General features: G+C 50.8%; 46 protein-coding genes (2 of these 46 cut by a window edge). 9 read left to right on the top strand and 37 right to left on the bottom strand.

Going from position 1 to position 57,671, the window contains the following annotated elements; all coding sequences use genetic code 11:
- The 9 genes from BM412_RS00800 to BM412_RS00760 form a co-directional block, all read right to left on the bottom strand.
- On the bottom strand, window positions 1-122 hold the beginning of the coding sequence (locus tag BM412_RS00800; protein ID WP_177245594.1) for an A24 family peptidase. Its footprint begins 409 nt before the window's first position; only the first 122 of its 531 coding nucleotides appear in the window; its start codon is at window positions 120-122; its stop codon lies off the left edge, out of view.
- 23 nt (window positions 123-145) lie between these two features.
- The gene (locus BM412_RS00795; protein ID WP_143111537.1) at window positions 146-1,210 is read right to left on the bottom strand and encodes a TadE/TadG family type IV pilus assembly protein; all 1,065 of its coding nucleotides are present in this window, start codon (window positions 1,208-1,210) and stop codon (window positions 146-148) included.
- Window positions 1,173-3,410, bottom strand: a complete 2,238-nt coding sequence (locus tag BM412_RS00790) for a hypothetical protein (RefSeq protein ID WP_091212532.1) — start codon at window positions 3,408-3,410, stop codon at window positions 1,173-1,175. Before BM412_RS00790 ends, BM412_RS00795 begins: the two co-directional genes overlap by 38 nt.
- A gap of 13 nt (window positions 3,411-3,423) precedes the next feature.
- The gene (locus BM412_RS00785) at window positions 3,424-4,164 is read right to left on the bottom strand and encodes a hypothetical protein (protein WP_143111536.1); all 741 of its coding nucleotides are present in this window, start codon (window positions 4,162-4,164) and stop codon (window positions 3,424-3,426) included.
- Complete coding sequence (locus tag BM412_RS00780; RefSeq protein ID WP_091212528.1) at window positions 4,130-4,315, bottom strand: Flp1 family type IVb pilin; 186 nt, start codon at window positions 4,313-4,315, stop codon at window positions 4,130-4,132. Before BM412_RS00780 ends, BM412_RS00785 begins: the two co-directional genes overlap by 35 nt.
- 27 nt (window positions 4,316-4,342) lie before the next feature.
- Complete coding sequence (locus BM412_RS00775; RefSeq protein ID WP_143111535.1) at window positions 4,343-5,113, bottom strand: type II secretion system F family protein; 771 nt, start codon at window positions 5,111-5,113, stop codon at window positions 4,343-4,345.
- Window positions 5,114-5,221: 108 nt separating this feature from the next.
- Window positions 5,222-6,046: a type II secretion system F family protein gene (locus BM412_RS00770; protein ID WP_256256062.1), complete on the bottom strand. Its 825-nt coding sequence runs from the start codon at window positions 6,044-6,046 to the stop codon at window positions 5,222-5,224.
- The gene (locus BM412_RS00765) at window positions 6,043-7,311 is read right to left on the bottom strand and encodes a TadA family conjugal transfer-associated ATPase (RefSeq protein WP_256256061.1); all 1,269 of its coding nucleotides are present in this window, start codon (window positions 7,309-7,311) and stop codon (window positions 6,043-6,045) included. The genes BM412_RS00770 and BM412_RS00765 overlap by 4 nt, the downstream gene beginning before the upstream one ends.
- On the bottom strand, window positions 7,250-8,470 hold the full coding sequence (locus BM412_RS00760) for a P-loop NTPase family protein (RefSeq protein ID WP_091212523.1): 1,221 nt from the start codon (window positions 8,468-8,470) through the stop codon (window positions 7,250-7,252). The genes BM412_RS00765 and BM412_RS00760 overlap by 62 nt, the downstream gene beginning before the upstream one ends.
- A gap of 298 nt (window positions 8,471-8,768) precedes the next feature.
- Here BM412_RS00760 and BM412_RS00755 point away from each other — a divergent pair, with 298 nt between their 5' ends.
- A complete protein-coding gene (locus BM412_RS00755; protein ID WP_091212520.1) occupies window positions 8,769-9,407 on the top strand; it encodes a nitroreductase family protein in 639 nt (212 codons plus the stop codon).
- A gap of 99 nt (window positions 9,408-9,506) precedes the next feature.
- On the opposite strand, the gene ndk is transcribed toward BM412_RS00755, so the two are convergent.
- Window positions 9,507-9,986 (bottom strand): nucleoside-diphosphate kinase, encoded by a 480-nt coding sequence (ndk, locus tag BM412_RS00750; protein WP_091212517.1) that lies wholly within the window; start codon window positions 9,984-9,986, stop codon window positions 9,507-9,509.
- A gap of 156 nt (window positions 9,987-10,142) precedes the next feature.
- Window positions 10,143-11,942 (bottom strand): M3 family oligoendopeptidase, encoded by a 1,800-nt coding sequence (locus tag BM412_RS00745; protein ID WP_091212515.1) that lies wholly within the window; start codon window positions 11,940-11,942, stop codon window positions 10,143-10,145.
- 144 nt (window positions 11,943-12,086) lie between these two features.
- On the opposite strand from BM412_RS00745, the gene BM412_RS00740 reads away from it, so the two are divergent.
- Window positions 12,087-12,260, top strand: a complete 174-nt coding sequence (locus BM412_RS00740) for a YycC family protein (protein WP_091212512.1) — start codon at window positions 12,087-12,089, stop codon at window positions 12,258-12,260.
- Window positions 12,257-12,493 carry a hypothetical protein gene (locus BM412_RS00735; protein WP_091212510.1) on the top strand — a complete coding sequence of 79 codons (237 nt, stop codon included), beginning with the start codon at window positions 12,257-12,259 and terminating at the stop codon, window positions 12,491-12,493. The genes BM412_RS00740 and BM412_RS00735 overlap by 4 nt, the downstream gene beginning before the upstream one ends.
- A 68-nt stretch (window positions 12,494-12,561) precedes the next feature.
- On the opposite strand, the gene BM412_RS00730 is transcribed toward BM412_RS00735, so the two are convergent.
- Both BM412_RS00730 and BM412_RS00725 read right to left on the bottom strand, forming a co-directional pair.
- The gene (locus tag BM412_RS00730) at window positions 12,562-13,263 is read right to left on the bottom strand and encodes a DUF2225 domain-containing protein (RefSeq protein ID WP_091212508.1); all 702 of its coding nucleotides are present in this window, start codon (window positions 13,261-13,263) and stop codon (window positions 12,562-12,564) included.
- Window positions 13,264-13,283: 20 nt separating this feature from the next.
- Window positions 13,284-13,664, bottom strand: a complete 381-nt coding sequence (locus tag BM412_RS00725) for a globin domain-containing protein (protein WP_091220043.1) — start codon at window positions 13,662-13,664, stop codon at window positions 13,284-13,286.
- Window positions 13,665-14,153: 489 nt separating this feature from the next.
- Between BM412_RS00725 and ylbJ the strand changes: the two genes are divergently transcribed.
- The 3 genes from ylbJ (at window position 14,154) to BM412_RS00710 (ending at window position 17,848) form a co-directional block, all read left to right on the top strand.
- Window positions 14,154-15,245 (top strand): sporulation integral membrane protein YlbJ, encoded by a 1,092-nt coding sequence (gene ylbJ, locus BM412_RS00720; RefSeq protein ID WP_256256060.1) that lies wholly within the window; start codon window positions 14,154-14,156, stop codon window positions 15,243-15,245.
- Between the two features lie 65 nt (window positions 15,246-15,310).
- Window positions 15,311-16,108, top strand: coding sequence for an NAD kinase (locus tag BM412_RS00715; RefSeq protein ID WP_091212506.1), 798 nt, complete (start codon window positions 15,311-15,313; stop codon window positions 16,106-16,108).
- Window positions 16,109-17,848 (top strand): ABC transporter ATP-binding protein, encoded by a 1,740-nt coding sequence (locus tag BM412_RS00710; RefSeq protein WP_091212503.1) that lies wholly within the window; start codon window positions 16,109-16,111, stop codon window positions 17,846-17,848. It begins immediately after the preceding gene.
- Window positions 17,849-17,917: 69 nt separating this feature from the next.
- Here the strand turns inward: BM412_RS00710 and BM412_RS00705 are convergent, their stop codons facing one another.
- Both BM412_RS00705 and lipA read right to left on the bottom strand, forming a co-directional pair.
- Window positions 17,918-18,745, bottom strand: coding sequence for a YutD family protein (locus BM412_RS00705; protein ID WP_091212500.1), 828 nt, complete (start codon window positions 18,743-18,745; stop codon window positions 17,918-17,920).
- Between the two features lie 19 nt (window positions 18,746-18,764).
- Complete coding sequence (gene lipA / locus BM412_RS00700) at window positions 18,765-19,661, bottom strand: lipoyl synthase (RefSeq protein ID WP_090977576.1); 897 nt, start codon at window positions 19,659-19,661, stop codon at window positions 18,765-18,767.
- Between the two features lie 211 nt (window positions 19,662-19,872).
- On the opposite strand from lipA, the gene BM412_RS00695 reads away from it, so the two are divergent.
- Window positions 19,873-20,856, top strand: coding sequence for a M23 family metallopeptidase (locus tag BM412_RS00695; protein ID WP_091212497.1), 984 nt, complete (start codon window positions 19,873-19,875; stop codon window positions 20,854-20,856).
- A gap of 49 nt (window positions 20,857-20,905) precedes the next feature.
- Here BM412_RS00695 and yunB read toward each other — a convergent pair whose 3' ends face one another.
- The 20 genes from yunB to BM412_RS00600 all read right to left on the bottom strand — a co-directional run bounded on the left by yunB (window position 20,906) and on the right by BM412_RS00600 (window position 52,869).
- The gene (gene yunB, locus BM412_RS00690) at window positions 20,906-21,760 is read right to left on the bottom strand and encodes a sporulation protein YunB (RefSeq protein WP_091212495.1); all 855 of its coding nucleotides are present in this window, start codon (window positions 21,758-21,760) and stop codon (window positions 20,906-20,908) included.
- Between the two features lie 81 nt (window positions 21,761-21,841).
- Window positions 21,842-24,160, bottom strand: a complete 2,319-nt coding sequence (locus BM412_RS00685) for an ATP-dependent helicase (protein ID WP_091212492.1) — start codon at window positions 24,158-24,160, stop codon at window positions 21,842-21,844.
- Window positions 24,161-24,289: 129 nt separating this feature from the next.
- On the bottom strand, window positions 24,290-25,450 hold the full coding sequence (locus tag BM412_RS00680) for a GerAB/ArcD/ProY family transporter (RefSeq protein WP_177245593.1): 1,161 nt from the start codon (window positions 25,448-25,450) through the stop codon (window positions 24,290-24,292).
- Window positions 25,396-25,641, bottom strand: a complete 246-nt coding sequence (locus tag BM412_RS32000) for a hypothetical protein (protein ID WP_177245592.1) — start codon at window positions 25,639-25,641, stop codon at window positions 25,396-25,398. Before BM412_RS32000 ends, BM412_RS00680 begins: the two co-directional genes overlap by 55 nt.
- An 11-nt stretch (window positions 25,642-25,652) precedes the next feature.
- Window positions 25,653-26,840 carry a Ger(x)C family spore germination protein gene (locus BM412_RS00675; protein WP_091212487.1) on the bottom strand — a complete coding sequence of 396 codons (1,188 nt, stop codon included), beginning with the start codon at window positions 26,838-26,840 and terminating at the stop codon, window positions 25,653-25,655.
- Complete coding sequence (locus BM412_RS00670) at window positions 26,830-27,924, bottom strand: GerAB/ArcD/ProY family transporter (protein WP_177245591.1); 1,095 nt, start codon at window positions 27,922-27,924, stop codon at window positions 26,830-26,832. The genes BM412_RS00675 and BM412_RS00670 overlap by 11 nt, the downstream gene beginning before the upstream one ends.
- Window positions 27,924-29,441 carry a spore germination protein gene (locus BM412_RS00665; protein ID WP_256256059.1) on the bottom strand — a complete coding sequence of 506 codons (1,518 nt, stop codon included), beginning with the start codon at window positions 29,439-29,441 and terminating at the stop codon, window positions 27,924-27,926. The genes BM412_RS00670 and BM412_RS00665 overlap by 1 nt, the downstream gene beginning before the upstream one ends.
- Window positions 29,442-29,882: 441 nt before the next feature.
- Complete coding sequence (locus tag BM412_RS00660) at window positions 29,883-30,161, bottom strand: hypothetical protein (RefSeq protein ID WP_143111534.1); 279 nt, start codon at window positions 30,159-30,161, stop codon at window positions 29,883-29,885.
- 102 nt (window positions 30,162-30,263) lie between these two features.
- Window positions 30,264-31,241 (bottom strand): ABC transporter ATP-binding protein, encoded by a 978-nt coding sequence (locus BM412_RS00655; RefSeq protein ID WP_091212478.1) that lies wholly within the window; start codon window positions 31,239-31,241, stop codon window positions 30,264-30,266.
- Window positions 31,238-32,296, bottom strand: coding sequence for an ABC transporter ATP-binding protein (locus BM412_RS00650; protein ID WP_091212476.1), 1,059 nt, complete (start codon window positions 32,294-32,296; stop codon window positions 31,238-31,240). The genes BM412_RS00655 and BM412_RS00650 overlap by 4 nt, the downstream gene beginning before the upstream one ends.
- Window positions 32,263-33,225 (bottom strand): ABC transporter permease, encoded by a 963-nt coding sequence (locus BM412_RS00645; protein ID WP_091212473.1) that lies wholly within the window; start codon window positions 33,223-33,225, stop codon window positions 32,263-32,265. Before BM412_RS00645 ends, BM412_RS00650 begins: the two co-directional genes overlap by 34 nt.
- Complete coding sequence (locus BM412_RS00640) at window positions 33,222-34,193, bottom strand: ABC transporter permease (RefSeq protein WP_091212472.1); 972 nt, start codon at window positions 34,191-34,193, stop codon at window positions 33,222-33,224. Before BM412_RS00640 ends, BM412_RS00645 begins: the two co-directional genes overlap by 4 nt.
- An 83-nt stretch (window positions 34,194-34,276) precedes the next feature.
- A complete protein-coding gene (locus BM412_RS00635; protein ID WP_091212469.1) occupies window positions 34,277-36,049 on the bottom strand; it encodes an ABC transporter substrate-binding protein in 1,773 nt (590 codons plus the stop codon).
- Between the two features lie 872 nt (window positions 36,050-36,921).
- Entirely contained in the window at window positions 36,922-44,664 is a 7,743-nt protein-coding gene (locus BM412_RS00630; protein WP_177245590.1) for an endo-alpha-N-acetylgalactosaminidase family protein, read from the bottom strand.
- Window positions 44,665-45,037: 373 nt separating this feature from the next.
- Window positions 45,038-46,690 carry a response regulator transcription factor gene (locus BM412_RS00625; RefSeq protein ID WP_091212464.1) on the bottom strand — a complete coding sequence of 551 codons (1,653 nt, stop codon included), beginning with the start codon at window positions 46,688-46,690 and terminating at the stop codon, window positions 45,038-45,040.
- 39 nt (window positions 46,691-46,729) lie between these two features.
- Window positions 46,730-47,569, bottom strand: coding sequence for a carbohydrate ABC transporter permease (locus BM412_RS00620; RefSeq protein WP_256256056.1), 840 nt, complete (start codon window positions 47,567-47,569; stop codon window positions 46,730-46,732).
- A 1-nt stretch (window position 47,570) separates the two neighbouring features.
- On the bottom strand, window positions 47,571-48,452 hold the full coding sequence (locus BM412_RS00615; RefSeq protein WP_091212462.1) for a carbohydrate ABC transporter permease: 882 nt from the start codon (window positions 48,450-48,452) through the stop codon (window positions 47,571-47,573).
- Between the two features lie 117 nt (window positions 48,453-48,569).
- Window positions 48,570-49,913 carry an extracellular solute-binding protein gene (locus tag BM412_RS00610; RefSeq protein ID WP_091212460.1) on the bottom strand — a complete coding sequence of 448 codons (1,344 nt, stop codon included), beginning with the start codon at window positions 49,911-49,913 and terminating at the stop codon, window positions 48,570-48,572.
- A 126-nt stretch (window positions 49,914-50,039) separates the two neighbouring features.
- Window positions 50,040-51,851: a cache domain-containing sensor histidine kinase gene (locus BM412_RS00605; protein WP_091212457.1), complete on the bottom strand. Its 1,812-nt coding sequence runs from the start codon at window positions 51,849-51,851 to the stop codon at window positions 50,040-50,042.
- Between the two features lie 121 nt (window positions 51,852-51,972).
- Window positions 51,973-52,869, bottom strand: a complete 897-nt coding sequence (locus BM412_RS00600; RefSeq protein WP_091212454.1) for a phytanoyl-CoA dioxygenase family protein — start codon at window positions 52,867-52,869, stop codon at window positions 51,973-51,975.
- 235 nt (window positions 52,870-53,104) lie between these two features.
- On the opposite strand from BM412_RS00600, the gene BM412_RS00595 reads away from it, so the two are divergent.
- The gene (locus tag BM412_RS00595; protein WP_091212452.1) at window positions 53,105-53,914 is read left to right on the top strand and encodes a sugar phosphate isomerase/epimerase family protein; all 810 of its coding nucleotides are present in this window, start codon (window positions 53,105-53,107) and stop codon (window positions 53,912-53,914) included.
- Window positions 53,915-53,930: 16 nt separating this feature from the next.
- A complete protein-coding gene (locus BM412_RS00590; protein ID WP_091212450.1) occupies window positions 53,931-55,703 on the top strand; it encodes a glycoside hydrolase family 35 protein in 1,773 nt (590 codons plus the stop codon).
- 55 nt (window positions 55,704-55,758) lie between these two features.
- Here the strand turns inward: BM412_RS00590 and BM412_RS00585 are convergent, their stop codons facing one another.
- Together BM412_RS00585 and BM412_RS00580 are read right to left on the bottom strand one after the other, a co-directional pair.
- Window positions 55,759-56,667, bottom strand: a complete 909-nt coding sequence (locus BM412_RS00585; RefSeq protein WP_177245589.1) for a helix-turn-helix transcriptional regulator — start codon at window positions 56,665-56,667, stop codon at window positions 55,759-55,761.
- Between the two features lie 73 nt (window positions 56,668-56,740).
- A protein-coding gene (locus tag BM412_RS00580) for an extracellular solute-binding protein (protein WP_091212446.1) crosses the window boundary here: on the bottom strand, window positions 56,741-57,671 show its 3' portion. It continues 716 nt past the right edge of the window; only the last 931 of its 1,647 coding nucleotides appear in the window; the start codon falls outside the window, past its right edge — the gene reads right to left on this strand; its stop codon occupies window positions 56,741-56,743.

Below are 57,671 nucleotides of genomic sequence, written 5' to 3'. Positions count from 1 at the left end.
TAAATAAGTCCGGCTGAGAAGAATGATAATGTCAGCTTGTTCGGAATACGCATCGCCCTTACATCACAAACAAAAGCAATTCCAATCAACAACGCTGCTAAAACAACCTCGATAGGAGCCATCATCCGGAACCTCCGTCCCGCTCTTACTGAGCAGTTCTCTTCTCCACCACAAAATGTCTGGCCGCACGCGATGAACCTTCACTTGCCGTAACAATAAGTTCCCATACACCGGGAGTGGTGTTTCCCGATATTAGCCATGTCCATTCCGCGAATCCATCATTGTCGGTGTAGGTATCCCCCAGATGCTTAGCTACACTATGTCCGCTCTTGTAAATGACTTGAATGGACAGTTTTCTACCCGGGCTTGTCTTAACGACGACTCGTGCCCGCCGTCCAGGGTTAGCCGGTGACGGCTCGAGAAGAACGATTTGAATCGGCGCTTCATCGGATTGCGCCGACTCTTGGTCCTGAGGTGCCGGAATAGAATCACGCACCCATACCCGTTCTTGTGCCCGCTCCTTCAGTACAATCGACTTCTTCGTAAATGGAAATCCCAGCTTGAACTCGTACTCTGCCTCGATGAGAAGGGAAACCTCTGACTTATTCTTCAGATCAGGAAGCGAAAGCTTGCTCAGACGCAGCTCCTCGGGATCGAGCACAGACTTATCGGCTTCTTGGCGAAGAAGCGGTTCGATAATGCCTCTTCCGGCTTCAGTTGCCGCAGCATCCGCTACCGGCTTCCAATCCCCCTGCAATGCCGATGAAAGGAGCAGTCCGGCCGGAGCCGGAAGCCAATCTTCCAGCTTCTCGGCAATGACATCGACTCCCGGTAATTGTTCCAATACCGTTGGTAAAACCGCCTTTACTCCAACTTCCGAATCCGATTTTGCTACAGTTGCAGCTCCCGCCTCTGCCTGAGGTTCCGTCACCGCACTTTCTGCGGATCCCGATTCTTGAGCAGCTCCCACAGATGAGCTAAGCTTCTGCAGCGCTAAATCGACCGGGTGGATATTCGCCGCAGCCTGCCGTACCGTTTGGGATACCGTACTATGAAGCGCCATTTGCACCGTATTTAGCCGGATCAAACCTATAAAGAAAATCACGACCATAAGCACAATCGGAAGCAGTAAAGCCGCTTCTAATGTGATGCTTCCGCTCTCGCCGCTTCGTCTACCCGTACGACCAGCCAATGGTATGCGTCGCTTCATAACGGTTGCCCTTAACCTTTCCGCTCAGAATACCCGTGCTAGTAAAGCTCTTCATGAGCCCGGGCAAAAACCACAGCTTCACGGAGGAAGTCAGCTCTCCCGTCAATCCTGTGGAAACACTTAATAATGAAACGCCGCCTAAGTTACGCTCGATGACAGCGATCATGCGCGCTGTCTTGGCTTCGCCGCTGCCATGCAATAGCAGGAAAACTCTTAAATAATCCAAGTAACTCAATTCCACGGGAGCATATTTGGAAAGCTCCACTTTCCCTTGCCGGGAAATCGTAATCATATCGGCAAGCGATTTCTCTAAACCGTAGAGCACCGCAGCAGAGAGGACTAATAATGGATGTCCCAAACCTCTTGATGCAATAAACCCTTCCATCGTCCGAATCGCCAGCCTTGCAGCGAACAGCTCACCATACGCGGCTGCCACATTCGCTGCAGGCTCATGAAAACCATACAAAACATATTCGACCTCTTGATTCCGGAGAGCGAGTGCGGAAGCGAAGGCTTCTGTATTCGCTTGACCTCCCGCGAGCAAAGAGGAGAACAGCATCGGATCGAAAGAGTGAAACCGATGAACGATGTGTTCATTCACATAGAGCGGATCTCTGATCCCTTCAAGTACATCCGCCATTCCGCTGAAGATCTTTCCCATGGAAGTCATCGATATCCTTGCCTTCTCACCGGCCTCGACATCTGTGTCCCCACTGCCAGTTGAATCATCGTCTCGAAGCGAAGACACTGCAACTTTATTGAATTTCAGATTTGCTTCCATTCGCTGCTTCACTTCACGGAATGCCTCGCGGTGGTCCTCCTGATTCGGAGTAGACATCATCGATTGCAGCTGCTGTTTCACTTGCAACCATTTGGATTCGGCTGCCGCTTCATTCGACTTTCGTTCTTGATCGCTGGACTGCCGGCTCTCCATTTCCGTCTGCCTGCTATGAATGACAGTACCCGGTTGAAAATAGCGCTCTCCATAAATGTTATAAGCACCTTCAAGCTGCTGATAGGATTCTCGCAATAGTTCGGACTTGCCGGTTCCGCCAACTGCAGTGAGAATCGCTTGACGGAACAACGCGGCCATTGCAGCTGCCTGCTCGATATCGGCTGTTTGCCGGCTCAGTTCTTTCTCGTAAGCCTCAAACCAAGCTTGATCCAGTACGAGTCCTTCTGCGGCATCACGCGATTCTCGAAGCGGCGACAGTTCTTCGGTTTGGAATGAACCGGCTTGCTGCCCGGCGAGTTCCCCGCGGTTCATCCGGTCATATCCGTCACCTGTTCCTTCTTCTTTCATCCGTTTCACTGCATCTTCCATGGCCTTATTCAATCCCTCTGCTGCTTGAAGCAAAATCACTGCCTTTCGCTCCGACTCGCGTTGACGACTGACCGCTTCATTCAGCTTCAACACGATTGAATGAGCTTCATTGCTAGAGTAGCTTCGATAGAAATTAATCGCATCTGTACGAAGAGGGGGCAATTCATCCATGGTGCGTACCGCATCTTCTCTGATCCACTGTTCATAAGAACCATATAGACTCACCAGATCACGAGCTGATCCGGTAATCTGCGATCCCACTGCATTCTTAACGCCTGCAGCCGCCTGTTTCTGAATGGCGATCACTTCTTGCAGTCGCTTCTCCCGTTCATCGTAAAGCTGACGAACCCGCTCCAGCAGTTCCACCGACATCGAGGCTTCCTTCATCGCAGAGGCAATGGGCGCAAACTTCGAGGCTACTTCCAATGTAAAATCTATCGGGGCTTTATATTTCATCTCCTCCAGCACCTGCCTGTTAAACACCTGATGAAGCCCTAATACCTCATAGCTGTCTACATGCGAAGCTTCCGTTCTTCCATCAAGGAGTCTGAATCCCCCTTCATCCGAAGTCCAATTATGCGAGACTGCCTGCGCGAACAATTCGCCACGATCGGAACCGCCTGCACCGAATAGACCATATTCCTCATATAAAGCCCCGTCATAAGCAGATAAAGCGGACCGAATGCCGGATTGGGCAGCGAGTCTGCTCTGTTTCTCAAAAGCCGCAATGCGTGCAAAATCGATGAGCAGCGCCATAAACAGCAGCATGGCTGCCGTCGAAACGATCAAGTAAATCGAAACGGCGCCGTCACCGCTCCTCCAGAAGAATGCCCGTTTAGGGGCATCATGCCGACTTTTATCCATCCATCGGTGCATGTTGATCTGCCTCCTATTGCGCCTGATCCTGAAGAGATTGCCGATTATGCAGCACTTCACGGGCTTGTTCCTTGCCTTGTTCAGACTGACCTGCCGCTCTACCCGCATAATACCGGACCAGATCCACGTTCCGAATGAGCTCAACAGGATCGACTATGACAGCATCCGTTACGGCCATTGGCTCCGAATGACCAAAGATCGCTTCCAGCGGAGGGATCGATAATGGCTGACGGAGCTTCACGTCAATTCGTTTCACCCATACACCGTCATATATCATGACTCCTTCGATCGGCTCTCGAACTTTGACTGCTCCAGGTGCCATCTTCTTAAGAGGAAGAGATTCACTACCAGAGCTTCTCTCATCGCTCGTAGGTGAAGCCGAGGCGTTACCGATCGGAATACTCAAGCCGCCTTGATCGCCACCTTCAGATCCGAACAACGTTTGCAGTGCCCCATTGTCAGATAGACGCCAATATAATCCGTCATACTTGCCGGTCACGCCTATTCCGCTGACAGCATTTCTGGCACTGTTATCCCAGCGGAAAGCGGTTCTCTCTGCCGTTTGGGAGGCAACTGTATACAGGACAACCTTCTGATAGGTATACATGCCAAGCATCAGAAGCGTGATAAGCGCAGCGAAAATCATGGGAAATACCAAACTCGATTCAAGTGTAAAGCTGCCATTCTCTCGGACCGCCAGTACGCGCCACCTTGCGATTCTAGTTGAAAATTTCGTTCGCTTTATCATCCGCATCGCCCATCAATTTCTCCATCAACGCAATAATCCAATCTTTGAAAAGCAGTGCCAGTATGATGACTACGGCAATGATGAGTACGATCTCAAGCGTACCTAGGCCATCCTCATCCTCCCAAAATGCAAGTAGTGCGCCTTTCATGTTCTTCATATCCAACCGCTCCTCTATTCGTAGTAGTTAACCGCGCATCATTAAGATGGCGGGTGAGGCGACAAGCACCATGAGCACCATAAAAATACCGACAAGGGGAAATACAAGCTTCGAGGAAGCTTCTTCACCTCTTGCACGGGCTACGGATTTACGTTTCTCCCATAAGGAATAAGAGAGCTCCTTCAAGGAAAGGACAAGCTGATCGCCCCCGCGGCGATAATTCAGCAGCAGTGTTGTCGTAAACAGCGACACCTCCTGCACGCCGCAGCGCCGACTCAGCGTCTCCATTGCCGCTGAAAAAGATTCGCCATTACGCACGGCTTCGTTCACTTTGCGAAGCTCGATGAACAGCGGATTTCCGCTCTTCTCATCTTTTCGCTCGCCGGCTCGCACCAATGCGCGCTGCAGCGTCTCTCCCGCTCCGAGCAATAACATCAGCTTGCTGATCACCTCAGGCAGCAGCAGTAAAATATCCTGCTTGCGGCGCTCCACTTTAGCGGCGGTATCCCGCCATTTCGCAGCAGGCAGAAGGATACCAAGCAGCATGCCAATATACAGCAGTGTCTGCTCCTTACTTAGAACACTAAGCAATGCTCCCGCACATGCTGCCGCATAGCCTGTCCCAACGGACATGGCGACGAAACCGCTTGTTGCTTCTACCGTCCAGCTGCGCCCGTTAAGAATAAACAGCCTCCCGTGCAAGCTCGCGAGAAAGGGCTGGATTCGGTTTAATAATCCGCTCTGCTCCAGCAAATAACGAAAGGGGAGGGCCACGAATCGTTCTGCGATGCCCACCACCTGGCATCTCTTGTCATGCCGACCGCCTCGCAGCAAAGCCCAACCCCATACAGCAGTAAGTAAAGAACCAACAACAATAGACAGCAGCTAATGCGCCCCCTTCAACAATTACATGCGGATATTCATAATTCTCGCCATCAGCAGAAAGCAAAGCCCGAGCAGAATGAGTGCGGCTGTCAGTATGACGTAACCAATCCCGCTGTATAAAGAGGCCATATAGTCCGGCGCCGTTAAGCTCAGGAAAGCTAGAAAAACAAACGGGACCGCCATCATAATCCGGGATTCCAACCGTTTCTGCGCTACCATGACGGCAATTTCCTGCTGCACATCCAGCTTCTCGCCGATCATCTGCGAGGTACGTCTGATCACTTCGACCAAATCGCCTCCGGATCGTTTACAGGTTGTAAAAACATCGGCGAACTGTGAAATATCATCGATTTGCGCACGCCTGCTGAAATCGATCAGCCCCTGCTCAAGCGATTCCCCGTAGCCCATTCTCGCCGAAAGAATTTCAAATTCGACCAGAATCTCAGTCTTCGGATTGGGATAGAGCAGTCTGAGATCCTCGAGCGCGGTGACGAAAGCGTTCTCGACGGAACGGCCTGCGGCAAGTGAAGATGCGATTGAATAGAGCGCTTCTTTAAATTGAATAGCCAACCGTAATCTCCGCTGCTCCAGCAAGGACCGCCTGTGGATGCGAGGAGCGAGGATACCTGCCGACGACAGGACAAGCGCAGCAATAACGGAACGATAAAACAAGAATGCGGCAGCAAAAACAAGAAGTCCGCCAACAACCGCTGCCATCCGGAATTGCCGATTGGACAATCGGTACTCCCAGTAGCAAGGCAGCTCCTCTGCACCTGCACCCCCTGCTAGTGAAGCCGTACTTGTCCATCCAAGCCAGTGCTTCCAGTCGGTATGGGTGCTCTTCAAGCGCCTTCACCTTCCGTGATTCCAGCTTCAATCTCAGCTGCGGTCATACCCGCCATCTGCAGCTTCCACGTCCCCTGCAGCTTCATATTCTCGCATCTTCGCAATGCGCCGAGCACGCGACCTTCACGCTCTCCATCCTCTTGAAACCGGTAAAGGGATTGCAGCATGACCTCGCCGTCCCGAACGCCGATGACCTCGGATATTTCAATGACTCGCCTCGACCGATCGCGCAAGCGGGATAAATGCACGATGATATCGATAGCTGAGCTAATTTGCTGCCTGATGACAGCGATGGGCAAATCCGCACCGCTCAGCACCATCGTTTCCAATCGGGCAATCATATCCCGAGCGCTGTTACTATGACCGGTGGACAAGCTCCCATCATGACCGGTGTTCATCGCAGCCAGCATATCGATCGCTTCTCCGCCTCGCACCTCGCCTACAACGATTCGATTCGGCCTCATTCGCAGCGAAGCTCGAATCAGCTCACGCATGGAAATGGCGCCTTTGCCTTCCGTGTTCGCATTGCGGGTCTCCAGCGAGACCAAATTGGGAACCGTGCGAATTTGCAGCTCGGCCGCATCTTCAATGGTTACGATCCGTTCGTCCTCCGGAATGAACTGAGTAAGGGCATTAAGGAAGGTTGTTTTGCCCGAACCTGTCCCGCCGCTAATGAAGATATTGTATTTGGCCCTTACAAGCTTGCTCAGCATGGAAGCAGCCTCAGAAGACAGTGCACCGCATTCGATCAAATCATCCATCAGCAGCGGCCGCTCGGGAAACTTTCGAATCGTCATGGTCGGTCCTTTCAATGCAACCGGCGGCAGCACGATATGGATCCTTGAACCATCCTTCAGCCTGGCATCAACGATCGGCGTAGATTCATTCACTACGCGGTTGACTCCCGCAACTACGGATTGAATCAAATCCTCCAGCCGCTCTTTACTTTCAAAAGCCATCGGCAGCCTCGACAATTGTCCCGTACGCTCCACGAACATCTCCTGATGGGAGTTGATCATGATCTCCGTAACGGCCGGATCATCCATAAGCGGCTGTAAGAGATCCAAGCCGCGGAAAGCATGAAACAATCTCCGGACCAGTTGAATTTTCTCGCCTGCCGTAATGGGATGGTCCAAACACCAGCGAAAAACCTCTCGTTCAATTCGCGAGCTGAACTCTTCGTCTGACATCGCGCTTCCCAGCTCAAGCTGGTTGCGAATTCGATCCTTGAGCAGCTGGACTGTTTCTTCCCTTAAAGGCGGCACCGGACTCACCTCCCGGCTTCGGCTCGCCAAGTTTGCCGAGCAGAGTTTCTATGGCTCCGCGGTACTGCGGGGCATCGAACCAACCGGCCACACCCTGCTGTCCGAAAGCAGCCCATTCCTTGACAAAAGGAACAGAGGCCGTAAGCGAAAGCGAAGCGATCTTACCGCTATGCCATTCCGTTTCCGAACCGCCGAGCGGTTTTAACCGAATAAATCGAAATTTCGCCTTCGACGCCTCAAAGGATGGCCCCATCTTCTGCTCGCCGTATTGCATAGCTAACTCCGTCTTGCGCAAGCTGCTCGGGTCATGATTCAAGAGCCAGAGCACATGGCGGCTCGCTTGAAACACACCGAAGTGCGCAGCATCCAACCGACTGTCCAGATCAACCACAATCATGTCGTATTCCCCGGTAGCCTTGACGGCACCCAGCAGCCTCTTCGCATGCTCAACCGTAATAGACAGTCGTTCCTCCGTATTCTCGCATGGCACGATAAAATCTACGCCAAGCCACGAATGCCGCTTACGCAGCGCAACAATTTGCGCAGCCGCTTTATCCGGAGCCGCTTGCAATGTGTACAGCAGATTAGAGAAATCCTCCCGTCCATCTCTGCTGTCCCAGAGCGGCGCAGCATTCCACTGCTCCAGATTCAAATAGAAGACGCGTGCGCCGCAAGCGGCCGCCTGCCTTGCAAGCTGCAGTGCAAGCGTGGTCTTCCCAATTCCACCGGCAGGAGAATACACCGAAATAATGCTCGCGCCGCCTCCTGCAGACTCACCGCCCAATTCACCCTCCCCCTCATCCGTCAACTTCACTGCGTGCCGTTCAGTTGAGGCATAAATGGCCGCAAATGACTGCAGCAGCTGCGGCAATGGCTGATATTGCAGCACTTGATGCTTATGCCGCGAAAGCCCAACCTGCCCAACAAGCGCTGCAGATAACACGCTCTCAGCCAATTCTCCCAGCTCATCCAATAAGCTTGGCTGTGCGACGAGTAAATCAACGGCATACCCTCCGCGCATATAGCTTCGAAGCGCTGCCGGATTCGTGAAGGCCGTTAACTGCCAGCCTGATCCGAAAGAGCTTTGACGAATAAAATCGCCAAGCCGTTCGATATAGCTCGATTCTTGTACAGCAACAAGTAGGTTACGTTTGCTCATACTGATCCATTTCACACTCCTTAGGCAGCTTGAAAGATAAAAAGGACGCAAAAAAGCACCCTAACAACGCAGATCATCTGCGCGTTACGGTGCTTCCGTAGCGTCCTCTTACAATTGACCATAATTTACCACGTTTTCGCGTTGGCGTCAACCCAAATTCAGTGTACATGTAGAGATCGAATTCCTGTATTTTGTAGTTGCTTATTTTTTGTAAGTGACTTATAATTATGTAAGTTAGATTTGTAAAGTAAGTTACTTATTTTTACATTCATTCCAGTTGGAGAGGGAGATACCTAAAATGAACCAAAACAATACTGTAGCAGCACCATCCGCCGAGCAAGTAATGCGCGAGCGTCATTCCGTACGTCAATACAAAAGAGATGTAGTCATTCCAGAAGCGACATTGAACGAAATCCTTGAGCTGGCAGCAACTGCGCCATCTTCTTGGAACCTGCAACAATGGCGTTTCCTCGTCATCCAAGACCAAGCACAGAAAGATCTTGTTCGTCCGATCGCTTACGGTCAACAACAAGTATCCGACGCTTCCGCTGTTATCGTTATTCTTGGCGACTTGCAAGCGCAAATTACTGGCCGCGAAATCTTTGACGGCATGCTTGCAGCCGGCCATGTTTCGCAAGAAATCCGTGATAATATGGTTAGTCAAATCGAAGGCGCTTATTCGTTCGAGCAAGTTGCTCGCGACGAGGCTAACAAGAATGCAGGTCTTGGCGCTATGCAATTGATGCTGGCAGCTAAATCGAAAGGCTACGACACAGTAGCTATGGGCGGTTTTGACAAAGCGAAGCTTGTTGAAGCTTTGAACATCCCTGCACGTTACATTCCTGTTATGATGATTGCGATAGGCGAAGCAGCTGCACCGGGTCGTCCGACTCCTCGTTTGCCGCTTAGCAAATTGGTTATCAACGAATCGTTCTAAATCTCCCAACCTCACACAACATAACGAAAGCCCTCCGTTCTCTCTATGCGAGAAACGCGAGGGCTTTTTTGTGCATGGAACTCCGAACTCCGTATATGGTTAATGAATCGAATGCTCATCCCGTGCCACAGCCGTTCCGCCAAATAATGGAGCCGATGGCTGCGCAACATGATCGCGGTCGAAGAACAGCCCAATTTCTCGCGCAGCGCTAGCGTCCGAGTCCGAGCCGTGTACAATATTGCCCGAGATATCCATCCCGAAGTCGCCTCGAATCGTCCCCGGCCCGGCTTCCACCGGATTCGTCTTGCCAATGATTGCACGCGCGTTCTCAACCGCATGAGGTCCTTGCCAGATCATCGCGCACACCGGCCCGGACGTCAAATAATCGACCAATTCGCCGAAGAACGGCTTTGACTTCAGCTCCCCATAATGCGTCTCGGCTAGCTTTCGGTCAATGGTGCGCAGTGATATCGCGGCAAGCTCAAAGCCCTTCTGCTCGAAGCGAGTAATAATAGGGCCAATCAGCCCTCGTTTCACTCCATCCGGCTTAACCATCACAAACGTCTGCTCTACTTGCATACTCTCAATCTCCTTCCATAAGCGGACCGACCTACACCCTGATCCGGTGACAGAAAAACGGCGCCGTCACCTTAAAGGCCGCACCGTTCTCTATCCATCAGTATTCCACATTATGTCAGGTTTTATGCCTATATTTCACAATCTAACACTGGAAGCTTACGCTTCTTCTGTCAGAGCCAAGAACTCTTCAACGTCGACCAAAGCAAGCTTGACCGCTTCACGCCAGAAGTCCGGCTCATCCAAACGTACGCCAAGATGCTTCTGCGCCAAATCCTCGACCGTCATCAAACCGGTATCACGAAGTAAGGCGACATAGCGGTCCGCAAACGACTCGCCTTCTTTCTTCGCCTGTGCATAGATACCGCAGCTGAACAAATACCCAAATGTATACGGGAAGTTATAGAACGGCACATCCGTCAGATAGAAATGCAGCTTCGATGCCCAGAAATGCGGATGCAGCTTGCCAAGCGCGCCGCTGAACCCTTCCTGCTGAGCCTCTTCCATCAGCTTGCTCAGATCTTCTTGAGTCAACATGCCCTGCTTCCGCTGCTCATAGAACTTCTTCTCGAACAAGAACCGGGAGTGAATATCCATAAAATAAGAAACCGCATTATTCAGCTTATCATCGAGCAAAGCCAGCTTCTCTTCCGGACTAACCGCAGCCTTCAGCGCGGAGTCAGATACGAGCATCTCCGCAAAAGTTGACGCCGTTTCGGCCACGTTACTCGCATACTCCTGCGCAAGAGGCGGCAAATCGTTCATCACATGCTGATGATAGGCATGTCCCAGCTCATGAGCAAGCGTGGAGATATTCGACGGCGTACCGGAATAGGTCATGAAAATCCGCGTTGCCTCACTCTTGGGAAACGAAGTACAGAATCCGCCCGGACGTTTGCCGGGACGATCCTCCGCTTCGATCCACGCTTCGCGGAACGCCATCTCCGTGAACGTTGCCAGATCCGGACTGAACGCGCGGAACTGCTCCGTTATGAACGCCGCCGCCTCGCTGTAGGGTACTGTCTTGCTCGCCGAACCGAGCGGCGCGCTGACATCATGCCAATCCAGCTGCGGAAGGCCCAGCAGCTTTGCCTTGCGCTCCATATAGCGGACAAGACGCGGCTTGCCTTCGGTTACGGCATCCCACATCGCATTCAGCGTAGCCTCGCTCATTCGGTTAATCGCAAGCGGCTCCTTGAGTGCCGAAGTCCAGCCGCGCTTCTCGTACAGCTTTAACCGGAAGCCTGAGATGCGGTTAATGGTATCTGAGCACAGATCGCCTTGTTCCGACCATTCGCGCTCCCACTCCGCGAAAGCAGTCTCGCGCACGCTGCGGTCATTGTGACTCAGCCTATTGTGCATTTGGCCGGCAGAAAGCTGCTTGACGGTCCCGTCATTCTCGGTGACTTCGAAGCGAACACGCGAAACGATCGTGTTATAGAAATCGCCCCAGCCATGGTAACCGTCTACCGCCAGCTCCGCAGCCAGCGCTTCTAATTGAGGCGGCAGCTTCTCTTTCCCTGCTTCACGTCGCTCATTCAGTACGAAAGCAACCGGTGACGCATCGGCAGAGGTCAGCCAGTTCCCCCAGCTCTCATCGTCTGTCCGCAGCAGCAGCTCATCAAAGTTAGTTAATGCCCCGTTGAACTTAGCCGATAAGGTTTTGACCCGATCATTAAGCCCGTTTGCCGCCGTATCTTTCATCTGCTGCGCTTGCAGGCAGCCCACGAAGGAATCCGACTGACGAATCCGTAGCAAAATCGATTGAACCGCTTCCGTCCAGCTTGACAGCTGATCCGGGGATGCAGGCGCACCGCTCGCTGAAGCCGCAGACAGTTCACGTGTCAGGACATCGATATCGCGCTCCATTCCGTTTAGTTCCTCGTTAAATGCGGCAGAACCGGAACCTCCCGCATAGATATTTTCCAAATTCCAAGTTGTGGGTAATGCAGTTTGCATAGGAGCCTCCTCTATCTGCGCGTTGCGAATTCTATCGTCGCAGTGTATAACTGAATTATAACGTGATCATTGTCCCATTTACCATCCTATGCAGATCTGGGCGCTGCATATGCAGACGAGCCCCAACGATAAGGAGTGTTTACGATGTCTCAACCCTTACAGCTCTCAGCGGAAACCGCGGTTAAGCTGGCGAAGGAATTGAATGTTCCGCTGGAGCATTTGATGCATATGCCAAAGCATATTTTGCTGCAAAAGATTGCCGAGCTTGCGAAGAATGCCGCAAACGACACAGAGGATAAAGGAGATTCCACGCCGTGATTCCTTTTGAGCGTGCCTGGCCTTATGACATCATTATGAAAGACGTGTACGTGCCGAGCTGCCCGTTCTGCAAGAAAGACAATGTCCTGCTGCCCCTCAGACCCAAAGAGCTTGGCGATATTCGCACAGGCAAGAAGAAGCTTCTCGTGTTCCCATGCTGCCATAACCGGGTAACGGTGATCGATGCAGACCAGGACTATCTCCTGACGGACACGGCGCTGCGCCACGCATAAATTCATTTTCATGAACGAACGCCAAAAAGCCGCCCGAGCACGAAGCTCGGACGGCTTTTATTTAATCCTTACGCGTTCATCGCGGTAGGCTCATCCTCATAATGATCGCCAAATTGCTGCTGCTCGCGAAGCAGCTGCCATTGATCGCGGCATGCCCGGATCATGGAAGCATCCTCAATCCGCTTGTCATTGACGACCCGCGAGAACCACTTAACCGCTGCATTCGGCTCACCGATCCGGCGATTCAATTCCCCGATCAAATACATCAGCTTCGCATTATTGAGCGACCCGCTCTCCGTTTCAAAAACGGCGACGTAGGCATCCAGTGCGTGGCGTAGGAAACGAAGCTCCTGCTCCTTCAAATTCTCATACCGGTACAGCCATGCGATATGATGAAGGATACCCGCTATGACGCGCTCCTTCTCATCAATAATGCCGGAGCAGATAAGCGCAAGCTTGTAGCATTCCAGTGCCTGCTCCTTCGTACGCGTGCCGCCGTAATCGCGATAAGTCCAGCGGCTTCCCAGCGTCTCTTGATAGAGATGCTTCTGAGCTGTCGTCATTGCCGTCTTGCCGCTCTCCGTAGCAGAGAACCCGCATCTCGGACATACGCGTACGACGTAGAAATCAGGATTAAATTCCGTCTTGTAATGGGAGCAGAAATCGGTATCCCGGCCGGATGGTTTCTTAAAGCTCGGGCGTACACGTGACGTCTTGTAGGTGGACTCACAGCAAATGCAAGTTATTGATGTTAAATAGAGTGGATCCATTTCGTCACGTCTCCCTATGGTTATGGTTGTTGATTAATAAAGTGATGAGCAGGTCCCGACAGACGGTCAAGCATAACTTCCTGCAGCTCGGCAGGCAGGTCCGTTTCGGCAAGGGCTTCCCGCATGCATCCAAGCCAAGCCTCCGCGCGTTCCGGCGTTATGGGAAACGGCAAATGCCTTGCCCGCATCATGGGATGTCCATATTCATCTGAATATAAAGAAGGACCGCCGAAGAATTGCGTCAGAAACATCGTCTGTTTCTCCATGACAGGTTGAATATTCGGTGGAAATAAAGGGCCAATCAATGGATTCTTCAGAACCTTAGGATAGAAGGACTCGACGATGCCTTTAATGCCGGCAACTCCTCCAACAGCCTCATATATAGTACTATAGTTATTCATCGTCATAACTCACTCCGATTTTTAGGTCTTTTGTAGCATATTCCTTAATTATTTTAACATAAAACATGAATCTATAGGCATACAAAAAAATGCCCTCTAGGAAGAGGGCATTACGGCAGTAGTAGTTGGTACGAATAAGAGTCGGGATAAATCAGCTTTCGTAATCCTCTTCTCCGGGAGCCATCAAGGACTCACGGATGACGTAAATGAATGCACAGACGAGGATGCCAGCAATTATACTCATTAGTCATCACCCCATGGCGTTCGATTGATGTAAGACAATTGTAGCATACCCAGAATAAAAATAACATATTGTTTTGCAAGCGTTTTCTAAACTTTTTTTACCGGATTACAACCATATTACAGCACGTTTACACCTCCGTTACATCCCCTAAAAACCAAGCATTTTTTCGGACAAGTGATGTTTGTCCTCTCCCTCACATATAGCAGTAGTAGTAGGCATTTTAGGATTTCAAGGAGGGCCTCCTCGTGCATGTCGTTCGTTACTTGCTTCGCCCGTCAATCATACCGGCTTGGTCGGCTGTTCTGCTCGTTCTGCTGATGATTGGCTTCCCCGCTGAGGCGCTGGGCGCTTCCATTCGGGGGCTCTCCATCTGGTGGGAAGTGCTGTTCCCGGCCCTATTCCCCTTCTTCGTGATTTCAGAGCTGCTGCTTGGACTCGGTATCGTGCATTTCTTCGGCAAAATATTGGATCCGCTCATGCGACCGCTCTTCCGTATACCCGGTATAGGCGGTTTCGTCGTGACGATGGGGTATGCATCCGGTTATCCTGTGGGGGCAAGACTTACGGCCCAGCTCTGGGAACAAAAGCTTATAAACCGGTCGGAGGGCGAGCGGCTCGTGGCGTTTACGACAACCTCGGACCCTATTTTCCTCATCGGCGCCGTTTCCGTGGGCTTCTTCCAAAATGTCGCGCTGGCGCCGGTTCTGGCCGCGGCCCATTATGGCGGCGGGCTCATCATCGGGCTGCTGATGCGATTTCATGACCGTAAGGCAGAGTCGACACGCCACGCCGCGGATAGCAAGGACAGCAACAGCGCGCCGGGTAAGCGAAAAAGCCGCCTATCCGAGGCTATACACGCGATGCACTTCGCCCGCTTAATGGATGGACGCAATTTCGGCGTTCTCCTTCAAGACGCCATACAGGCTGCGCTGCGGCTCATGATCGTAGTCGGCGGCCTGGTAGTTGTCTTCTCCGTCATCATGGAACTGCTTCGGCAAGCCGGGGGTATCCATGTACTGGCGCAAGGCGTTCAGTCCTTGCTCAGCCTGATTCATGTTCCGCCTGCTCTCTCTGACGCCGTCGTGAACGGCATCTTCGAGGTTACGCTCGGCGCACGTTCCGCAGGCGAAGCGGTCAGCAGCGGCCTTGTCCACCAAGCGGCTATCGCCGCATTCATCCTCTCATGGGGCGGCTTGTCCGTTCATGCTCAAATCGCCAGTCTGCTCAGCCATACCGATCTGCGCTATAAGCCTTTTCTGATCGCCCGATTCCTGCATGGCTGTATCGCCACCTGCTTAATCTATCTGCTTTGGGGTGCGCTCGGTCCGGCGCTTTAACATTGAATTCGCCACAGATATCCGCTATGATTCAAGTATTAACCGCGCGGAAGGGGCGCCTATATTTGAATTATGTCGTAATTGACAGAGGGGATAAGTTATCGAAAGAGCTTGTCACTCGTTTTCATGAGCTTGCAGCAGCACGAGGATTACTACGCAATGACGAGAGTCCGGAAATGGTCATCTCCATTGGCGGGGACGGAACGCTCTTGAAGGCATTCCACACGTATGTGGACAGAATCGATGACCTCGCTTTTATCGGCATACATACCGGTCATCTCGGATTCTTCGCCGACTGGAAAGCCGACGAATTGGAAGAGCTTATTCGCATGATGGCGGAAAGCGAACCGCGCATCGTACGCTACCCGCTTGCCCAGATTGAGCTGGACACCGACGCAGGCAAAGTGACGCATACGGCGCTGAACGAATTTACGCTTAAGGGCCTCGACAATATGCTGGTCGCTCAAATAAACGTTAATGATGAGATGTTTGAAATGTTCCGCGGCGACGGCATTGTCGTCTCGACGCCATCAGGCAGTACGGCGTATAACAAAAGCCTGGGCGGCGCGATCATTCATCCGTCGATCGAATCGCTGCAGCTGGCTGAAATTGCATCCATTAATAACCGGGTTTACCGAACGTTGGGCTCTTCGCTCGTTCTGCCGCAGCATCATCACTGCGACATCATTCCTCGCAAGGATCAGCGGCTTCAACTTACGGTTGACCAGCTTACCATTAAACGGGACGATATCCGCACCATTCGGTGCAGCGTGGCTTCACGCAAGGTTAGCTTCGCACGCTACCGTCCATTCCCGTTCTGGAACCGGGTGCGCGAAGCGTTTCTTGGTTACGACGTGAAATAGATGAACCATTTTCGCGCCTATCTCCAAATCGTTAAACCTTATCGCTGGCTGATTGCGATTACGCTGGCGATTGGCATCATTAAATTCGCGATTCCGCTGACGCTTCCTTTGTTTCTTAAATATGTCGTCGACGATGTGCTGCTTGCCGATCTCTCGGTTGATGACAAAACCTCAAAGCTGTTTAAAGCGGTGGGACTTGCTTTCCTACTCTTCGTCGTAGTCCGGTATCCAGTCGAATATTACCGTCAATATTTCGCGCAGCTGACGACGAGCCGCGTGCTTTTTGACTTGCGGAACAAGCTCTACGCACACCTGCAGCGGTTATCCATCCGGTTCTACCAGAACCGCAAATCCGGCGAGATTATCTCGCGAATGATGAACGACGCCGAGCAGACCAAGTCGCTCGTCGAGACAGGTCTGATGAACATTTGGCTCGATATGTTCACGCTTGTCATTGCGCTCGTCATCATGTTTAATATGAACGTCATGCTGACTTTTGTGGCTATTGCCATTCTGCCTTTCTACGGCTATGCGGTGAAGAAGCTGTACAAACGGCTGCGAGGTTACTCCCGTTCGAGATCCCAAGCGATGGCTGAGATGCAGGGTTATCTCAATGAGCACGTGAACGGCATACCCGTGGTGAAAAGCTTTACTTTGGAGTCCTACGAACAACAGCAATTCGGCAATCGAAATCAAACGTTTCTGGAGCGCGCCTTCGCCTTAACGCGGTGGAATGCGTTGACGCAGTCCATTATTAATACGCTGACCGAGATCGCTCCCCTGCTGGTGCTGGCCTGCGGCGGTTATTTCGTTGTGCAAGGCTCGCTTACGTTAGGCGAGTTTGTCGCCTTCTATGGTTATCTCGATCGACTGTACGCGCCGCTTCGCCGGCTCGTCAACTCCTCGACCGAGCTCACTCAAGCATCGGCATCGCTGGAGCGCGTAATGGAGCTGCTCGGCGAGCAAGCCGAAATCACCGATGCGCCTGACGCTGTCCCTTTGCGCACGGAGCAAGGAGATATTCAATTCCGTAATGTATCGTTCCGCTATCACAATGAATCGGACTGGGTGCTGCGCAATATCGACTTGCACATTCCAAGAGGCCATACCGTCGCATTAGTCGGTATGAGCGGCGGCGGTAAATCCTCCTTGGTCAGTTTGCTTGCACGCTTCTACGATACGCAAGAGGGCGAAATTACGATTAACGGCCAGCCCATCCGCAGCGTGACCCAGCACAGCCTCCGTTCGCAGATCGGGATGGTGCTGCAGGATAACATCCTGTTCAGCGGCTCTGCACGCGAGAATATCCTGCTTGGCAATCCGAATAGCACGGAGGAGCAGATCTATGACGCTGCAAGGCGAGCCAATGCGCATGAGTTCATCATGTCGCTGCCCAAAGGCTATGACACCGAAATCGGCGAGCGAGGCGTCAAGCTCTCCGGCGGCCAGAAGCAGCGGATCGCGATTGCCCGCGTGTTCCTGAAGGATCCCGCCATCCTCGTGCTGGATGAGGCGACCTCGGCGCTTGACCTGGAGTCCGAGCACGCCATCCAGGAGTCGCTCGCGGAGCTCTCGCAGAACCGAACAACGCTGGTCGTGGCGCACCGCCTCTCGACGATCACGCATGCTGATCTGATCGTCGTCATCGAGCACGGCCATATTGTAGAGCAAGGCCGACATGACGAGCTGATGCGTAACGGAGGCGCTTATGCACGGCTATATAATGTGCAGTATTTATAGCCGGAGCCTCCGCATAAACAAAAAAGGCCAGTCTCAAAAGTGAAATCACTTTTGAGACTGGCCTTTTATTTAATGTTTAGGGCTCTGGTCCTTGCCGCCACGCCCTTGGGGCGGGTGGGAAGGGTTCTCCGATGCGGCCGCAACGGGAGCCTTCTGGTTAAAATGAGGGCGCTTGTTGCGATTCCGTTCCGGCCGGTCCGGACGTTCATTCCGCTCTGAACGCTGCTCGCCGCCGCGATCAGAGCGCTCATTGTTGCGCTCCCCACGATCGCCGCGTTCATGACGCTCGCCACGCTCCGAACGGTCATTCTGATTGTTCCGCGCAGCCGGCTTGCCATGCTCACGATCCTTATTGAAAGGTTTGCGTCCCTCGCGAGGCGTTTCCTTCTCCGGATCCTTCGCCGCATCCTTACGGTTGCTGTTGCGCTGCTGCTCTCTGCGTTGATCCCGCTCATGCCGCGGCATGAACTTCACCTGCTGGTGCTCCGACACCGGAGCATCTGCGGCTTGACCGGCAGCGACGGCACGGGATGCGGTTACATAAGCTTCCACGCCGTCAGCCGTTTCGTAGGCTTCGCCATCGTGATCTTCGGTCATATCGCCGTCTTCACCGGATTTGGCACCACCCGGCTGCTTCTCCAGCACGAAGTAGGCGCATCCAAAATTACAATACTCATTAATATAATCCGTCATCGAGGAGAACGCGCTCTCGCGCGTCACCTTCGGATGATTATCGCGAAAGAATCCCTTGAGCCGAAGCTGATTATATCCCCAATCACCGATTACGTAATCGTATCGTTCCAGTACTTCACTGAATCGCTCTCGAAAGGCTTCGAAATTCCAGCCGTTTCTGTTCTCATGTATTAATTCGTAGGTTCTGCCGCTGATATGGATCAAGTCTGCTTCTCACTCCTTCTCACAGGGATGCAGGCTCGGCCTGTGCTGCGGATTTCACTTGCTCATGCGCGTGATACGAGCTGCGTACGAGCGGTGCCGATTCCACATGGCTAAAGCCGCGTTTGAGTCCTTCTTCTTTAAGCTTCGCGAATTCGTCTGGATGCACATATCGCTCAATCGGCAAGTGGTTCGGTGAAGGCTGCAAGTATTGGCCCAGGGTCAATATGTTGCAATCCACCGCACGCAGATCATCCATTGCCTGCAAAATTTCGTCCCATTCCTCGCCGACGCCAAGCATGATGCTGGACTTCGTGGGAATATTCGGCTTCATTTCTTTGGCGCGCTTCAGCAGCTCCATCGAACGAGCGTACTTCGCTTTCGCGCGTACGCGGTTGGAAAGCCGGGCAACGGTTTCAATATTATGGTTGAGAATATCCGGATTCGCATCCATAACCGCCTGCAACGCGTCCCAATTACCCATAAAATCCGGAATCAGTACTTCTACGCTGCATAACGGCAATCGCTTGCGAATGGCTTTGATCGTCTCAACGAAAATCATCGCGCCGCCGTCAGCCAGATCATCGCGCGCAACCGAAGTAACAACGCAATGCTTCAAGCCCATCTGCTCAGCAGCTTCCGCTACGCGTTCCGGCTCTTGCAAATCGAGCTCGGTCGGCAAGCCTGTCTTCACTGCGCAGAATCGGCATGCGCGTGTACATATATCGCCAAGAATCATGAACGTGGCCGTCCGATTCGCCCAACATTCATAAATATTCGGACAACGCGCTTCCTCACATACAGTATGCAAGGTTTTGGTGCGCATCATCTCTTTAATTTCGGCATAATTGCCGCCTGTCGCTAATTTAATACGAAGCCAATCCGGCTTCGGCGCTCTTTCGGTGAGCTTAGTCTTCATGGAAGGTGTACCTGCTTTCTGTAATCTCTGCGTCTTATTATAGCACGTTTCGGATAAAAACCAATGATTTGCAAATCATAACAGCAGGGCAGTTCAAACCAATTGCACCCATTTCAGACATTCGACCGAAACCTAAAATGAAAGTTTTGTTAGTTGGCGCGTGTGGAGGCTGATACATCTGAGATCATTTGTAATACGCCTATTCTTGGTGATGTTGGTGATGGCAGGGCTTCCGCAAGGCACCGCTGCTTACGCGGGTGCGAAGGACACGGCGCCCAAAGACGATGCTTTCGCCAAAAGAAGAGAGCTGTACGATGAAATTAGCATCGTAACCCGTATTCCCTGGTACCGATTGGCAGCCGTCGACCAGTACGAGCGAACCATGACCAGAGCCCGCCCCAAGACGAGAGAGCAGCTGGGCCAATACATCGGAATCTTTATGACCGAGAGCGCTTGGGCCGGCGTGCTCAATCCCGACATGTCGGATGAATCGCCCGCTTCAATTCGGTGGTTCAGCGGACTTGGCGTGGATGGGGACGGTGACGGGCGTGCGATACGCACGAATGACACAGATTTACTGTATTCTGTAGCCAATCATTTCATGCAATTTGGCACAGAAGAGGAGGATTTTTCCATTGGTTTGTGGCAGTATTACCACAATACCAGGGCGGTTCAGCGTATCCGCCAGTTTGCTCGCATGTATGCAACTTACGGTAAGCTGGATTTGTTCGAGCATGCTTTTCCCGTCCCGGTCGGAACTAATTATTCCTACAAGGGAACTTGGGGAACTCGCCGAAGCTGGGGAGGCTACCGGATTCATGAGGGAACAGATATTTTCGCAAATCATGGTGTACCGGTTCGCAGCACCTGCTACGGCATTATTGAGATAAAGGGCTGGAACCCTTATGGAGGCTGGCGTCTTGGCATCCGTGACCTCAATAATTACTATCATTATTATGCGCATCTGTCCGGCTATGACAAGACATTAGCCGTCGGCAGCGTCGTAAAGCCCGGCCAAGTTGTAGGTTGGGTAGGCAGCTCGGGGTATGGCAAGCCCGGAACGCAAGGTAAATTCCCTCCGCACCTGCATTACGGCGTATACCGCGACCGCGGGTTAGTGGAGTGGTCGTTCGATCCTTATCCAATGCTGAGGCAGTGGGAGCGAGAAGAACGGCGCAGGTTACGCACAAAGTAAACAAAGAGCGCTAATCACGCAGGCCTATGCCTTGATTAGCGCTCTTTGTTTAGGGTTCGTCCGTCGGCGCAAGCGTCGGCACATCAGCATTGCCGCTGCTGTTCCCCTCCGCGTCATGCGTCTCCGTTGTCGTGGACACGCCGTCTCCGCTCTGTTCCATCGGCAATGAAATATTCGGCGCGCCCGGCGCGGAATCCCCGACGGGATTGCCTTTATTATCGTAATAGTACATCGGCACGTCGCCAACGACGAGCAGATACGAAATCGGAATTTCGGTTTCGACGAGCTCCGGCTTTGTATCAAACGGGATAATGATCGACACCTCCGCCACAATGTGCATATAGACTTCTACCAGTATCATATTGATTCCGGCATCCTTCTGCCGCGTATTCAGATCGACCTTCACCGCTCCGATCGGCTCAAATTTCACGGGAATGCGCGGACCGAAAGAAGCGATAATCGCGCTGCCGAGCGCCTGACCAAGAGGGATCCGCTCCGGGATATCGCCCATCTTGTTCAGTGTCGTTTGCACGGTATCGATCGTTTCGGAAGTGATCCGCATATGCTCGGCATAGTTGAGCATGAAGCCGGAAATTTTGCCGCTGGCATTCGTCTTCCAATCGATCAGTTTATCCGCCGCATTGGAGTTCCCGGCAACCTGATCCGTAATCGCTTTGTTGATCGATTGCGTAGCCACCTGCTTCACGCGCACAGTGGCGACAGCCATAAGCGGGCCTTGTAAGTTGCGCTCAATGAAGATAAACGTCTGCGCGAAGAACAGAATAAACAGCAGCATCAAGAAGATCAGCAGCTTGCGTCTGCTTATCTTCTTCCTGGGCGACTGGGATCGGGATCGGCGCCGCCTGCCGCTGCTTCGCCAGCCCCTTCTTCCCCATTTGCGCATGCGACGGCCTCCTTCGTGGGCGGTCTTCCACATCTCCACTCCAAGCTAGCTTATGCGGAGACCGTCCAAAAAAGAAGACAACTAGTGCAGCTCAAGCAACCCCATTTCAAGACAAGCGGCAACCGACAATTTACGGACGCCGGTCGTAAATCGGATCTCGATAAATTCCGCTCCAACCGCGATCAGCTCCCCGCTGCCGAACACGCGGTGCTTCACCTGCTGCCCCGGCTTCAAGGACGAAACACTCTTCAGCGCATTCGGATTCGGCGGCACAAACGACTGCGCGGAGCTGCTCGTAACCGTCACCGTTCCGGAAGTTTTACGAGCTGCTCCGGCCCTTGCCCGTCCGACAATGCCACCGCCGGCACTCGATGCAGCTACTTGCGCCGATGCAGCCGCAGTCTGTTCCGCACCCGGAGGCGTCTGAAGATAACGGACAGCCGTCACGAATTGGGACTCCCGGACCTCTTCCCCGTCCCGTTGTCCGTAAGTCAGAAGCACAAGCTGCTGTTTCGCCCGCGTCATGCCGACGTAGAACAGCCGGACCGCTTCTTCCATTTCCGGCGAAACTTCGCCTTCCACCTTCTTCATATCATCGTTAGACGGAAGGATACCGTCGATCAGATCTATCATATACACGCGCTCAAACTCCAAGCCCTTGGCGCTGTGCAGCGTGGAGAAGGTAACGGCATTGGCGCTCTTGTTGCGTTTGGACGCCTTCATGACCGCTTCCAGGTACTTCAGCCGATTCGCGAAATCCTCCAGCGTCTCCAATCCAATCGCGATATCCTCAAGCGTATTGAGGATGCCGATCAAATTCTCTTTGCGGAAACCGAGCCGCTCGCACATTTTCTCCAGCGCTTTCTCGTATCCCAGCTTGTAGCGGATCGTTCGAATCGCCGATTGCGGCGCCGTCTCCTTCAGCGAGGCAAACGTATCCTTGCAATCCTGCAGCTGCTTCGGCTGGTAGTCTTGCAGCGGCACGAAACGAATCAAGTTGTCGAAGACCGACTCATTGTTCTGAATCTGGCTGAGCGCCGCCATTTGCGTTTTGGTAATATAGCCGTTCAGCTTCGTATGAATCTTCTCCAGCAAATCCGGCCGTTTGTCCGTATAAGCCATACGCATGAAGTTCAGGATGTCCTCCAAAATCCAATGAGAGAAGAAACGGTTGTCGCCGTCCTTCATATAAAACGGAATGCCTCTACGATCAAATTCGTTCATAAGCGAGATGGAGGACGAGTTGTTCCGATAGAGCACAGCCGTCTCTCGCAAATCCTCGATAAGCGCCACTTTGTCTGCCACATACTTAGCCTGCACCTTATAATCGGCCAAACTCTTAATTTGAACCGGACGATTGCTGGGATTGCGGGTAAACATATTTTTATCATAGCGGTTGTGGTTACGTTTGATGAACCGGTTCGCAATGCTCACGATATTACGCGAGGAACGGTAGTTCTGCTCCATCTTCAGTATCGCCGCATCCGGGTATACCTGTTTAAAATCCAGCAAATACTGCGGTTCAGCCGCGCGCCACGTATAGATACTCTGATCATCATCGGCAACGACGCACAAACAGCCATGTCTGCGCACCAGTTTCCCGATAATGGCATGCTGCACCAAGGACGTATCCTGGCTTTCATCCGTCAGTACATAATCGAACTTGTTCTGGTACTTCCAGAGGAGCTCGTTGCTCTGCTCCAGCGCGCGGTTCGCGATAACGAGCATATCGTCGTAATCGACGAGCAGCTTGTCGCTTCGCGTACGTTTGAATGCTTCGTATTCCTTGAGCAGAAGGGCTGCATCCGGAACATCGCATTTCACGCTAGCCCACTCGGCTTTGGGCACCAGCTTGTTCTTAATGAAGCTGATATAGGTAGTGAGTTCTTCCATCTGCTCTTCCGTTATGTTATCGCCTCGAACCTTCCGGTAAATATCCCGAAGGATCAGCTTCTTATGAAGAGGCGGATTATGCTCATCGAAACCGCCGGTTGGCTCATTCTCTCCTTCGCCGACTTCTATCTCTACTGCGCCTTCGATAATTTGAAAAGAAGTATGCGAGCGACGCAAATATTCACGCATCACTTCGAATGCGAGACTATGTATGGTAGAGAAATCGACACTGCCTGAAGGCATCTCCGGGAAAAACCGGCTAAACCGGTCTTTCATATCCTGCGCGGAAGCTTTACTGAACGTAACCGCCTTGATACGCGAAGGATGGACACGTTTCACTTCGATCAGGTAGCCGATTCGCATGATGATGGTCGTTGTTTTTCCTGAACCGGGCGATGCCAGCAGCAGCAGCGCACCTTCGGTGTGCATAACGGCCTGCTTCTGCACCTCATTGAGCAGAACGCCCAGTTCCTCTTTCTTTCTAGCGAAAAAATCCGTCGTTGCCATTTCCGAAATGTTCCTTCCATTCCATAAACGTTAAAATTCCCTCTGACGCGGCTGCGGGAGGGAGTCTAAGTAGATCCGTCTATGATTGTATAGAACAAGTATCCTCGTTTGCTCCCTTGTCCGCAATAGTTATTTTCTGCCTTCGGCGGCACGGCCCTTCGACCTTAGCTTGGCAATGCCCCACAGCAGAAGCGGCACACCTACACAATGCACCGGAAGCAGATACGGAATGGCAATTTTCTGCGGAAAATAGACCGAGCTTTCGATGAAATCTCGGGGTATGAAAGCAAGCAGCATGACGAATGGGGCTACCCCCCACATGAGTCGCTTCCACTTCTTCACCCCCAGCCACTGGGCCGTCCCATACGTACTGACGAAGAAATAGAGAGAGACTTTAATAAACACGCTTATGATCCAGATGGCGACCACAAGCGAGTCCAAATTTTGAAGAAAATCAAAATACGTCATGTAGCGGATTAAGTTGAAGAACGGATAGGTCAGACCCGCGCCGGCACCATAGCCGATGACAGCCACCAGCAGAAAGGTCGAGATGCACGTCAGCAGGCCTGCCACCCCTACGCCGAGCATGGCCGGCTTCGTGCCCGATTTCGGTTTCGGAACGAAGGCAAACAGCATGATGAGAATAATGCAATCGCCTAGAAAGGTCGTCGTCGGGAGTGAGCCTTGAATGATCGTTTTGATTCCCGTATCGCTGTAAACCGGGAGAATGTGATTCCAACTAAAGCCCTTGGAACTCAAGATGAGCGGCACGAAGATGCCAAGCAGGATAAAGGGGCCGAATACCTCGCTGCAGCGCGCGATGACTTCAATTCCGCCACTCGCCACATAGATCGCGACAAAGAGCATGCCGAGAATCGTAACTACCATAGGCGTTCTCGGCAATATCGTGGCCGCAATAAACTCCGCATACTGGCGTAAGATGATTGCCAGAACACTGTACCAGTACAGGAAGTACAGGAAGATGAACACATGGCCTGCCCATCTGCCGACAATGAGCAGCACATATTCCACAAAGGTCTTTCCGGGATACAGCTGACTGAGCCGCGCGCTCACAAAAGCAATAAATACGCCAAAGACGCTTGCGATCACCATCGACAGCCATGCATCCTGCTTGGCGGTTACCAGAGCCGGGTTAATGGTTAGCAATATGGTCATGCCTGCTTGCATGGTCGCGATCAACCAGAACAGCTGCTTGCCGCCGATTCGCATCTCTTTCATGATTGTCCCTGTCCGCTGCCGATCAGCAGCCTGCCAAGCGGTCCAAACCATAGCTGCAAAAGCTCCGATGGACCCGGAAGGCGAGGATACATATACAACAGCGCACCGAGACCAAAGCCGATCGTCAATAAAGAAAAATAAGCGATCCGCTCTTTTCTCGGAGCATTGCGTACCCAATACCACTGGAAGATGGATACAATCAAACTGCATGTCAATAAAGCGGGAATGGATTTCCAAGTCATAGCCTCTGCTCCTAATCGCTAGATCTCGCTCTTACATTAGACAATCCCGGGCGCAGTAAGACGGCATCCGGCTCAATCTTAACCTCCACTTTCGGAAATTGCTCATCCCAGTCATTCTCCGTTTCCTGCCATATTTGAGGATAAGCCCGGTGAAATTCTCCTGCAAAGTCAAATACATCTGCTTGCATGCCCAATTGAATTCGTTTAAGCGCATTTCTGATCTGCTTCTTCATGTCCTGCTCAAGCGCGAGCTCTACCTTCCTGACGCCCGCTTCACTGGAAGCCAAATTAATGCTGGTCGTATTCTGCAGCGTATCGTTCTCCGAATGAATACGTACCGTCATACTCCACTTTCCGTCGCTGATATGCGGGATGAGCCTGGTTTTGCTTCTCAGCATTTGCACGGATAGGGCCCCTTCTTCTCCTTTCGGAACGACCGTTACGACCGCATATTCGATTTCATTCCGAAGCCACAGAAGGCCTCTCGTTGTTTGCTCGTCAACAATGCCGACCATACGGCCGTTTTTGAAGATCGCCGTTCCATTCTGATAGCGGGCCGACCCGATGTTCGCTGCATTAGGCGGCTTAAGCTCTCTCAGCCATGGCAATGCAAAGGCATCGGCATTCTCTGTCAGCATTTCGGAGACCTCGGCCAGCGTAAAGCTCATGGCGGTTTTGCTCTTAGCGAGCTCCCGCAATACCTCCGAGGTATCTCGCTCCAACGTAGACTGGAACGCCAAGACACTCCGCGCTTTGTTACGGCAGACATAAATATAGGCACGTTCTCTGGGCTGAGGTGCTCGCATGAGATAATCCACATCGTCGCGGATGCCAAGTTTCGCCGCTCCCTCGCCAAAGATGATGACTTCGGCATGTCCCCAAAACAGTTTCCTCGAAAGCTTGTCCTGCACATGGGATAGGGCATCGGCAATATTCACTCCGGATGATGTAAGCACGAATGTGTTGGAAGATCCGCTCCCGCCCTTATCTCCCATGCCCGCTCCGCCTCCCCCTGCTGCTCTGGGCACATAAATTTGCAAGGACAAATCGACTTCGTTACTGCTTGTCCTATCGATTGCAGCTCCCGTTATCAGCGCAAGATCGTTGATTTCGATACGGTCCCAGCAACCCGTGAGCATAAGCAGCCAGCAGACGCATGAGGTTTGAAGGAGAATTCGTGAACGCCTCTTAGCTTTCATGACTTTTCCTCCCCTTGAGAATCGCGATTAGGAGCAGCAATGCAGGAACGAACAGTTGAAAGAGAAAAGTGTAGACCGGCACGCTGGTACCCAAGACTTCGCGCAGCATTTGATAGTTAGGCGCACACCATATACTGACGAGGATAACCAACAGCCCTATAGGCGCAATAATCGTACGATAATTCGGCAGCTTCAGGAACTGGGCGGTCCACAGGACCGTCCCATAGAAATTAACGGTCACCTTAATGAAGATTCCGATCAGCCAAGTGGCCATCAGCAACGATTCGATATGTTCCAGGAAATCCGATAACGAAATATAGCGAACCGCGACAAGGAACGGATAGTTGAACGCTTTGCTCAAGTTACCGAACATGAACAATATGGAAAGGTTGATCAATAACAACGTCATGGTGACGGATGCGACGCTGATCAATGACCATTTAAGCGTCTTGCCTTTATGCTTAGTCAGGTAAGGCAGGAACATCGAGATGATGAAGTACTGCGAGAACCACGAAGCAGGAAGAATCGAGCCTCTGAGCAGGGGGAGCGTTCCGTACTCCAAAACCGGGTACATTTCCTTCCATCTCATATCCGGGATCATAATGATGAGCATCGCAAGGATAATGATGAGCGCAATCGGAATGAGCAGCTGCGCTGCACGAGCCCATGCTTCGAGCCCCATATACAGGGCATAGGCACAAACGATCATCAAACAAATGACGATCACGATCATCGGCGTCTGAATGAGAAAAGTCGTGGCAATGAATTCGCCATATTGGCGAAGCACCATCGCGTTGGTGTAAATAATCGATATCACATAGATCAGCGCCAAGCTTTTGCCGAGGTAACGCCCCAGAATCGTTTCAATATATTCGATAAAGGTTTTGTTCGGATACCTGAGATGCAAAGCGACCATAACACCGATAATCATGCAAGCGGGTATTCCCGCAAGGATCGGAGTTGCCCACATATCGCGGCCCGCTGTGACCATGGAAATGGAAGGCGCGCTTAATACTAACGTAGCCAGAATATAGGGATGCATGAGAAAAGCGAGCTGCAACTGCGAAATACGACCCTTCTCCATCATGGCGACTCATTCCCTTTGGGCGGACCCGGTTTCTGGCCTGCCGCCACTTTCGTCTTGTTCGGCGCTTTCTTCGACAGATACGGTCTTGTGCGCATCATCCAAATCGGTGCACGCACCAGCACATCCTTCAGCTCGCTGCCTTTCATTGGCGCCAGCGGCTGCAGATATGGGATCCCGACGGAGCGAAGGGAACACAGATGGATAACGACCACAATGACGCCAAGCATGAGCCCGAGCAAGCCCAGCATGCCGGATAACACCATGATGGGGAAACGCAGCATCCGAATCGCGATGCCGCTGCTGTACTGCGGCATCATGAATGAGGCGATACCCGTAATGGCAACCACCATGACCATTGGTGCGGATACCAGTCCGGCCGAAGTCGCTGCTTGTCCGATTACAAGCGCGCCTACGATACTGACGGCGGCGCCGACTTGCCTCGGCAAGCGTACCCCTGCTTCGCGGAGCGCTTCGAAGGATATCTCCATGAGCAAAGCCTCCACGAGCGCCGGAAAGGGGATGTCCTCCCTGGATTTCGCGATGCTGAGCAGCAATGAGGTGGGAACCATCTCTTGGTGAAACGTCATAATCGCTACATAGAGGGACGGCAGAATGAGCGTAATGATAAAGAACAGGTAGCGCAGCCACCGGATAAACGTACCGATCAAGAAACGCTGGTAGTAATCCTCCGGCGATTGCAGCATCGTGAACAGCGTTGCAGGCGCTATCAGCGCGAACGGCGTACCATCCACCAGTATGGCAACTCGCCCCTCCAGCAAGGAGGCGCTCACGACGTCCGGCCGTTCCGTCACTTGAATTTGCGGAAAAGGGGAGAACGGATTGTCTTCAATTAATCCTTCGATATAGCCGCTCTCCAATATGCCGTCAATATCGATACTCTCGATACGCTCGCGCACCTCTTCAATCAATGACGGCTCTGCGATGCCATCGATAAACGAGATGAGCACTTCCGTGCGGGTATGGCGTCCGAGATAGTAAGGAATCATTTTGAGCGAAGGCGTTTTGATTTTACGGCGAATCATCGCCGTGTTGACGCTAATGGTCTCGGTGAACCCTTCCCTTGGTCCACGGACGACTGCTTCCGCTCCCGGCTCCTCGATGGAGCGCTTCTCCCACTTGGCAAGGCCAATTGATATGCCCTGTCTCATGCCATCAATGACCAGCAGCCCGCAACCATTGGATAAACATGCGATCGCATCTTCCAACGCATCGTGCTCCAGCACGAGAGACAGCGTCAGAATAGAAGCAAGCCGCACCGACGTGATGTCGCCGGATTCCTCAGCCGGCAGCTCCAGCAAGGGCCTGATGACATGCTGATCCAGCAGTTCTACATTGACTAAACCATCTATATAGACAACAAATGCATCCGTGGTATCCCCTATCGAAAATTCACGGAACATCACATCTTTGCAATCCGTGTAAATCTCATGCAGCAATTGATTATTATCAGCCAGCACGGTGGAAAATGGTTGTGACTGTTTGGGTGCATCCATAGGCAGGCTCCTTGTTAGTAATACGTTAATTTTTTCCATAAAGCACCTGTGATAAACGCAAGACCGTGAAAACAGAGGCACCTCCCCCTCTTCGAAAGGCGCGCAGCTTACCAGCAATCCTCGAAATTTCCGCCAATGTAGTAGATCCCTAGACGGGCTGCTTTCTACCATTCCCACGATTCTCCGCCGATGTAAATCCCTAGGTGAGCTACTTTCTACCGTTTCCCCCGAAGTCCCGCCGATGTAGATCGCTAAGTGAGCTACTTTTCCGATCATGTACGGTACGCATTACCTCTCTTTGACCGCCACCCACCGTTGCCCGCTCATGTGCGGTAACTGTTACCTCTCTTTGACCTCCAACCACCTTTCCGCTTTCATGTGCGGTAACCATTACCTCTCTTTGACCTCCAAACACCATTGCCCGCTCATGTGCGGTAACCATTACTCTCTTTGACCGCCAACCACCATCGTCCGTTCATGTGCGGTATCCATTACCTCTCTTTGACCGCCAGCCACCGTTGCCCGCTCATGTGCGGTAACTGTTACCTCTCTTTGACCTCCAACCACCTTTCCGCTTTCATGTGCGGTACGCATTACCTCTCTTTGAACGCCAACCACCTTTTCGCGTTCATGTGCGGTAACCATTACCTCTCTTTGACCGCCACCCACCGTTGCCCGCTCAAGTGCGGTAACTGTTACCGTTCTTCGAAATGGCAACACCTTCGCCGAATCCAATCCCGCTCGGCGCACCCGGCCGGAACGCACAAAAAAACTGCCCCAAAAGTGTACACACACACTTTTGGGGCAGCTTCTTCTAAAAATCTAGCTCTGCAACGGATAGTGACACGCTGTCTGCCGTTCATCAACGATGACGCGCAGCTTCGGCTCCTCTGTCTTGCATCGATCCTGCGCGAACGGACAGCGCGGGTGGAAGCGGCAGCCCGAAGGCGGGTTGGCCGGAGACGGAACATCCCCTTCCAGTATGATGCGATCCTTCTTCCGCTCCGTTGTCGGCTGCGGAATGGCTGACAGCAGCACGGAAGTATACGGGTGAAGCGGCTTCGCGAACAGCTCCTCGGTTGGTCCTACCTCGACCATTTTGCCCAAATACATGACCCCTACGCGATCGGATATATGCCGAACGACGTTAAGGCCGTGCGCAATGAACAGGTAAGTCAGACCCAGTTCTTTCTGCAGCTTCACCATCAGATTGAGCACCTGCGACTGAACGGAAACGTCCAGCGCCGACACCGCTTCATCGGCCACGATGAATTTGGGATTGAGCGCTATTGCCCGGGCAATGCCGATTCGCTGCCGCTGACCGCCGGAGAATTCGTGCGGATAACGATTGCGGCGCGAAGCATCAAGGCCGACCAGCTCCATCAATTCCACGACGCGGTCATCGATCTCCTTAGCCGTCATTCTCCGGTGAACCTTAAGAGGCTCGCCGATCAGATCGCGAACGAGAAAACGCGGGTTCAAGGAACCGAACGGATCCTGGAATATGATTTGCATCTCTTCTCGAAGCTTGCGAAGCTCGCCGGATCCTACCTCTTGAATGTTGCGTCCCTCGAACTTAATTTCTCCTGCCGTTGCCTGCTTCAAATTCAGCAATACGCGGGCAAGCGTAGACTTGCCGCAGCCGGACTCGCCTACAAGACCGAATGTTTCTCCGGCTCGGATGCCGAACGAAACGTCGTCGATCGCCTTAACCTGTCCTACGACGCGGTTCAGCAAGCCGCTCTTAATCGGAAAATATTTCTTCACATTGGAGGCTTCGATCAAATATTGGCCGCTCATGAATGTGCCACCTCCAGCTTGCTCTTAATCGTCACTTTCAGCTCTTGGCTGTTGAATGCGCCTGGCCTTGGATCTGCTCCATCATGATCATCCAGCCAGCATGCAGCCTTATGTCCCGATGGCGAAGTTTGCATCACCGGCTCCTTATGACGGCAAATATCCATGGCGTACGGGCAGCGCGGGTGGAAACGACAGCCTTCCGGCAGCTGGCTGATCGGCGGAATCGAGCCTTTGATCGTATACAGATCACCGCCCCGTTCCCCTTCTAAGCCCGGAATGGATTTAAGCAGCCCAATCGTATACGGATGACGAGGCCCATCGAATATCTCCTTCACCGTTCCTTCTTCCACTACGGTTCCCGCGTACATGACCGCAATGCGGTCTGCCACCTCGGCTGCTACGCCCATATCGTGGGTAATCAGCAGCATCGACATATTGAACTCTTTCTTCAACTGAAGCAGCAGGTCCAGAATTTGCGCCTGAACCGTCACGTCGAGCGCCGTTGTCGGCTCATCCGCAATCAGCAGCTCCGGGTTGCAGGCGAGCGCCATGGCAATGACGACACGCTGGCACATGCCTCCGGACATCTCATACGGATACTGCTTCGCGCGAATTTCCGGTGCCGGAATGCCGACGCGGCGCAGCATCTCGATGCTTTGCCGCCAAGCTTCCTTCTTCTTCAAGCCTTTATGAATACGCAGCGCTTCTGATATCTGGTCACCAACCGTAAAGACCGGATTAAGTGCAGACATCGGATCTTGGAAGATCATCGTAATCAAATTGCCGCGGATTTTGAGCATGTCGGATTGTTTCTTCTTCACCAGATCTTGACCGTTAAACAGTACTTCGCCATCTACAATCAAGCCGCCTGCATAATCGATGAGACGCATGACGGACATGGCCGTAACGCTTTTGCCGCTGCCGGATTCGCCGACGACGCATAGCGTTTTCCCTTTTTCCAAATCGAACGAAACCCGATCCGTCGCCTTGGCTAAACCTCTATCAGACAGAAAGCCAGTTGTTAAATTCCGGATTTGGAGAATTTTTTCCGCCATCTGTCCAGCCTCCTTCGAGGAATCGTTGTCTTCCTAGGATCCAAGCCATCGCGAATGCCATCGCCGATAAAGTTAACCGCAAGCACGACAAGCAAGATACATAACCCCGGATAAATCGCTTGAATCGGGTCTGTCAGCATAAATTCCTGCGCGTTGCTCAGCATTAATCCCCAGCTTGTATTCGGCGTCTGAACGCCGAGTCCAAGGTAGGAAAGGGCCGATTCACTCAGAATCGCTCCGCCTACCATGAGTGTCGCCGTAACGATGATCGGTGCCGAAGCATTGCGAAGCAAGTGTCGGAAAATGATGCCAAGGTCAGAAACGCCCGTAGCCTTAGCTGCCTCTACATACTGCATTTCGCGAAGCTGCAAGTACGTGCCGCGGACAAGCCTGGCTACGCCCATCCAGCTCGTCAAAGCAAGAATCAGAATCATGTAACTAATCTTCGAGCCAAATATAGCCAGGATCAAAATGTTCAGGAACAACGTCGGAATCGAGTTCATAACGTCAACGAACCGCATCGCAATCGTATCCACCCAACCGCCGAAGTAGCCGGCAAACGCGCCGACAAGCGTACCGATAAATACGGATACAAAAGCAACGGAGAAACCAACGGTAAGCGAGATTTGCGAGCTATGCAGCAGTCTGGAGAAAATATCCCGGCCCAGCTCATCGGTGCCGAGCAGATGACCATCCGTCCCTGCCGGCAAATTCGGAAACATCATATCGATGCGCGTTGGGTCATAAGGCGAGAACCAATTTGCTCCAATCGCCGCAATGACGAATATAGAAAGGATCACAAGACCGGTAACGGCAAAAGGGTTCGTACGGAACTTCTTCCAAGCGGTCTTCCACGGTCCGTCCGGACGTTTGTCCAAGGCCGCTTGGGTACCGGAGGCTGGCTTCTTCTCAAGCACTGCGTTACTCATGATGCCGCGCCTCCTTTAGAGCCTAATTGCACCCTAGGATCGACAACGGCGTATAAGATATCGGCAATCAAATTGCCGACGACGACGATAACGGATACGATCAGCGTAATGGACATCAGCACGGAGTATTCCCTTGCTACAGCCATATCTACGAATAAGCGTCCCATTCCCGGCCAGTTGAACACACGCTCTGTTAGAGCAGCTCCGCCTACCAGAATCGGCAGGTCGAGACCCAGAATCGTAATGATCGGAATCAGTGCATTGCGCAGGGCATGGCGAAAAATAACCCTTCCCTCTTTCAGCCCTTTCGCGCGAGCGGTACGAATATAATCCTGGTTCAATACCTCCAGCATGCTTGCACGCGAATACTTCGTGTACGCAGCTAGAAATCCGAGCGTCAGCACGGATACCGGAAGAATCAAGTGCAGGAACAGGTCGCCGAGGTTACCCTCTTTGCCCATGGTATACATATCCGATAAAGGCAGCAGATCAAGCTTGAGCGAGAAATACTCCTGCAATATAATGCCAAACCAGAACGTCGGCATCGCGAATCCAACATAGGAAACGAAGTTGGCCGTCTGGTCGGAAAGTCCATATTCGGCTGTACTGTTATAAATCCCCCAAGGAATTGCGATCAAGAGCGAGAAGAGCCATGCAGCGCCCATTAATACCATTGTGTTTTGCACGGTTGGCCACAGAATGTCGCCGACCGGAATATGATTCTTAAACGTATAGCCGAGATCGCCCGTAAGCAAATTGCCTAGCCAAATCGTATATTGTACAAAGATGGGACGGTCGAGCCCCAAGTTATGGGCTTGTATCGCTCCAGCTTCCGGTGATAAGCCGGGGGCTAAAAATATCTTCGTAGGTCCGCCGGGTGCGGCGTGAATCATGAGGAACGTAAGAATCGAAATTAAAAATAGTACAAGGACGGATTGCAGTGTTCGGCGTATCATATATTCAGTCATTCCAGCGCCCCTCCTTTTACTGAACACAAGAGAAGGGCCTGTTGGCCCTTCCCTTGTTCAGGTATGCAGTATGATTGTCGAACCTATTCTGTTGCCCACCAGTTGATTGCATGGTACAAGTAGCCGTAGCCGAGGGCAGATTCCGGTTTGTCTTCTTCAGCCCAGTGGATCTTCGTGGAGTCTACAACTTGTGGAAGTCCATATTGGTACAAGAATACATAAGGAAGGTCAACCGAGATTTGTTTGCCGATTTCATGGTACACATTTGCGCGCTCTGTTTGATCTGTAGTCAGTTGACCTTTGGTCCACAAAGCGTCGATTGCTTCGTTCTTATACCAGCCGCCGTTTTGGCCGGTTGGCGGGTAATATTTCGAAGAGAAGATGCTCTCTGCATCCGGATCCGGGTTAGACAAGGACCACGAAAGCAGAATGGCAGGGAACTTACCAGGCGTGATGTTCTGGTCGATCCATGTTGCAAAGTCAATGCCTTTAGGCGTTACTTCTACGCCAACATCCTTCAGGTTCTGCTGGATGATTGCGGCAACTTGCTCACGACGGCTGTTGCCGGCGTTGTATTGCAGTTCGAAGGAGAAGCGGTGTCCGTCTTTCACAAGGATACCGTCTTTGCCCGCTACCCAGCCGTCTTCAGCCAGAAGAGCTTTTGCTTTCTCAGCGTCATAAGCGTAGTTAACGGCTTGGTCACCCGGATCTGCCCATGAACCCGGCAGGAATGGCGAGTTCATCAGCTTACCGGTTCCTTTAAGAACATTGTCGACCATACCTTGACGGTTCAGTGCAGTAGCAATGGCTTGACGTGTTTTTTGACCTTTGAACGGTGAATATTTATCAGGGAAGTTCTCATCTTTGAAGTTGAATTGTACGTATTCGTATTGAGGACCCGGAGCAAGAATCACGTTCAGATTCTCTTTCGCCTTAATCGCATCGATTTGGGTAACCGGAATCGCTGGAGACATTTGAATGTCGCCTTTGATCAGGGCTTGTACTTCTGTATTTTGGTCAGCGTAAATTTTGTAGATGATCTTAGCCAAGTGCGGCTTTTTCTCGCCCCAGTAGTTCGGGTTCGCTTCAAGCGTGATGTATTGGCCTTGTTTCCACTCTGTAAATTTCCACGGACCGCTTGTAACGGTTTTCGCAGGATCTACGCCGTATGCGTTCTTGCTCAGTTCTTTAACCGGTACATCCTTCAAGATGTGGGAAGGGACCAGGGAGCTTGCAAGCGTGTATTGGAATGGTGCATACACTTGCTTCAGTTTGAATTCAATCGTCGTATCATCGACTTTGGTGATGGTATCGATTTTGTCGACTGTGCTGATACCAGGTGCGCCGGCATCAGGGTTTTTAACCGTATTGAAGGTGAAGAGAACGTCGTCTGCAGTAAGCGGCTGACCGTCGTTCCATTTTGCAGTGCTTTTGATTTTGACTGTATATGATTTGCCGTCTGCGCTGATCACTGGAAGCTCGGCAGCAATCGACCAAGGCTCAACTACCAGGTTGGCATTGCGGTCTACGTCGTATAACTTGGCGTTGATTAATGTTTCAATATCGCCGGAAGAAGTGTCATTGATATAAATAGGGTTTACAGAGACGATATCGGAGAATGTACCAATCGTCATGGTTCCGCCGTCTACAGGCGTGTTTGGATCAGGAGTCGCGGGTGTTTCAGTCGTAGTGTCGGTGTTTGTGGTAGTGTTCGTTGCTTCAGTTGTGTTAGCAGGTTTGTTGTTCGTTGTTGTATTGGCGTTGTTTGCATTGTTATTACCGCTGCAACCCGCCAACATTACTCCAACAAGAGCGATGACAGACAAACAGGAAAACCAATTCGATACCTTCCTCATCTTGTTCATTCCTCCCCATGATCTCAACAAAATGATTACATAAATTGACTTTTGTTGAAATATACCAAACTATTAGAATTTTCTCAAAACTTTTTTGCGAGATTCATAGCCTTTTCTGAAATCTTTAGAACTTCTTTACCAAGAGTGCCTTCAAACGACCAAATCCCCTATTAAATGACTCCTTTCGAACGCTAGTATTTGATGCTGCAGTTAGGCTGCTTGACTTCGAAATCATTGTAATCGATTTGACATTTACAGTATATTGGGGGAATTTCAGCATAAAAGAAAGCGTTTTTAACAGTCCAATCTACCGAAGTCTTGCATTTACAAGATTTAAACATGTCATGAGTTGGGGGAATTGGATGGTGCGGATACTTCCGGCTATTTTCGAAAAATAGGCTTAAAGTAGGTCTCATGTATCTTTATGCAACAGTGTCAATTCGCTTCAACGCGTTGCCGCGTCCCCTCAAAATGACAATATTCTTCACCGCGTTTACCGATTACTTCATTAAAGCAGTTGGGTGAACAGTATTTCTTATAACTCTAAAAACCGTTGGTTTTACTAGTTATTTTAATTTATAGTTTCCAGTTACAGGAATTATTAAATTCACGCATGCAAAAATAAACGCCCCTCCAAATAGGCCTGGCGGAATACGAATATGAGCGAGCCGCGTTCGATGAACGCAGTTTAGATGAGTATCTTACAACACTATGAATATTTATGCATATCCAGTAATTCCTCAAAAAATATCACGGATTTAACGTTAAATGTGAAGAAATATTACATAAAGTTCGTTTGATAATAGTTGAATGAGTTGTTTGTCCAAAAAAACCGCCAATACGTCCGTTCACGTATTGGCGGTTTCCGCTGCTTAGATCAAATTCAAAATCCGGTAAATGGTTACAGCCGCTTGAGCTCTGGTGGTCTCGCCTTTAGGGGCGAAGCTGCCATTGCCAAGGCCGTTCATCAAGCCGGCTTCTTGCACGGCAAGCACAGCTTCTTGCGCATAAGCCGAGATTGCGCCTTGATCCGTGAACGATGCCGCTCCTGCTTCCGGTTTCTTCAGTTGAAGCGCACGGCAGAGAATAACCGCCATATCTTGGCGCGTGATGCTGTCATTCACGCCGAAGCTTCCGTCTTGCTTACCCGTTACGATGCCCAGCTGCTTCGCCGCTGCAATGGCATCCGAGTACCACTGGCCGCTCTTCACATCGCTGAACCCTGTTTCTGTACCTGCCGCCGCCCCTTGCAGATCCAGTGCTTGGATCAGCATCGTAATGAAAGCTGCCCGCGTCACTTGCCCTTGCGGCGCGAAGCGATTGTCCTCAACGCCTTGCACGATTCCGCGTGCAGCCAGTGCTTCAATGCTGTCCTTCGCCCACGCTACCGTTTCGATATCTCCGAATTGGATAGCTGACGAGCCTGCTGCATAATAGCTGAAATGCTCCGGCGAGAACGTGACGGTTTGCGTCTTCTTATCGTATTTCGCGTTCTTCACCACTTCCAGCTTGCCTTCGTCGTTCACGTAGTACACCACGACTTGGTTCGGATTCTCTCCTGCTTTCAGCTGGTATGGCAGTTCAACCGTTACGTCCTTCTTCTTAAACTGACTTACCTTAGTGCCGTCTACGGTTAGCGTAAAGTCGTACACGACGTGATCGCCGATCTGCGCTCTGGTTTGCTCGTTCAGCGTCGATCCATCCACCTGTTTCACCGATAGCTGTACTTCCTTGCTGCTATCGCCGATGATCGCGTTCCACATGCCTGCATCGAACGATACCGTCGCCAGACCTGCATCCAGCACCAACGATTTCTTATCGTCTGCCAATTGGTTCACTTGCTGCGCCGGCAGCTGGAACACAATGCCGGTAATCGGTTTGGCAGCATCCACCGCTGCCGTTAGCGTGACGGATTTGGTTTTCCCTTCGCCCGCTTGCAGGAGTTCTGCTCCCGTCACCTTCACCGCTGCTTGACCGGATGCATCCGGTGTTGCTTTCAGCTCTACATGTCCCTCCGTCACGATTGTCGTTGGAGGTGTCGGTGTAGGCGGTGTTGGGTCAACGTTGACAGTCGTTACTACGATCGTAACTTCCGTACGGCTCGACAATTCGCCGTCTGTAGCCGTTACCGTGATGACGTAATTGCCTGCTACGGCACTGCTCCACGCAAATGCGCCCGTGCTTGCATCCATGGAACTGCCCGCCGGCAAGTCTGCTGCACTGTACGTCAGCACATCTTCGTCCTCATCCGTTGCTGTCGCCGTGAAGCTTACCGCTTGGCCTGCGTTCACATGAATCGCTGCGATGTTCGCAATGACCGGTGCATGGTTCACCGGCGGCACGACTTCATCACTTACTTGAATGGCAACATCCCGCGTAACGGTAGCCGTGCCGTCCGTTGCTTGAAGCGTAACCACGTAGTCACCTTTCGGAGCATTCGTCCATTGGAAGACACCCGTCTCCGCATCGAACGTCGCAAACTCCGGTAATGTACCCACAACACTCAGATCAACTTGATCTGCTTCATCCTCATCGGTTGCGGTCGCCGTGAAGCTTACCGCTTCGCCTGTAAGCACGCTCGTTACCGCATTCGTAATTGTAATGACCGGTACGTGATTCACCGGCGGCGTTACAACTGCTTCCACGTGAATGGCAACATCACGAGCAGCGATCTCTGTACCGTCTGTTGCTTGTACAGTCACGACGTAATCGCCCGCTGTTGCGTTCGTCCATTGGAATTCGCCGGTCGCTGCATCAATCGTTGCACCTGCCGGTAAATTCGAAGCACTGAATGCAAGATCGTCCCCGTCCTCATCTGTAGCCGGAACAGTAAAGCTTACGGTCTCTCCCGCCTGTACGGAGATCGGAGCAATCGTACCGATTACCGGTGCATGATTAGCCGCAACGGCATCCAGATCATCCACGAAGAAATCATCCAGTACCACGACCACATCAATTGCCGACAACGTTGGCGCACCAGGTGCTCTGACAACTTCGAATGCAATGTAGTAATCGCTGTAATCGCCCGTATTAAATGTCAGCTCGGCATTGGCTGTGCCGGTTGATTTAATAATCGGGAATGTCCAATCCGGAATATTGCTCTTTCCGGTCCCCGTTGCTTCAGATAACAATACGCTTTGTTTCGGCCCGCCAGAGCGTGACTTCGCCGAAATTTGATACAAACCGGCTTTGTTCGCTTCGTATTTCAGTCCGACTTTATAAGTCGTATTCGCTTTAAGCTTCAGCGTAGATGGCAATGTAGCCGCAATCTCTTGCACGGAAGTCGTGCGGTTAATGAGATCTTGTTCGTTCGACTTCAAGGAAAACAAGCCGTCGATAACATACGTCATCGGCTGCTTCACTTCCGGATCCGCTGCTTTCAGCTCATCGCTTGCTTTCTCCGCAAGATGAGTCTGATTACCGCTGTTCGCCCGGAATGCAAATGGTCCAAGTCCTTCCGATACATTCTCGAAATCCTCATAGAAGTAGTGAGAACCGAAATCCGTTTTCCCCGGATTCTCCCACAGTCTCACATCATCGAACCAGACATTGGAAACAGCCGCAGTTGCTGCATCTGCTTTTAATGTAAGGGTCGCTTGGCCGGATGGATCTGCCGTGAAATCGACTTCCAATCGTTGGAAGTACGTGCCTTTAAATTTACTAGGCTCCTCCAAGTTTTGAACCTTTGAAGCATCGATGGAATTCGATACTACCGGGCCTCCGTAATTGGAAACTTGTAAGGACACGTTTCTATTAGAGGTGCTTGCAGTTTGATCGTCTCTGTTGCCGCCTGAACCGTTATTGATGTCCACCCATACAGAAGCTGTGTAGGTTTTACCAGGCGTCAAACCGGTTACAGATTGCGAAATTACAGCATCGTCCGTACCGCTAATTCTTACATAATTGTTCATGTTGTAATCATGTTCAACCGTAACATGGCTTGCAGCCCCGTTCGTGGTTGAAGACTTCTGCCAGGAAGTGAAGGTGCCGCTGTCGAAGCCCGGATCTTTGACCGGTCCGCCAACGCCCCACTCGGCAGCTTTCTGAATGGCGGAGCCTTGCTCATCCGCTTTGGACTTATAAATGACATAAGGAACGCCAACCGTTGTATTGTCGATCGTGACTTTACCGTCCACGACAGGAAGCGTACGTTCCCAGACACGGCCGGTATCCGTCAACTTGTACATTTCAACCGAGGACAAGTCATTCCAGCTGTTTGGCATATCCCAAGTCGTTGAACCGCCTTTAGGATTCCAATAGTAAATTTTTGTTTCGTTTTGCGGATCCCACGGCAGGAACAATTGGGATTTCTGATTCTGAACATCCAATTGTCCGATTCCCGTGTCGCCCGCTGCTTTGTTCAGCACGACATCATAAACCGCGATTTTCTTGCCGTCTTTCTTGAGAGACGCCGTGCCGAGAATCAGATTCGCATCGGATGGGCTTGCATGGTACTCATCCAAAGTAGCCGTTACGCCATTGCTGAATACGACGCTTTGATCCATACCCGTGCTGTCATAGGTAAGGTTCATAATCGGGAAATGCTGCATGTATTTCGTCAGTAGATTGTTGTTGTAGAACAAATCGATCCCGTTCTGCATATCTGTTCTGCCCTGCCATGAACCTACACCCGCTTGCAGCATCCCTCTCAGGAGCACACTCGTTGCCGGACTTGGCGCTTGGAACGTATCTTGATACTGGTTCTTCATGAAACGAACGATCATACTGCCGTCTGTTTTACTAGGGTAATAAGGGTCTGTTCCCCAGTGCGTCCAGATGACGTTTTGTTCCATTGGTCCGGAGAACTCGGTTGCGAACCAGAAACCCAGCTTATTCTGGATGATGTTCGCGAACTGATCCGCATGCCAGCCAGCTCCGCTGTAAACATCATCATAAACCATTGCCAGATTGGGAACTTCTTGTTTAAGCTGTGCGTATCTTCGCTCCAGTTCCCCTGTTGAGAGGTCCTGGGCACGGTCCGGCCCATAGGTCGGATCGACCCAATCATAAGCGGAGCCCGAGCTCGTCCATTTGTCTTTATCCGCATAATAAGCATCCGGATCTTGACCATCAATGTTGGTATGAACGCCGACTTTGACGTTATATTTCAACCCTTCATCGACAAGCGTGTTGAAATCCTTGAGTCCGCCCGGGCGGATACCAAAGTGTCCCGCAACGTCCGGATGGCTGTCATCATGTCCTTCAGCCTGATAGCCTTTTTCAAGGATTAACTGACCGAAGCCATCGTAGAGATTGTAAAGTTTCTTCGCATTATCCAATGTTCTTAAGAATGGAGCCTGCGTTAAGCTGTTAAAGTTCATCGCGATATAGGATACATAATTGTTGATCTCATCTGCTCCGGGATGGAGGTTCTGAGACCACTTGTCTCTGTACTCGATCGCTGCGTCTTTCCAATCTGCCGTACTATCGTCGTTTCTGTCCGGCGTGATGATGATCTCGGACGACAGATCAAAGTTAGGAGTGAATTTCGCGTCATCGATGACGTCGCCTCTGACATTCCACTGCCCGTTCCACATCGAGAGCAGCTTGTTCGAAGTGCCATTCTCGGCCGCGATATTCATATTCACTTTTCCGGGTTGGTTGATCACATTATTGATGATTGTTGCAGCGAGTTTACCGTCGCTGACGAAACCATAGGTTCTGCTCTTGCTGTCTGCTTCTTGATCGGCAAGCTTCTCACCGAATGCCGCGTCATTCGTATAATACTCTTCATAGAATTGATTCCATTCCCCGGTAATCCATACGGATGCGCCTTGCGCATTCGGATTCGCGCTGGAGACGGTCACCAATTTCTGATCCGGGAACTCCAGCGTGACTACTTTATAACCTTCCGGCTCCGCAGTAATGTGCGTATTCATAAGAACGGATCCGTTTGTAACCTTGAAGGTGACGTCCATATCCACATTGCCGATAACGGCTTCCGTATTATCATCGATTACAGGTACATGGAGCTTATAAACGACCGTATCGCCGGCTGTTTTCGCTGCGCTTACCACAGTCGCGAAGCTCTCGTTACCGTTAATCTTCACTTTATATAGGAAGTCGCTTTGACCTTGGAGCGTGTCTGTTACTTCACCGCCTACCCATGTGTAGCTGCGAACAGCCGGGAAGCGATTGTCGAGCTCAACGCTCAATTTGCTCGATGCGATTGTAATTGGCGTCAGTGCACTCGGCGTCGGAGGCACCGGCGGCACATATCTCTCTTGCGACAATTTGCTGACCGTAATTTTCTTCGCGTCAAACCAGCTTCTGAGACCCACTTTGCCTTCCACGACAGGGAAGTCGGCTGATCCGCTTACAGCGAGTACATCATTGACAAATACTTTGACGCTTTGTCCGATATACTTGATTTTGACCGTATATTCCGTGTCAGCAAGCAGGGTCGGACCGTTAGTCGTGAGCACGCCATAATGTCCCGCATCCGTTTGCCATCCCCACTCTTTGCCGCCGCCGTAGTAAATCATTGCGTACGGCTGGTTTGGCGACGTATATCGGAAATAGAAGCCGACCCGACCGGTGCTCGAGCTCGTTGTGAATTTCACGGTATAAGTGCCATCTTGCATTTCAAGGGAATCATAGTCATAAATTTCACCGAAAAAGTTATTAAGCACGAGCTTATTATTCGTAATGGACGGTGCCGGCGTATAGGCAGATCCATCCCCGTTGTTTTTCCAAGTTCCTGTTACGCCATCCGTATAATCTCTGATGTATGTAGTAGGTTTAGGCGGTGTATATACATCGGTCTGATCATAATCGACTTTCATTTCATCCAATAATGTAGTTAGCGCCACGGCTTTTGTCGAAATGCCTACACGGCCATAAGAGTTGAACAATCCGGGATGTGTGCCGGCATAAAGCTCAGTTCCATCAACGCTAAGCGCATAGTGATCGCCATGATAATCGATCTGCACTTGATGAGGCGTCGTGCCAAGAGGCTGCGGTATGTTTGTTAAATCAAAGCTTACATCCGTTCCGTCATTCATGCCGACCAGCTTCCAGTTCCCTGCACTGTCGGTTCTTACCGCACTCCAGTTGCTTTCATCTTGATAGCGGAACAGCAGTCCGGCATTCGTATACGTGCTGCCGAGCTGAAGCTTCGCACTGTACGTGCCGTTGCTAATCATCGGAGATTTGCTGTCTACAACTTGACTTGCCCCATTCGTTGTCGCTACTTTTGCCAATCTGCCGGTAAAGCCCGGAAGAGGTGTCTTCAACGAATAGGTGGAGTTCGTCGTCACCGTTCCGATATTGGCAACAGGCGCCGTTTCATTGTCAAAGTTGCGATCATACACCACGGTATTGTTGGTATCCGTAACTTTCACGCTATCGATATTGAGCGATTTCGCGCCGAAGTAGGAACGGAAACCGATTTTGCCTGCTGCAGTCGGCAGCTTATTGCCTGTCGTAGAAGAGTAGATCAATCTGCCATCCAAATAAATCTCGTACGTATCCCCATTAAACGTTTCTTTCAAAGTGTAGATTTTGCCGGGGACAAGTATTTCCGCTTTATTCAGGGATGTGCCCCACACTTCTCCGGAACCATTGAATCCGTCCCAGATCCATCCGTTAGGGTCGCGGCAGACCAAGGAATAATGAGTGGCATCCTTTACGCGTACAGCAGGGCAGAATTGCTCCGCTGCTCCGCCGTCGATGCCGAACTTCATCTCAACGGTACCATTGGCAATATCAGGCATGTCGCTGAAATAGAAGACATTATTGCCGGTTTGCTGCGCTGCCAGAAACTTACCGTCCATGCCGGAGTAGGAAGCAGCGCCGCTGATAGCCGTATCGTTCTTCACGGCTCCATTGTCAGTAAGGTTCGCTTCCGTTCCGCTTTCGAAATCATTCGCATACGTAAGCAGCTGCGGCTCCGGTGCCGATTCCTCCATATATTTCAGCGTGGAAGAAGAAACCTCAAAGTTATGCGTCCATTTGAAGGAGAGAACCCCTTCTTTACCCGCAGCAGTAGGAATAGTGGAGGATTTCGCCACGAATGCAGGCGTAGCTTTGCTGTCCAATACCTGCGTATCGTTAATGGAAACGACAAAATCTTTGCCCGAATAGTTGATATTTAATTTGAGAGGCACACCTACTGCAGGCGAACCTGTCGCGATCGGGTAGGCTGCCCCGAAGTAACCGTACCAATCTTCCGTTCCGTTGTTTTTCCAATTCATAAACCAGCCCACGCCGGGTTCATTCCCCAGGTAAACCCAGTTATTGGCGTCAATATAGCGAACTACGACACCATAGCGGTTTGCTGCACCTGATTTCGTAGTCAGCGTCGCCGTATAATCGCCATCCGCAACCGCAGGCGAATTCGAATCGATGATGAAATTTTTGTACGAACCGTTATTCGTCGGCTCGCTGATCGTTAGTTTACCTGCTGCAGCCGTAATCGCAGCCGTTGCAGGTGCTTGGGATTGTAACCAGGTACCGGCATCATTCAAGTTGGAATTATAGGTTTGCTCGATTTGCGCGGCTTGAACAACCGAACTGCCCAGTACATTTGAATAACTTTGCATGGGTATAATGCCGGATGAGAACACAAGTGTCGCCGTTGTAATCATGCTTAACGTCTTCTTCAATAACCTCACATTCATTACCTCCGTTGTCAGTTACCTTGCGGCCCACTGAGAATCGTGTGAACAGCTGTCTACTCCTTGCACTACATGCGTAATCCCTTGAATACAACCCTCCTCTTCCACAAGTTTCCTACGATACTATGTATCTTACCGATAATGAAAACGCATTCAAATGATGATATTTGATAAAGAAATGATTTATTTTTCGTTTATTCTCGCATATTATTGCTGGAAAATATCACTTAAGCGAAATAATCGGACAGAAAGTGATGTACATCGGTACATTTTGCACCTTTACAATGTGAATAGGAACAAAAAAAACTCTAATTATTAGTTTTCCTTAGCATTATAAGGAAATAACTAATAATTAGAGTTCGATAATCGCTTACATGACCGAGGATGCGCTGCGATGTGTCTTCGGACTGTGACCCGTTATTTTTTTGAAAATACGACTGAAATGCTCCGGATTCATATACCCGACCCGATCCGACACCTCGGATACTTTCATCCCGATTCCCATTAGTCGTTTGGCTTCTTCGATTCTCAGCCTCGTCAAATATTGAATGAAGCTGCTGCCGACTTCCTTGGAAAACTGTTTACTTAGATAGCTCCCGCTGACGCCTACCATCTGGCTGATTGAAGGGAGGGTAATATCCTCGCAATAGTGCTTGTCTAAGAACGTTTTTGCTTTCGCGACAGGAAGGGAATATTTCTCCAGCTGTTTGCATTCATGCTCGTGAATTAAGCCATGGATCTTGCCCAGCATGTCTTCCATCCACTGCAAGCTGTCCCTCATCGTGTTAAATTGCTCGATAAAGTCGAGCGGATTACTAAACCCCTCTTGGAGCTGCTGCCAACGCAGACCGCTCGGATACAGGATAGCGCCAATTTCCCAGACCATCTCGGTAAACTCCGATTTGATGACTTCGGGTTTGATACTGTCGGCCTGCATGAGCAGCATACGAAATTGCGTATATTGCATCTTCCATTGCACGGTATCCGATTCCTTCAGGCTCTTCACCGCTTCAGCCCTGGTCATCCGCAGTTGGTCCAGGAAGGATTGTGATCCGGCTGATTTCTCAAGCGAAGGTTTGGATACCGGTACCGCCTCAGGAAAAAAAACTTTATCAAACCCTCGATAATAGCTAAGCTCTGCAGCTTTCGATGACTGCTCTGCCAGATCAAGCCACTCGCATGAATTTCTGCCCCAGCCGCTGACACCGATGGCGACAGAGGCATTGATAAACTGCTTTAAACGCACACTGATCGTCGTCAACATACCGTGGATGTTCTCGCGCGCGGAAGTCTCGCTGCGTTGATGGGGAAACGCCATCAGCAAGGTATATTCCTTAGGCAGTCGATCCAGAATGACGGCCGGAATCGCTTGAGAATCAAGGACCGTCCGGATCGTTTGTTTAATAAATCCCGCTGAGCTTTCATTGAGGCTGATCTGAGAGAGTTTAACGGAAGCCGCAATGAGGTTCACTTCACCAAGCACGGCCTTTAGCTCGGCAGAGGCTTCATTCCGAGCGGAGGCTTCTAATGGTTCAAGGTTTAACAGAGAGATAAGCAAGGGTTCCAGATTCTTGTCTGGAAGAGCCGGCATATCCGCTTCAGCAACGGCTGCTTGCACCGGAGTGGCCCCTTTATGCTTCATTACTTCATTCACGGCTTTAGACAGAATCGGCGCAAGATAAGCCTCATCCATATTGGCTTTGAGCATATAATCCTTGGCTCCGTTAATAAACGCTTCCCTTACGTAATCGTAATCGTTGAATGCACTTAGAACGATCGGATAGACCGGCTTCGCCCGCTCAAGCTGACCCAGCTGCTGAAGAAATTGCAACCCGTTCATCTTGGGCATCTGAATATCCACGCAGACGATATCGATGTCTTGATGCTCCGTAATGAAATGAATCGCTTCTTGACCATCCGATGCTTCTCCGACAATATGAATATCCGAATGTTGGGAGGTGATCATATGACGCAATACGAGCCTGACTAACGGTTCATCATCCACTATCATCAGATTGATCATCTTCAGCGTTTCCCCCTCATCTCTGATTAAGACTGCCTGTTAACCCTTCACTGCACCGTCCATAAGACCTTTAAAGATAAAACGTTGAAATGCGATGTATACCGCTGCGCTTGGGATCAGCACGAGTACAATACCGGCACATAGCGCGGATAAATCGGAACCCCGCGCACCGACAAACTTCATCAGTGCCGTCGACATCGTGACCAATTCCTTCGAAGGCATATACAAGAATGGAATATAGACATCGTTCATGACGGTTACACTCTTTAGAATCGCCAGCGTTGCAGTTGCAGGCAGCAATAACGGGAATATAATCGAGCGGAAAATCCTTACGTACGTTGCCCCATCCAGCATAGCGCTTTCATCAAGCTGGTTAGAAATCTTCTCCAGAAATTGCATGTAAATATAGATCTGCATAATGTCCGTTCCAATGTAAATCAAGATCGGGGCTCTTAATGAATCATACATCCCGATGGAATGAATGATCTGAAACCGAGCAATTTCAGTCGTATACGCGGGAATGATCATAGCGATCAGGAACAGGCCATATACAACCTTCTTCAATTTAAACTGAAACCGATTCAGGATATAAGCAGTCATCGTGCCCAATATGGCGTTTCCGCATAGCGTGATGAAAGCAATAATCGTCGTATTCCATAATCCCCGCAGCATATCGCCTTGTGTATAAGCCAGTTTGAAATTACTGAAATTCAAGAAGCTGCCGGGTAGGGCCAGCGGGGTTGTCTGAAACAGCTCTGTTCTCGTCTTAAAGGCTCCGAACACCACAAGAGCAATCGGCACAAACACAATCACGAAGATAAGCGCGAACATGGCATAATAGAATACATTTCCCGGCAAACTGCGTCTCAATCCGGACATATCAGTTCCCACTCCTGTCCTTGATGATCCAATTCTGTATCGAGGAGAACACGATAATCAGGATCAGCAATACTACGGCCATCGCCGAGGCTAAACCAAAATTGTTGAATTTGAAGGCCGTGAATAAGGAGAATAAACCAAAGGTGCTGCTGGCAACACCGGGTCCCCCGCCTGTCATGACAAATGGAATATCGAATTGCAGCAATGCTCCTGTGACATTCATGAATAGGATAATCTCTACGACGCGGCGAATGCCGGGCAGCGTAACATAACGCTGCTTCTGCCAGAAGTTCGCTCCATCGATCGAGGCTGCTTCATACAAGTCCTGTGGGATCGATTGAAGACCTGCCAGGAACAAAATCACGTGTACCCCGCAGAAACGCCACAACGATACCGCCACCAGCGAGTAATTCACTAATTCAAAATCGCTCAGCCAGCCATGAATCCAGCTTTCCAGTCCAACAGAAGTTAATAAGCTGTTAAGCGGTCCGTTAATCGGATAATAGATATAACTAAACATATAAGCTACCGCTACGCCATTGACGACATAAGGCATAAGTATAGTGAAGCGGAATAACGAGCTTCCGCGAATGGCCCGATTTAATAGAACGGCTACCATTAATTCCAAGGGAATAAATAACGTATGCACGATAAAATAAATGCCGTTATTGCTAATCGATTTCCACACATCCGGCATCGAGAAAAGCACTTGCTTGTAATTCTCAAAGCCTATATAACTCTTAGAAGCGCTATACCCATCCCAATTCGTAATGCTGTAGTGGAACAATTGTAAGGTCGGATAAACCAAAAACAATAACAGCAATGAAACAGGGATGAATAAAAAGCCGAAGATAACCCATTTTTGCTGCGCCTGGTAATTCATTTTCATCCCTCCTGCAAGGTAACCGAATCTCTCTATCCAACTCTTCCTACCGCTTCGCTGAATAAGAGAGGGTACATGGTTTGACCCAAAGCACCCTCCTTCACAGCTATTCCGTTATTACTTAATCGATTCTACGGCTTTCTTCCAGTTGCCATTCAACGTTTTCTCCACATCTTCAACGTTTTTACCCGCGAAGATGTCTGCTGCCGTTTTCTTCTCATCATATTGAGCAGCTGCTTTTACTTTCGCATATCTCTCGTTAGTAGCATCGTAGATAAACGGAACGAATGGAGCTGCCTCGTTCGATTTATTAAAGAACGGAAGATCGGAAGTTACGCCTTCAACAGTAGAAGTGTTTTTCAACGTGTTGATATATGGTTGGTAAACTTCTGGGCTGAACATCCATTCCATGAATGCTTTCGCTTCTTCCACATTCGCGGAATTTTTGTTAATGGAAACGTATTGATCGGCAAGCGTCATGTTCGGAAGCGGATCGCTCGCGGAAGTTCTCCAAGGCATCGGGAACGCAGCAAGGTCATCGTCATTGCCAACCTTCGCCAGATGATCTGCATAATACCATTGTCCTAACGCTATGATTGCCGCTTGTTTAGCTTGGAACAATTGAGTCGCTTGATCATAACCGATACCTAGCGCGTCCGGTCCTGCCAATTTGTCCGTAGCGATCTTCTTAATCATGTTTGCAACTGTCTCGAACGTAGAACCCTTGCCGAACGGTTCTGCATTCGTAGCCAAGTTCGCTTGGTATTGCTCATCCTTGGAAAGAATATGAGGGCCAAACTCAGAGAACGGATAGAATGTCCAGTCGTCTTTACCGCCCAGTGCGAGTGGAATATATTTATTGCCGGCTTTGATTTTCTCAAGCACATCAATGAATTCATCCATCGTTTGCGGAATTTGCAGATTCAGCTCTTCGAAGATACTAGGGTGATAGTACACATACTCCGAGAAGGATACCAGCGGCAGACCTAGCGTTTGGCCGTCGATCACGCCTGGAAATTTATTTGTTTTCACAACCGGCAGCTCATCCAGCGGCAGCAAGGAATCTTTATAAATTTGGAAGTGAGCCGGTTTCAAGTACATCAGATCCGGCAGGTCATTTGCTGCAAGGCGCACTTTCAAATATTGACCGCTGTTATCCGGAATCGTTTCAACTTCGATGGAAACGTTTGGCTTCAGCTTCGTGTATTCTTTCACTTTCTCTGTCCAGAACTCGATATCGGTTTTGGCTTCCCACATGCCGAGTTTCAGCTTAACAGGCTTAGCCGTGTCTGCTTCCGTCGTATTCGCAGCTGTGTCTGCTTCTGTGTTAGTCTCAGCGGCAGCCGTGGTATTGTTACTTGTGTTCGTGTTGTTCTCTTTGCTGCTTCCGCAGCCTGTCAACATCGCTACTGCAAACATACATACCACCAGCAGTACATTAAAAAGCTTCTTGTTACGCATTGATTCAACCCTCCGTTTATAGTGACCATCTGTGGTTGCTGTTCTTCAACCTTCTTCATAATAACGCCAATGTAACCGCATCCAAATGATTGTTATTGAGGTAAACATGATCTTTTTTGAACCACTCTACGCCGACATGACTTCCTCGTCATCAGAACTGCTAATGAGGGGCAGAAGCAACTTAACGCGCGTACCGCCTCGTTCGCTCGCCTCAATATGAAGGCCGTACGTTTTCCCGTAATGAAGCTGAATGCGCTGATGAACGTTCAATATGCCCATTCCGCTGTAGCTGCGATCTTTGACAGGCTCTTCCGCTTGTTTCCGATAACTCTCCAAGGCTTGATCCGTCACGCCAACTCCGTTGTCCTCGATGCAAACCAGCAGAGCATCATTCTTCAAGCACGCCGAGATATAGATGATGCCGCCGTGATCCCGCCCGTTTAATCCATGGATCAGACTATTCTCAATGATCGGCTGTAGGAGCAGCTTCAGCACAAACAAGGTTCGCACGGATTCTTCAATCTCCCACACCGTTTCAAACTTATTCCCGTAGCGAATTTCCATAATGGATAAGTAATGTTTCAAGTTCTCTACTTCATCCGAGAGCCTCGCAAGCCGCCCGCCGCGATTAAACGACGACGATAACAATCTCATCAGCGAGTTCGTCATATTCTGAATATTGTCCGCTTTACTAATCAGCGCCATCAGCTTAATTGCATTGAGCGTATTGATTAAGAAATGCGGATTAATTTGCGATTGCAGCACCGAGAATTCAGCCATCCGTTTTGCTCGTTCTTGTTCTTCATGCTGCTTCATCAGCTGTTGAATCTTCACAATCATATGATTGAATGTATTGCCAAGGGTCAGCAGCTCCAGACTTCCGGAGGCATGTACATGCGTAGATAAATTACCATCCATGACACGCGACATTTGACGCATGAGCCGGTGGATCGGCTTCGTGACATTCCGTACAAAATAGATCGCTACGGCTCCCAGCGACACGATAATCAGCATCGCGGCAAGCAGAATGATTTTGTTCACCTTCTCATAATTGACGATTAACTCGCTGTAAGGCGTTATATTCACGATTTTCCAATCGGCTTCACCGACATTGGCATACGTAACCAGCATCTTCTTCCCCTCGATCGTCTTCAGAAAATGCCCCCATTTCCCGGTAAGCTTCTGCAGAATCGGCCCGATTGTTTCCCCTTGCTGTGCAAGCTGTTGATTCGAAGTCACAACGGATCCGTCACCGTCTACCAGAAATACTTTCGATGATCGATTCGTATCCTGCAGCAGAATGTTTTCGAATTCGCCTCCGCTAAATGCAAAATAGATCACTTCCACATCTGACAAAATATTAAAGGCGCTCGGTGAGAAGGAAGCCGTCATGATGCTGGTAAGCAGCTTCTCGCTATGAACCACTAGAGGCTGCTCCCCAAGAAAATGAATCTTATCCGGCTTATTGATCGCCAGCTGATACCAATCCGTCTTGCGAGTCGTCTCTTCATTCCCTTCCATATTGCTCAGATAGGTGTAAGAGCCCCTTTCCTTGAAGAAAAATTTAACGGAGAGAACATCCGACATGACGGATGACGTATGCTTATTGAGAATTTTATGGAGCTTGCTGATATTCGTTTGCCGATCCACCGAGGTGGTCGTTTGAATATCCGAAGCGGTCGTCAGCACATCCGGATCCATGCTGATCGCCGCGAAGATGCTGATCATTTTGTTGATTTCCTGTTTGGTCGCATACGCAACGGTTTGCGAAGACTGAAGCGTTCGCTCGGTAGCCTGATTAATGACATCGGTTTTGTACATGCGCAGCACAAAGATGCTGCTGAGCGTAATGGGAATGATGACGATGAAGACGACAAATATGCTAAGAATCGTAGATAACTTCATGCCGTTGGTTCGGGCGAGCAGTGCTGATTTCATGTGTGACCCCTCTCTCTGTAACCGTATCCGCCACGCAATGATCACCTGGAATGAACCTGCTATAGAATCGTGAACAAAGTGCTCCCCATGCAGGGAGCACTTTGTGTTCAATCTAGTTCTATTAGATATTCCATTCTTTTCTTGCTTCTTCGATCGACTTTGACTTTTCCTTGCCCCAAGCGTAATGACCTTTCGGCTTCACGCCGACCCAGCGCTCATCCACAGGCTCCGATTTCAGCTGATAGCGGGTATCCGAGCTTAAGCGATATCGATTCGTCATGTTATTAACCGAGCCGTGCAGCAGGAACATGCCGAAGATAATCATATCGCCTGCTTCAAACGGCGTAGTTGCCCATTGTCCGCCGAATTTCTCCACGCACTCCACGGGATCCTTGGAGATCCAGCCCAGCTCAATATTGTCGCGATCCACATCCATTTGCCCGTAGGTCGATTTCATCTTGTCAAAGTGCTGCGAGCCCAGGCAAATGGCCAGCGGTCCTTGCTCGTAAGGTACGTCGCCAAGCGGCGTCCACATCGTATACACCTGCTTCGTTCCGCGGCCCATATAAACGATATCGTAATGCGCGCCGGTAAAGTCTCCGTTTCCTACCGCACGCGGCCATTTGTAATCATAGGTAATGGACTCGCCGCCCAGCAGACGGTCAAAGAAGCCCATAACGTTGCTGTTGTTCACGAGGTTATAGAAGCCTTGCATATCTTGATCCTCGTCATTGGCCGCACCGCCGAACATAACGCCCTTGGCACCGGCCGCAATGACACCGTCTTCGATCGGGAATTCCGAATCAAGCCGGCCCATGCCGTTCAGCTTATTCAGGATTCCACTCCGTGCTTTCATGACATCTTCCCGTTTATGAAAGCCGCGAATAAGCAGATAACCATCCTCTTCCAGACGTTCGCGAAGCTCTTCCACGTTATCCAAAATATCATTGGCGCTGCGCAGCTCCGTCATATATTTACTGCCCATCTCCAGCTCTGCTTGTCCGATATGAATCTTCATTTGCGTTACCCCCAGATTGAATGAATGAACTGACAGGCAAATCGTAACATGCCGTTTACGGCTTGAACCATTTCGAATGGTATGCGTTTTTTATACAAATGTAGTCGCAATTACGCTCCCATCGACAGCCTATTTCGCCATACATTTATGCAAAAAGGCAAGACGATCCGAAATAGCAAGCCCTTTCATTCATTGCTATGATAGAACTTGATTAATAGAAAGGGGCACTGCGCTTATGAGTCTTCGATTGTTTAAGTCGTTATGGGGGATGGAGCACCTCACCTACCGGGAAAGCATTCGACAAATTGCTGCTGCCGGCTATGACGGCGTTGAAGCACCTGTCCCATCGCCGGAGCATGCAGGTGAATTTATAGAACTGCTGCAAGAGTATAAACTGGCTTACATCGCATTGATTGCTTCCACCGGCCAATCCTTACAGCAGCATAAGGAAACATTCGCGAACGGGGTTAACCGGGCAGCCGCGCTAAACCCGCTTCTTGTGATTTCGCACAGCGCAAGGGACTGTATGTCCGATGAAGAGCAGTCCGACTTCTTCCGCGCCGCGATTCACGAACAGAAAGCTGCCGGCGTTTCCGTCGGACACGAGACCCATCGACACCGTGCGATGTACACACCATGGAACACGGCCAGACTGCTGGAATTATTCCCGGATCTTCGGATCACCGCGGATTTCAGCCATTGGTGCTGCGTCTGTGAATCGCTGCTTCCTGATCAAGGGAAAGCGATCCGGCTGGCCAGTGAACGAACCATCCATATCCATGCCCGCGTAGGGTATGCACAAGGTCCGCAAGTTCCCCATCCCGCGGCACCTGAGTATGCAGTGGAGCTCAAGACGCATGAGGACTGGTGGAAACATATCTTCGAAATCCGTAAAGCCGGCGGATATGAGAGCACGCCGGTCACGCCTGAATATGGTCCGCCGGGCTATATGCATACGCTTCCATTCACGAATCAGCCGGTAACCGACTTATGGGATACCTGCCTGTGGATGGGAAATCGTTTACGGACCGTATTAGCTAACTAACAGGGGGTATTGCACAGTGAGCCGATTTGCTATTGATGGACGTCAATTTGTAGTGGATAACAAGAATTTCCAAATGATCTCCGGCGCTATTCACTATTTCCGTGTCGTTCCCGAGTATTGGAAGGACCGCCTGCTGAAGCTTAGGGCATGCGGCTTCAATACCGTTGAAACTTATATCGCTTGGAATATACACGAGCCCAAACAAGGGCAATTCTGCTTCACCGGAATCGCGGATGTCGTTCGATTCATTGAGATCGCAGCCGAAATCGGACTCTATGTGATCGTTCGCCCCAGCCCTTATATTTGCGCAGAGTGGGAATTCGGCGGCTTGCCTTCGTGGCTGCTCGCAGAAGACGGCATGAAGCTTCGCTGCCATTATCAGCCTTACTTGGACCGGGTCGATGCCTACTACGATGTGCTAATGCCTCTGTTAGTTCCGCTGCTGCATACCAATGGCGGCCCGATTCTCGCCATGCAGGTTGAGAATGAATACGGCAGCTACGGCAACGATAAAACTTATTTAGCCTACTTGCGCGAAGGCATGATTCGTCGCGGCATTAATGTTCTGCTCTTTACCTCCGACGGTCCCGAGGATCATATGCTTCAAGGCGGTACGCTGCCGGGTACGCTCGCGACGGCAAACTTTGGCTCAAGGCCGGAAGAAGCCTTCGATAAATTAAGCGAATATGAGCCGGACAACCCGCTTGTATGCATGGAATATTGGAATGGCTGGTTTGATCACTGGGGCGAAGAGCATCATGTCCGCGGCTATGATGATGTCGCCGATGTGCTGGACCGCATTCTGAAATCAGGCGCTTCCGTAAACTTCTATATGTTCCAGGGCGGTACGAATTTCGGTTTCTACAACGGAGCGAACTTCTTCACTTCCTATGAGCCAACGGTTACCAGCTATGATTACAACGCGATGCTCAGCGAATCCGGTGCCATCACCGATAAGTACCTGGCCATTCGGGATGTCATCTCGAAGTACGTTGACATTCCGGTCGAGCTTCTTCCGGAGCCGATTCCCACGAAACGTTATGGCGCCGTTCAGCTTACGGAACAAGCGCGTTTGTTCGATGTGCTTGAAGTCTTATCGCATCCGGTGAAGAGCGTGTATCCGGAAACGATGGAGAAGCTCGGTCAAGACTATGGGTTTGTCCTCTACACGACTCGGGTCAGCGGACCAAGGCCGCTCAGCAAAGTGGTCGTACAAGAAGTGCGAGACCGTGCGCTTGTCTTCCTGGATCATGAATACAAAGGCGTTATTGAACGCAATAAGCACGACTTAACGATTGAGATCGCCGAAGGCGATATTACCCTGGAGATTCCGCAGGAAGGCGCGTCATTGAGCCTGCTTGTGGAGAATATGGGACGTATCAATTACGGCTGGAAAATGAACGATCCGAAAGGCATTACCGAAGGCGTTCGCCTCGAGCGGCAATTTCTGTATGATTGGACGATTCATCCGCTGCCGCTCGATGATCTGTCGGCGCTGACTTATTCTCCGCTGGAGCAGGATGCCCCGCAGAATGGACCGACCTTCTATAAAGGCAGCTTTCATGTGGATGAGCTTGCCGATACCTTCATGAACATGAAGGGCTGGACGAAAGGCGTCGTGTTCATCAATGGCTTTAATTTAGGACGCTACTGGGACATTGGACCGCAAATTACACTCTATGTTCCTGCACCTCTTCTGAGGGCAGGCGATAATGAAATCGTCATCTTCGAGCTTCACGGGATGGTTGAACCTACGGTAACCCTGCAGGAATTCCCTGAGCTTGGCTAAAGGTTAAAGATCAAAGGTCCCGGGGCGCTTCCTTTCCCGGATTTTTGATCTTTTTCTATTTCGCTCTGGCATGCTGCCGAAACCGCACCGGAGGCATACCGACAATGGCTCGGAAAGCCCGGCTGAAATGGGCAGAAGAAGAGAATCTCAGATGCTGTCCGATCTCTTCCATGCTCCAGTTCATCGTCATCAGCAGATTCTTCGCTTCCCGAATACGAGAATTTATAATATAGACGCTCGGTGAAATACCGTACACGTTCTTGAAGCAGGTATGCAGATGCGTACGGTGCACATTCAGCTGTTTGGCCACATGATGCACGCGAATATCCTCCAGAAGATTCTCCTCGATATAGCAAGCTGCCTCGCGGGCAAGCCTAATTTGGGACGGGGTGACTTCGGTATCCGAGAATTCACCGTCACTCTCCTGCAGAAGCCGATTCGCGAGCATGCCCACAATCTCGAGCAAGCTGGCATGAATGCTCAACGTCCGAATCGATTTCTCCATCTGAAGCCTGAATGCCTCGGGCCGCTGCGCCGCATCCTTCAGTCTCTCATGCTCTTGCCCCATACGATGAAGATCCACGCCGAACTCCTCCAGAAACAGCCGGATCCGGCGCATTAAGGATTCATTCTCCGCATGGCGAAAGAACTGGTAGGTGGACGATTGAAAGATATAGTGCACATCGGGCAGCTCCACATCAAAGTGGAAATCAAAAAACATGCAATCCGTCACGGCCTCTGTCCGATGATACATGTCCGAACCGATGAGAATCGCATCCCCGGGAAACAGATGATACTGCTGCCCATTCACCCACTGCCGAATTTCTCCCTTCACGCAGCATAGAAATTCAAAGAACGGATGGCGATGGTTCGGATAGGACCACCCGGCCCGATTCCGCGAGTATTCCATGCCGGGTATTCGAATCGCGCTGTACATATTCGGCAGCACAAACAAGTTGTCCATGAAAGCTTCCTCCATCCTCGATTGATAGAACAATAGCGCCAGGTACCCCCAGCGCTAACTACTCACCTGATTGTTATTCTTTTATGGCCGCTTCAACTTCCTTGGAAATTTCATCGCCGCCTTGGGCGTTGAAGTTTTCTACGAATTCGTCAAAGGAGTCCAAATCCGCGCTGCCCATGATAATCCTCGTGAATGCCTCATTTTCCAGCTTCAGCAAGCTGTCCCACTTGGTTTCCATCGTTTTCGTTTGTCCATAGTACAAGCTGAATACTTTGTTCATCGGCTTCAACAATTGCTGGCCGGCTACGACGTAAGAGAAAGCCGGCCCCCATTTCCCGAAGTCTGCCGCAGGGTTGTCTCTCGTTGCGAGCCAATCCTCATAAAGCGGCTTCTGATTGCTGTTCAAGGAGGAAACATCGGCTGTTCCATTCAACACATCGCTCAGAGCCTTCGAATTCCGTTCGACATTATCCGCATAAGTCGTTGCACTGCGCATCGGCCAGTTTTGGAAGCCAACGCCCGGATCGAGCTTCAGAGCATCCGGATCCGCATAGGTTTCTGCCGCGACCTGCACGTTAATATATTTCATCAATGCTTCCGGGTGGCTAAAGCCTTTCCTCACGACGAAGAAAGCGCTTGTCGGCGATTGCACATGCGTATTGAATTGACCCTCGGAATCCAGAGGCACCATATAGGGCTTCCATACCGCAGACGGATCATTCCTCATCGATTCCGGGATCGGATCGTAACCCATCCACCAAGGCGCGAAGAAGATCCCGGAAGTGCCTCCCTTCACCAGCTCCAAATTATCGCTGCGAAGCGCAAATTCTTGATCGATCAAGCCGGCTGCGTACATTTCGCGAAGCTTGCCAAGCGCTTCCTTCGTCTCCGGCGTAGTACCGCCAAACACAATGTTGCCTGCGCCGTCCTTCACCCAGTTTAGCGGATAAGAATGATAAGCCGCGAAGATGGGATCGAACTCGCCTATTGCATTATCCATCTCG

The organism is Paenibacillus sp. BC26, from assembly GCF_900116125.1.
Lineage (GTDB): Bacteria > Bacillota > Bacilli > Paenibacillales > Paenibacillaceae > Paenibacillus_Z > Paenibacillus_Z lignilyticus.
This window is presented reverse-complemented; position numbering and strand designations above follow the sequence as displayed.

Bases quoted from the DNA above. Each gene is read 5' to 3' on its own strand.
- BM412_RS00795 (WP_143111537.1), bottom strand. From the start codon at position 1,210: ATGAAGCGACGCATACCATTGGCTGGTCGTACGGGTAGACGAAGCGGC.
- BM412_RS00790 (WP_091212532.1), bottom strand. From the start codon at position 3,410: ATGCACCGATGGATGGATAAAAGTCGGCATGATGCCCCTAAACGGGCA.
- BM412_RS00785 (WP_143111536.1), bottom strand. From the start codon at position 4,164: ATGCGGATGATAAAGCGAACGAAATTTTCAACTAGAATCGCAAGGTGG.
- BM412_RS00780 (WP_091212528.1), bottom strand. From the start codon at position 4,315: ATGAAGAACATGAAAGGCGCACTACTTGCATTTTGGGAGGATGAGGAT.
- BM412_RS00760 (WP_091212523.1), bottom strand. From the start codon at position 8,470: ATGAGCAAACGTAACCTACTTGTTGCTGTACAAGAATCGAGCTATATC.
- BM412_RS00755 (WP_091212520.1), top strand. From the start codon at position 8,769: ATGAACCAAAACAATACTGTAGCAGCACCATCCGCCGAGCAAGTAATG.
- ndk (WP_091212517.1), bottom strand. From the start codon at position 9,986: ATGCAAGTAGAGCAGACGTTTGTGATGGTTAAGCCGGATGGAGTGAAA.
- BM412_RS00745 (WP_091212515.1), bottom strand. From the start codon at position 11,942: ATGCAAACTGCATTACCCACAACTTGGAATTTGGAAAATATCTATGCG.
- BM412_RS00740 (WP_091212512.1), top strand. From the start codon at position 12,087: ATGTCTCAACCCTTACAGCTCTCAGCGGAAACCGCGGTTAAGCTGGCG.
- BM412_RS00730 (WP_091212508.1), bottom strand. From the start codon at position 13,263: ATGGATCCACTCTATTTAACATCAATAACTTGCATTTGCTGTGAGTCC.
- BM412_RS00725 (WP_091220043.1), bottom strand. From the start codon at position 13,664: ATGAATAACTATAGTACTATATATGAGGCTGTTGGAGGAGTTGCCGGC.
- BM412_RS00710 (WP_091212503.1), top strand. From the start codon at position 16,109: ATGAACCATTTTCGCGCCTATCTCCAAATCGTTAAACCTTATCGCTGG.
- lipA (WP_090977576.1), bottom strand. From the start codon at position 19,661: ATGAAGACTAAGCTCACCGAAAGAGCGCCGAAGCCGGATTGGCTTCGT.
- BM412_RS00695 (WP_091212497.1), top strand. From the start codon at position 19,873: ATGTTGGTGATGGCAGGGCTTCCGCAAGGCACCGCTGCTTACGCGGGT.
- yunB (WP_091212495.1), bottom strand. From the start codon at position 21,760: ATGCGCAAATGGGGAAGAAGGGGCTGGCGAAGCAGCGGCAGGCGGCGC.
- BM412_RS00685 (WP_091212492.1), bottom strand. From the start codon at position 24,160: ATGGCAACGACGGATTTTTTCGCTAGAAAGAAAGAGGAACTGGGCGTT.
- BM412_RS00680 (WP_177245593.1), bottom strand. From the start codon at position 25,450: ATGGTTTGGACCGCTTGGCAGGCTGCTGATCGGCAGCGGACAGGGACA.
- BM412_RS32000 (WP_177245592.1), bottom strand. From the start codon at position 25,641: ATGACTTGGAAATCCATTCCCGCTTTATTGACATGCAGTTTGATTGTA.
- BM412_RS00675 (WP_091212487.1), bottom strand. From the start codon at position 26,840: ATGAAAGCTAAGAGGCGTTCACGAATTCTCCTTCAAACCTCATGCGTC.
- BM412_RS00670 (WP_177245591.1), bottom strand. From the start codon at position 27,924: ATGGAGAAGGGTCGTATTTCGCAGTTGCAGCTCGCTTTTCTCATGCAT.
- BM412_RS00665 (WP_256256059.1), bottom strand. From the start codon at position 29,441: ATGGATGCACCCAAACAGTCACAACCATTTTCCACCGTGCTGGCTGAT.
- BM412_RS00655 (WP_091212478.1), bottom strand. From the start codon at position 31,241: ATGAGCGGCCAATATTTGATCGAAGCCTCCAATGTGAAGAAATATTTT.
- BM412_RS00650 (WP_091212476.1), bottom strand. From the start codon at position 32,296: ATGGCGGAAAAAATTCTCCAAATCCGGAATTTAACAACTGGCTTTCTG.
- BM412_RS00645 (WP_091212473.1), bottom strand. From the start codon at position 33,225: ATGAGTAACGCAGTGCTTGAGAAGAAGCCAGCCTCCGGTACCCAAGCG.
- BM412_RS00640 (WP_091212472.1), bottom strand. From the start codon at position 34,193: ATGACTGAATATATGATACGCCGAACACTGCAATCCGTCCTTGTACTA.
- BM412_RS00635 (WP_091212469.1), bottom strand. From the start codon at position 36,049: ATGAGGAAGGTATCGAATTGGTTTTCCTGTTTGTCTGTCATCGCTCTT.
- BM412_RS00625 (WP_091212464.1), bottom strand. From the start codon at position 46,690: ATGATCAATCTGATGATAGTGGATGATGAACCGTTAGTCAGGCTCGTA.
- BM412_RS00620 (WP_256256056.1), bottom strand. From the start codon at position 47,569: ATGTCCGGATTGAGACGCAGTTTGCCGGGAAATGTATTCTATTATGCC.
- BM412_RS00615 (WP_091212462.1), bottom strand. From the start codon at position 48,452: ATGAATTACCAGGCGCAGCAAAAATGGGTTATCTTCGGCTTTTTATTC.
- BM412_RS00610 (WP_091212460.1), bottom strand. From the start codon at position 49,913: ATGCGTAACAAGAAGCTTTTTAATGTACTGCTGGTGGTATGTATGTTT.
- BM412_RS00605 (WP_091212457.1), bottom strand. From the start codon at position 51,851: ATGAAATCAGCACTGCTCGCCCGAACCAACGGCATGAAGTTATCTACG.
- BM412_RS00600 (WP_091212454.1), bottom strand. From the start codon at position 52,869: ATGAAGATTCATATCGGACAAGCAGAGCTGGAGATGGGCAGTAAATAT.
- BM412_RS00595 (WP_091212452.1), top strand. From the start codon at position 53,105: ATGAGTCTTCGATTGTTTAAGTCGTTATGGGGGATGGAGCACCTCACC.
- BM412_RS00585 (WP_177245589.1), bottom strand. From the start codon at position 56,667: ATGGACAACTTGTTTGTGCTGCCGAATATGTACAGCGCGATTCGAATA.